This window comes from Shewanella sp. AC91-MNA-CIBAN-0169, from assembly GCF_040310165.1.
Taxonomy (GTDB): domain Bacteria; phylum Pseudomonadota; class Gammaproteobacteria; order Enterobacterales; family Shewanellaceae; genus Shewanella.
Map to the genome: position 1 here is coordinate 1 of NZ_JBEOPM010000010.1, position 57,671 is coordinate 57,671.

Consider the following 57,671-nt stretch of genomic DNA (forward strand, 5'->3'; position numbering starts at 1 on the left):
TTCTAATCATGATAAATACCTTTAAGATTTTGCTTATTTTAAGCTATAAATCTCTACAGTTTCATTAGACCATTACAATTATGCTGCTTTGCAAGACAAGATAACTAACCCAATCCGTTGGGGAATACCTCAGGGAAATGGAATTATATCGTTAAATTGTCAAAAATCAGTTCCCGAAAATTAAAGAATTACAGATTTTATCTCTTATTAAAATCAACTATGACAAGGATAATACGATGTCATCAATAAAAATAACTCAAGCTGTCGGGTTGGGTGGAGCTAACAATGGAAACGATGTAAAAGCTGTACAAACGGCATTAAATAAATTACTTAAATTCATTCCTCCTACAAAATCATTAATTGTTGATGGCCGTTTAGGCTCTAAGCCTGAAAGCGCTAAAACTGTTGCAGCGATAAAGCTATTTCAAAGTAAAGCACTCAACATGGTACGTCCAGATGGCAAAATTGACGTAAATGGTCGAACTCATCGAAAGATAAATGAATTGTTGATAGTAAATAGCGTTCAGGTCACCGGAATGCAAGACCCTAAACTTTTCATTACTAATGTAATAAAGCCAGCTCTTTTGAAAATAGGTTTAGCCTCCAGAAATGCAGAAATGTTACTACTAGGAACAGCATCCAGGAGAGTCGTTTAAAATACCGACAACAATTAGGTGGTGGGCCTGCTTTAAGTTATTTTCAAATGGAACCTGCCACACACGATGATATTTGGGATAATTATCTAGCATACAGACCCGATCTTGCAAAAAAAGTCAGCGAATTGTTGAACAATGATGACAAATTACAAGAGCTAAAAGATAATGATCTATATGCATGTGCTATGGCAAGAGTGCATTATTTAAGGGCACCAGCAGGGTTACCATCAGAGGATGATCTTCATGGTCAGGCAGCGTATTGGAAATCTTATTACAATACGCCGTTAGGTAAGGGAACAATTCAAGAGTATGTTCATAATTGGCAAACCTATGGGGTTAAGTAATGACGTTATATAAATCTATTTTTGCAGTCTTATTATTGACCGCTAGCCATTTTGCTGCAGCGTCAGATTGTATTCAAATAAAAGTGATAAAGCCGATACTAGTGCAATTTAGTAGTGATGATGTTAAGTCAAAAAGATTTGATCAAGTTAAACTTTTACATGAAGATAAATCGGGCATTTGTTTACCGACTCTTGACACCTATGTTTTAGCATATAATGAAGGTGTTCCATTTATTGCTGTTCGTTTGAAGGGACACACGCCAAATATCACACTGATAAAAAAAGATGATATTGAGTATGCCTTGATCAAATATCATACGGGGAACAAGCTTCAGGTATTGAAAGGGTACCAATATGTAGACTCTGATTTAATTGAACTTCCAAACTTTACCTTAAGTAGTAATTTAAGCCAAATCAATATCGTTAATGGAAGTATTGAAGTTAACAATACCGAATTAGTTAAAAATAAGGTAATAAACCAATTGGCATACTATGATTTTGACCTAACGGGTATACATAAAAAGCGTTAAAATAATATCATTGGCATTTATCTCAGTAGCTGTGCTGTCAGCCGATAAGGCTACTGAATTGAATAGTATTTCCAGACCCAAAGGCACCATCGTTAGCGTAGAATATATTCTTTATTATCGCCGTTTTTCGCGAGTGGTGGTTAACGCTTTTCTGTGTGGCATTCAACTCGAAGAATACCGTTGACACATATAGGGTTCTATAAAGAATGGTAAAATTAACAAAGATTATCTTTTTAGCTAAGAATTATTTCATATTCTTGGTGATGAGTAGTCTCATACCCACATAAATAAACTTATCATCATGATATCTAACGCCTAGTTTTCTACAGTAATTAGGCGGAATCAACATCATCAATAAGGTAAAGGAATACTATGCACGATATATTCGGCGAAATTAGACGCGAATTTTACACTCAAACAATCAAGGAGTGGTTAGGGTGGATTGTGGGGACCTTTTTACTGGTCGTGTTGATTAAATGGTTTGCTCAACAATATGACGTCCCAGAATTTGAATTTCATGTCTGGGTTTCAGCGACTCTTTATCTCTGGTATGTATCTACCATTAGCTTATTAATCGGTAGCACTTACTTTATCGCCCGTAATGCTCAAACCATGCTAGAGAGACGAGCGACACATCCTCAAAAGCCTGACAGTATTGATTTGAGCAATGATTTAGTCAGGGTTAAAAAAATCAAGATTAAAGCCGCTATCATTGCCGTTGTTGCGCATCTTATCAATGCTGGTCTTGTTTACTTTGTCACCGGTCACGTTCCTAGCATGACGTCAGAATATCAATTATATGCTGTGATTGGTGTGTTTGCGATAGCCGCCATTAAGCCTGCGATGTTAGGCGTAAACGCTGTTCGGATGGAGATTTTTGGCATGATTGAAGAAGCAGATTACCCACAACAGTCTGTTGCTGATTTATGGCGAGTAGTGAATGACTTTAACGACTATGAAGAGCGATTAGAAAAAGTATTCGAGCGTATCGATGACGCTAAGCAGGAGTTCAGCCGTGAAAAAGAGGTTACTATTGCTGATATTGTTGAAAAATTAACAGTATACAAAGCAGAATTACACTCTGCATTCGATGAAAAAATAACACTTTTCTCATCATCAGATAGCGCAAGAGAAGCGGCTTATCATGCGTTAAAAGAAGCACAGGCACCACTCAGTAAAGAAGTCAGTAAAATATTGGCTGAACTGCAAAACTTACAAAGCTTTGTGATTGATTTACGTGACAAAAATATCAAGGGAGAGCAATTGATGTCAGCATTAAAAGAATTTGGTATTGAGTCATTAGCTGATTTAAATGTGAGCTTTCAAAAATCGATTGTGACGCATAATCCCCCCTTACGAAGTGTCCTATCGCCAATTGATGAAGATAGATGCGAATAAATAAAGCGAAACACAGTATCAGCTCTTTAAAAAATGAATAACCCCAATATAGATGCGTTACTGGTTAACGCATCTGCTTTTGATTGAAGGTCGTGTTAATGGCTCTGCAGGATTAGAGTGTGCAGAACACATTCAACAGCCAGCGTCATCGGCTTTATCATCCGACACAGCAAGGCCCAATAAAAACCTTAATGATGTGGTGGTTAACAACGACCGCTTAATGAGCATGGCAGGCGTTGATTACCGTTACGACGTCAGTGGCAACCAAATCAGCCAAATAGGCAGCGGCGATAAACAACAACGTAGTTTTAATGGTTTGAACCAATTGGTTCAAATCAACGTTAATGGCAAGCTGACGCAATACGAATATGATGCATTAGGCCGCCGCAGTGCAAAAATCACTGAGCTTGGTCGCACCGACTTTATTTGGGATAATCACCAGCTGATTGGCGAATGCACCTTAGGTGAATACACCTGGTATATTTATCAACCTGATACTTTCACACCCGTCGCACTCATTAAGTCCGGGCAGGTTTATTATTATCACCTAGACCAACTCGGCACCCCGATTTGCTTAACGGATGAAAACACCCAAATTGTCTGGCGCAGCCAACAAGATGTGTTCGGTCAGACAATTAAAAGCACATCTATTAAAGATACAGATATTGAAGATGCGGATAATGAGCATGCTGATATTGATTATGCAGCTCTGCAAGACAAGATTCCTAACCCAATCCGTTTTCAAGGCCAATACTTTGATGACGAATCAGGGTTACACTACAACCGCTTTAGGTACTACAGCCCTGGGCAAGCACGATTTATACATCAAGACCCTATCGGATTAGTGGGTGGCATAAACCATTATCAATATGCGCCGAATCCAGTGAATTGGGTAGATCCGTTTGGATTGATGTGTAAAGAGGGAGAAGCCTCACTTAATAAAGCTTTAAACTGCGCAGTAGATACAGGTTCTATAAGTAAACAGCTTCAATTAGATCTTTTAGAAGCTGCTCAAATTGGTTTTTTGACACCTAAAGAAATTAAACAAGGTTTAGCAAGCGGAAATGTTGCATCTTTGTTCGAGTTATCTCCTTCTGTGGTAGCAACTGAACATGCCGCAGCACAAAATGAATCGATTGATGACCAATATGAAGCACCAACTGTAGATGAATTGATTGATACTGAACTGGATAAAATAACCAGTTTGATATTTAAAGAAGGTGAAGAATTCAAAAAACATGTTCTAATGAATTATTATCTTGATCCTGATATGCAGGTTTTAACTAGAGAAGAGTTTTTAGCTATTTCAGTTTACAGTACAGACTTATGTGAGCCCATCAATAAGGGGTTGAGAGGTTTTTCTCCTGAAGACAAAGCAAAGTGGTCTACATTAGTGGCGGAAGCAGATAACGGGTTAGTAAAGTTAGCCGAGAATCCTAAATTGAGATTCGAAGGCCAAGTATTTCGAGGTGATAAGTTTACAGACGAATTGATAGAAGAATTGTTTCCTGTTGGTGGCATACACCATGAAAAAGCCTTTAAAAGTTCTACAAGCGATGTAGCTAAAGTATTTGATGGTAATACGATTATTTATATAAAATCCAAAACAGGTGTAAATATTTCTGATAACGCAGCTGTATAATCTGATGAAAAAGAAATATTTTTCAAAACTTCGACAAAGTTTCGAGTAATATCAAAATCATTCTTTAATGGACAGCATAGAATAAGATTGGAAGAAGTTTAATTATGAATAAAAAAAATATTATGATGAACGTACAGGTAAGCTAATCACAGATGAGCTTATTTTAGAAATGATTAGACTTGAAGAAAAAATTCCAAATGATCTTCGTTTTCCTTTTATGACAAATAAGTTGAGTGGTTCTAGAGAACCGCATAAAACTCAATGGATGTCATCGTACTTTGTTTTCCGGATTGCAAAACCGACTGCTACAGACGAAGAGTGTAAAGGATATTATCAACGTATTAATGTTGATAGTGCGGATGATATAAATCGTTTTAGAGGCGCGTTAATTGGTTGTGCGATTGGTGATGCATTAGGCACCACAGTTGAATTTAAAGAACCTGGCTCTTTTCCGCCCTTAACCGATATTGTTGGTGGTGGTCCATTTAATTTAAAAGCAGGTGAATGGACAGATGACACCAGTATGATGTATTGCTTGGCACATAGTCTTATTAGAACTAAGCAGTGTGATTTAAAAGATCAAATGGACTTATATTATAAATGGTGGCAAGACGGGGTATTTAGTGCCACAGGAAAATGCTTTGATATTGGTAATACAGTTGTATCTGCTTTAAAACGTTACCAGCAAACAGGCGACCCTTTATCTGGTGATACAACTCCAATGTCTGCGGGGAATGGCTCCCTCATGCGAATTGCCCCCATTCCTATTCGTTACTTTAATAGTTTTGAAAATACTATTAAATACGCAGCGTTAAGTTCAATGACAACTCATGGGGCAATTGAAGCTGTTGATGCATGTCGATATTTTAGCGGTCTTATTTGGGGCGCGTTACATGGGATATCAAAAGATGAATTACTTGATGGACTATATACTCCTATTGATGAGTATTGGGAACAAAACCCACTTTGTGATTCCGTACTAAAATTAATAAAAGAAGAACAATACAAGAACAAAAAAGCAAAAGATATTCGAGCAAGTGGATATGTAATGCATACCTTGGAAGCTGTATTATGGGCATTTTTCCATAGTGATTCATTTGAAACAGGTGCACTGTTAGCGGTCAATTTAGGTGAGGATGCAGATACAACTGGAGCAATATATGGTCAACTAGCAGGTGCCTATTATGGTGAAAGAGTTATTGATTTTAGATGGGTTCGTAAAATAAAAGAGAGTCATTGTTTCTATTTAAAAGCTGAAGAGCTGAAAGACATAATAATCTCAGAAAGAGCAATTTAAAAATAGTTATAATTTAAATTAACAATAATATGGCCATTCACTCCAATTGGCCTTGTTTCAGATTTCACCTTTTAATAAAATCAACTATGACAAGGATAATACGATGTCATCAATAAAAATAACTCAAGCTGTCGGGCTGGGTGGTGCTAACAATTTTAACGATGTAAAAGCTGTACAAACGGCATTAAATAAATTACTCAAATCCATTCTTCCTACAAAATCATTAATTGTTGATGGCCGTTTAGGCTCTAAGCCTGAAAGCGCTAAAACTGTTGCAGCGATAAAGCTATTTCAAAGTAAAGCACTCAACATGGTACGTCCAGATGGCAAAATTGACGTAAATGGTCGAACTCATCGAAAGCTAAATGAAAAGATAATAGCGGTCTCAAGCAAAGCTCACTTTAAGTTGCCAGTAGCATCTAGCGAAATTCAAAAAATATCAGATTCTGATTATCTAGATATTGCGAATCAACTTGGTTGTAAAGTCGCTGCTGTTAAAGCTGTTGCGGAAGTAGAGTCTCCTGGTGATGCATTTTTCTCAAACGGAAAGCCGAAAATCTTATTTGAAGCCCATATTTTTGCTCGTTTGACAAATCACAAGTATGATCTGAATAATCCATCTGTATCCAGCAGAACCTGGAATCGAAGTTTATATACCGGTGGCTCTCAGGAGTATGCAAGGCTTAAAATTGCCATGAGTTTAGATACTACAGAGGCTTTGAAGTCGACTTCATGGGGGCGCTTTCAAATTATGGGCTTTAATTATAGTGAGTCAGGTTTTACTAGCGTAGAAGCTTTTGTTAAAGCAATGTTCAGCTCAGAAAGAAAACAGCTTGATGCTTTCGTTAGCTTTGTAAAGAATAAAGGGCTAGAAAAGTACCTAATAACGCTAGACTGGGCTTCATTTGCGAAAGGTTATAACGGTTCACAGTACGAACAGAATAAGTATGATATTAAATTACATAAGGCATTTGAAAAATATGACAAAAAGTAAACTCTCTAACGCTTTGTGGCTTTTACCCTTATTTTTAGTTGCATCGTGTAGTGCCTCTCAGCGTGATGTGGCAGAGATTATATTTAAATGCCACGCTGATCAGCCCAAATCGATTGATGTTGTTATTAGTAAAATAGATAACACGTTTAAATTAGAACAATTTAATATTGAGAGTTCAAAGCTTGCTAATGCAGCGCTAATTAGTGATGTGAGTAAATCGAGCTACCACCGTTCTTTAGTTACAGAGCACAGTATGACTTTCACATACGACGATAATGAAGTCATAGTGAGTGACTACTACAGCGAAGAACTTAATATGATTACTAAAGAAACATCAGTAACAACACAAAAAATTGGTAAAAAAGAATATTGGCTTTGTGATGATTCAGGTTTTAGTAAGTTGGGCTCTATTGAAGATTTCTAGTGAATTAAAAATGTTCATTATCTTGCTAATCAAAGTGATCAAAGTGATCAAAGTGATTAAAGTGGAATAACTGTACCAAGATGATGAATTAGAAAAGCAGGTCTATTTTGCTGAACAGGCTCATTAATACCTTCGCCTATGCTTTCTTTTACAGTTTATATTTCTCAAAAAAGAGTTTCTTCAGAAGGGACTTTGACATGGGGAAAACATTTTTTTTGCTTTTTCTTTGTTATATCTTTCGCCAACGAAGCAGGTCCGAGGTGGAATAATTCAATTTATATAGATGATCACAACTTAACAATTAATGTTGCCGCGGAGCAGTGCCAAAAAAGCTTAATTAATGCTCCTAAAAGCTGGAACTATGGTGTAAAAAAGCCATTAATATGGGTTCTTGGAGAGGTTTAGTACCTCTTAGCTCGTACACCGGTAATGGTGATCCGGATTATAATAGCGTCATCAGCAAAGACTAATTTGAGTTTAACTACCACCAACTCAAAATTGATTTACTGTAATACGACTTTAATCTGTTAAAGTTTTTAATATTAAATGTTCCAAAAAACATAGCTTTTAACCGATTATAAATCATCAAAGATGTTTAGGGTTGGTTTATACACTACGTTTAATAGTCACCGATATCTAAATTTAAATAACAAAAAAGCGCCTTTCGGCGCTTTTTTAGTTTGGTTAATCAAAAGATTAACGCTTATCAACGCTCACAAATTCACGTGCAGACTCACCAGTGTATAACTGACGTGGACGGCTGATTTTGTGGCCTGGTTGATCTAACATTTCTTTCCAATGTGAAATCCAACCAACAGTACGTGACAATGCGAATAGCACTGTGAACATATCGTTAGGGATACCAATGGCTTTCATGATGATACCAGAGTAGAAATCAACGTTCGGGTATAGCTTCTTAGAGATGAAGTATTCATCTTCAAGAGCGATACGCTCAAGTTCCATTGCCACGTCTAATAATGGATCAACCACTTTAAGTTCTTTAAGGACTTCATGACAAGTTTCACGCATCACTTTAGCGCGAGGGTCGAAGTTCTTATAAACGCGATGGCCAAAGCCCATTAGACGGAATGGATCGTTTTTGTCTTTCGCTTTCTCGATAAATTCAGGAATGCGATCAACGCTGCCGATTTCTTCTAACATTTCTAAGCAAGCTTCGTTAGCACCACCATGAGCTGGGCCCCACAACGAAGCAATACCCGCTGCAATACATGCAAATGGGTTAGCACCTGAAGAGCCAGCTAAACGAACTGTAGATGTAGATGCATTTTGCTCATGATCAGCATGCAATACAAAAATACGGTCCATTGCTTTTTCTACAACAGGATTAACTTTGTACTCTTCACACGGAGTAGCAAACATCATCGACAAGAAGTTACCTGCATAACTTAAATCGTTACGTGGATAAACAAAAGGTTGCCCCATTGAGTACTTGTAGCACATCGCTGCTATTGTCGGCATTTTCGACACTAAGCGGTAAGCTGCAATTTCACGATGCTTTGGATTGTTAACATCAAGAGAATCTTGATAGAAAGCAGATAATGCACCTGTTACACCACATAGCATTGCCATTGGGTGTGCGTCACGGCGGAAACCTCTGAAAAAGAATGCAATTTGTTCATGAACCATAGTGTGTTCTTTCACTGTGGAAACAAATTGTTCGTAATCAGCTTTAGACGGTAATTCACCATATAATAGCAAGTAGCATAAATCTAAGTAGGTCGATTCAGTTGCAAGTTGTTCAATTGGATACCCACGGTGTAACAAGATACCTTGCTCACCATCAATATAAGTAATTGCTGACTCACAAGATGCAGTAGCTAAAAAGCCTGGATCAAAGGTGAAATACCCTTTTTTTCCAAGTGTACTGATGTCGATAACGTCAAAACCTTCAGTACCTTTCTTGATAGGTAGGTCGATTGATTCGTTTCCTGGTAACTCTAATTTGGCTATATTATCAGCCATACCCCGTTCTCCTTACTTCATTCTTCTATATGAGTGCGGCATGTTAAGCGGTCATTACTTTACAGTGGATCGGGATCACAGATCAATTTAAATAAGCGTTTAAATTTGTTAGACCATGGTATATGTGCCCTGTAAACCGCTCTGCGCTTGGATTAGAATAAAAAAATACTAAAAAAACTTATTTTGCATAATGTGAGGTTTGTATTTGACAATTCCCACGAGTATACTTGCCTGCGCCCCCAAGGGCGACGAACATCACAGTTTAGGAATGATGAATTTACGAACTAAATAGTGGTTTCTCAATTGATTAGATGTTTCAGAGTGGTCCGTTATTTGTTTTAAAACGTATGCCTAGTGTTAGCGTTAATAGTTAAACAAAAAACAGATAGATAACAAAAATAATGCTCGACGGAGCTGAGTGAGCAGAACGTGAAAAAGCAAAGACCTGTCCATCTAGACCTGCAGACGATAAGCTTTCCTGCGACAGCTATCGCGTCAATCCTACACCGTATTTCCGGTGTTATCATGCTATTCGCAATTGGTATTCTTCTATGGCTGTTAAATTCGACTTTAACATCACCAGAGGGGTTTGCTAGCGTACAATCCTTGTTCGATGGTTTCGTGATGAAGTTCATCATTTGGGGTATTTTAACTGCGTTGGGTTATCATTTATTAGGTGGCATTCGTCATTTGATTATGGATGCCGGACACTGGGAAGAATTAACTTCGGGTGTTGCATCAGCTAAGGCTACTTTTGTGTTAGCAGTAGTCTTTTCAATCATAGCGGGGATTTGGGTATGGTAACAAATGCAGCAAGTTTTGGACGCAGTGGTGTTCATGACTATATTCTATTACGCGCAAGTGCAGTGATCCTCGCTTGTTATACTATTTTCTTAGTAGGTTTTATCGCGTGTAGTGCCCCGTTAACTTTCGAAATTTGGAGTGGCTTATTTAGTTCACTTCCAATGAAAGTCTTTACCCTTATAACGTTAGTTGCTTTACTTATTCATGCGTGGATTGGTGTATGGCAAGTGTTGACTGATTATGTCAAACACACAGCGTTACGTGGTGTATTACAGTTTACCTTTGTTATGGTCGCGATCAGTTATTTAGCGTCAGGCATTGTAATAGTGTGGGGTGTTTAAGTGAGTATTCCAGTACGCGAATTTGATGTAATCGTAATCGGCGCCGGTGGCGCGGGTATGCGAGCAGCATTACAGATTTCTAAAGAAGGTAAGAGCTGTGCGCTGTTATCTAAAGTATTCCCAACTCGTTCACATACCGTTTCTGCTCAAGGTGGTATCACCGTAGCATTAGGTAATGCTCACGAGGACCATTGGGAACAACACATGTACGATACGGTTAAAGGTTCTGATTTTATCGGCGACCAAGAAGCTATTGAGTTTATGTGTAAAACGGGTCCGGAAGCGATTATTGAACTTGAGCAAATGGGTTTACCTTTTTCTCGTTTCGAAAATGGCACAATCTACCAGCGTCCTTTTGGTGGCCAGTCTCGTAACTTTGGTGGCGAGCAAGCTGCTCGTACCGCTGCTGCTGCTGACCGTACAGGCCATGCATTGCTTCATTGTTTATACCAACAAAACGTTAAACATAAAACTAACGTTTATTCTGAGTGGTATGCCTTAGATTTGGTTAAAAATGAAGATGACGTTGTAGTGGGTTGTACCGCAATTGAAATTGAAACAGGCGATATTGTTTATTTCAAAGCCAAAGCAACGATATTAGCAACGGGTGGTGCAGGGCGTATTTATGCTTCGACCACTAATGCTCATATTAACACCGGTGACGGTGTAGGTATGGCAGCACGTGCTGGCATTCAATTACAAGACATGGAAATGTGGCAGTTCCACCCAACGGGTATTGCTGGTGCAGGTACCTTGGTAACTGAAGGTTGTCGTGGCGAAGGCGGTTACTTATTAAATAAAGATGGCGAACGCTTCATGGAGCGCTATGCACCGAATGCGAAGGATTTAGCTTCTCGTGACGTGGTAGCACGTTCAATGATGACTGAAATTCGCGAAGGTCGTGGTTTAGACGGTCCTTTAGGTCCGCATTTGTTACTAAAGCTTGATCATTTGGGCAAAGAAACCCTTGAAGCGCGTCTTCCTGGTGTGTGTGAATTATCACGTACTTTCGCTCATATCGATCCAGCAGACGGTCCTATTCCTGTATTGCCAACATGCCACTACATGATGGGCGGTTTACCGACTAAAGTGAGCGGTCAAGTTATTCGTCAGAATAAAGATGGCAGTGAGCAAGATGTATTAGGTTTATTTGCGGTTGGTGAAATCGCTTGTGTATCTGTACACGGTGCAAACCGCTTAGGCGGTAACTCATTACTCGATTTAGTGGTCTTTGGACGTGCTGCGGGTCAACATTTAGGTAAAGCGTTAGACGCGACACCTGATCCAAAAGCGGCATCAGACATAGAAATTAGTGCATCACTTGCTCGTCTTAATCGTTGGGAAAGCAACAAAGACGGCGAAGAACCTGCGGTTATTCGTAAAGCGCTTCAATTGTGTATGCAGTTAAATTTCTCTGTTTTCCGCAGTGGTGAAGCCATGGCTGAAGGTCTAGAGCAGCTACAAGCTATTCAAAAGCGACTTGATAATGCTAAGTTATCTGATAACTCAAATGAATTTAATACTCAGCGTATTGAATGTTTAGAATTAGATAATTTAATGGCAACAGCGCTGGCAACTGCTTATGCAGCTAACTTCCGTACTGAAAGCCGTGGTGCGCATTCTCGTGAAGATTATTTAGATCGTGATGATGACAATTGGTTGTGTCATAGCTTATTTGACCCAGTGACTAAGAATATGAGCAAACGTGATGTCAACATGACACCTAAATTACGTGATGCATTCCCACCAGTAAAACGTACCTATTAGGCAGGAGTTGCAAAAGATGAAATTAACATTTGCATTGTATCGTTATAATCCTGATGTAGATACCAAGCCTTACATGAAGGATTACACCCTAGAAGTGCCTGATGGTTCTGATATGATGGTGTTGGATGCGTTAATTAAGCTGAAAGAACAAGACTCAACGATTGCGTTTCGTCGCTCATGCCGTGAAGGCGTGTGTGGTTCTGACGGTGTTAACATGAATGGTAAAAATGGATTAGCGTGTATTACGCCAATATCTACCTTTAAAGGGAAGAAAATTGAAGTCCGTCCTTTACCAGGCATGCCAGTAGTTCGAGATTTGGTCGTTGACCTAACTCAGTTCTACAAGCAATACGAAAAAATTAAGCCTTATCTGATCAATGATGAAAAGGCGCCAGCTCGTGAACATATACAATCACCTGAAGAGCGTGCTCATTTAGATGGTTTATACGAATGTATTTTGTGTGCATGTTGTTCAACTTCGTGTCCATCTTTCTGGTGGAATCCGGATAAATTTATCGGTCCAGCCGGTTTATTGCATGCTTATCGTTTCTTGATTGACAGCCGCGACACGGCAACTGAGGAGCGTTTATCTGATCTAGATGATGCTTACAGTGTGTTCCGTTGTCATGGCATCATGAACTGTGTTGATGTTTGTCCTAAAGGATTAAACCCAACTAAAGCGATTGGTCATATCAAGTCGATGTTACTGAAGCGAGCTGTTTAATGCACGACGAAGAGCAAAATAGTCTGACTTATTAGCTCTGTTAAGAGTCATCTTCATTATTGGAGATGGCTCTTTTGCGTGTTTATGTAAGACCTCCTGCTACTATCTTGTAAAGATAGTTTCAGTCTACGTGTGATGTAACTTACGTTACTCACTGTTATGTTTATGGCTAGCACGTGTATCAAGTTTGAAAGGAATAACAATGCACCAAGGCATCATGAAAGCCTGGCTCGAGTCGTCACATTTAAGTGGTTCGAACTCGACCTACGTAGAAGAGATGTATGAAGCCTATCAAGAAGATCCGCAATCAGTGACCCCTGATTGGCAGCTTGTTTTTGATAATCTCCCTCCGGTTAACGGTGCCTCAGTAGAAGTACCCGAAACTGCTCACTCTAAAGTTCGTGACTATTTCCGCAGTTTAGCTCTACAAGGTCGTTTAAAAAACGCTACCAGCGTCGGCGATCCAGAGTTAGATGCGAAGCAAGTTAAGGTTCTGCAACTGATCAATGCTCACCGTTTCCGTGGCCATCAAAATGCCAATTTAGATCCATTAGGATTGTGGAAGCGCGAGGAAGTTCAGGAGTTAGATCCTGCTTATCACGGCTTAACCGTAGATGACATGCAGCGTCAGTTTAATACTGGTTCATTCGCCCTAGGTGGTGAGACCATGAAACTGGCTGATATTATTCACGCACTAAAGAGCACTTATTGTGGCTCGATTGGTGCTGAATACATGCATATTACTGATACCGATGAAAAGCGTTGGATCCAACAACGTCTTGAACCCACATTAGGTAAAGCCCAGTACGATAACAGCGTCAAAAAGCGTATTCTTGAAGGGTTGAATGCTGCAGAAGGTATCGAAAAATACCTTGGTGCTAAATTCCCTGGAGCTAAGCGATTCTCTTTAGAAGGTGGTGATTCGCTCGTTCCGATGATGCGTGAAATCATTTACCGTGCAGGCGAAGCGGGTACTAAAGAAATCGTGGTAGGTATGGCTCACCGTGGTCGTTTAAACTTGCTCATTAACGTGCTAGGTAAACGTCCTGCTGAACTTTTTGATGAGTTTGCGGGTAAGCATGCCGACACTCACGGTTCTGGCGATGTAAAATATCACCAAGGTTTCTCATCTGATTTTGAAACGCCAGGTGGAAACGTTCATTTAGCACTTGCCTTTAACCCATCTCACTTAGAGATCGTTAATCCAGTGGTTATTGGTTCTGTTCGTGCTCGTCAAGATCGTCGTGGTTGTAAAGACGGTCTGCAAGTCATGCCAATTACTATTCATGGTGATTCTGCTATAACTGGCCAAGGCATTGTGCAAGAGACGTTTAACATGTCTCAAACACGTGGTTTTACTGTTGGCGGTAGCATTCGAATAGTGGTCAATAACCAAGTTGGTTTTACCACATCTAATCAGGCTGACACACGTTCAACCGAATACTGTACTGACATCGCTAAGATGGTTCAGGCGCCAATTTTTCATGTTAATTCTGACGATCCTGAAGCGGTTGCGTTTATCTCTCAACTTGCAGTGGATTATCGTAATGAATTTAAGCGTGATGTGGTTATTGATTTAGTGTGTTATCGCCGTCATGGCCATAACGAAGCTGACGAGCCTAGTGCTACACAGCCGCTGATGTACGCTAAAATCAAAAAGCACCCTACGCCACGTAAAATCTATGCAGATAAGTTAATCGCTGAAAATAGTATTCCAGCCGATGAAGTGACTGGTTTGATTAACCATTATCGTGATGCATTAGATGCTGGTGATTGTGTGGTTAAAGAATGGCGTCCTATGACGTTACATACTGTTGACTGGACACCGTATCTTAATCGCGAATGGGATGAAGATTACGCGGGTGCTATGTCAATGGAACGTCTACAAAACTTAGCCAATAAGTTAGTTGATATTCCTGAAAACCATACGCTTCAATCTCGTGTTGCCAAAATTTGTGCTGACCGTACTGCGATGGCTAAAGGCGAAAAGTTATTAGACTGGGGCTTCGCTGAAACCTTGGCCTATGCTTCTATCCTTGAAGATAACAAGCGTGTGCGGATCACTGGTCAAGACTCTGGTCGTGGTACGTTCTTCCATCGTCATGCTGTATTGCATAGCCAAAAAGACGGCACTACCTATTTACCTTTGCGTAATGTGGCTGATGAACAAGGGCCAATTGATATTATTGACTCAGTATTATCTGAAGCATCTGTGTTGGCATTTGAATACGGTTACGCTACGGCAGAACCAGGTGGCTTGACCATTTGGGAAGCGCAGTTTGGTGATTTCGTCAACTGTGCCCAAGTGGTGATTGATCAATTCTTATCATCTGGTGAGCAAAAGTGGGGCCGTTTATGTGGTCTAACGATGCTATTACCTCATGGTTATGAAGGCCAAGGTCCTGAGCATTCAAGTGCACGTCTAGAGCGCTTCTTGCAATTATGTGCTAACCACAACATGCAAGTGTGTGTGCCATCAACTCCGGCGCAGGTTTATCACATGTTGCGTCGCCAGGTTGTGCGTCCAATGCGTCGCCCGCTGGTAGTCATGTCACCTAAATCTTTGCTACGTCATCCATTAGCGGTGTCTACCTTAGAAGAGCTTGCTGAAGGGACTTTCCAAAATATTATTGGTGAGATTGATACCTTAGATGCAAGCCAAGTTGACCGCGTTGTATTCTGTAGCGGCAAGGTGTATTTCGAGTTACTTGAAAAACGTCGCAAAGAGAATGTTACCAACGTTGCCATTGTGCGTGTTGAGCAGCTATATCCGTTCCCTGACGTGGAATTGCGTGAGGCATTAGCAACATATCAACATGTTACTGATTTTGTTTGGTGTCAAGAAGAGCCACAAAACCAAGGTGCATGGTACTGTAGTCAGCATCATTTCTGGGCTAATATTCCTGCAGGCGCTCAACTAACTTATGCCGGTCGTGAAGCTTCTGCTGCACCAGCATGTGGTTATCCTGGGTTGCACGTACAGCAGCAAGAATCATTAGTAAATAGCGCATTAAAACTGTCGTAATAGATAATTTATATAAGGGAAGCTTTCCATGAGTATCGAAATTAAGGTACCCGTATTACCAGAATCTGTTGCTGATGCAACTATTGCTACTTGGCATGTTAAACCTGGTGAACAGGTGACACGCGATCAAAACTTAGTTGATATCGAGACTGACAAAGTTGTATTAGAAGTGGTTGCACCAGAAGACGGTTCAATCTCTGAATTGTTATTCCAAGAAGGTGACACCGTTTTAGGTGAGCAAGTGATTGCTAATTTCGTCGCTGGTGCAGTGTCTGGCCAAGAAGTGACTAAAGCTGAAGCATCAGCGCCTTCTACTAATGCAACGACTGAAGTCGCTACTGATGAATCTAACGATGCATTAAGTCCATCTGTTCGTCGTGTTATTGCTGAGCATAATCTTGATGCCAGTAAAATTAAAGGTTCTGGTGTTGGTGGACGTGTGACTAAGGATGATGTTGATGCATTCCTTAAGTCTGCTCCAGCTAAAGCCGCAGCGCCGGTAGCGCCTGTTGCAGTATTAGAAGGCCGTAGTGAGAAGCGTGTACCAATGTCACGTCTTCGTAAGACTATCGCTAAACGTCTTTTAGAAGCGAAAAATTCAACGGCAATGTTAACCACGTTTAACGAAGTGAACATGAAGCCAATCATGGATATTCGTAAACAGTACCAAGACATTTTCGAAAAACGTCATGGTATTCGTTTAGGCTTTATGTCTTTCTATATCAAAGCGGTGACTGAAGCGCTAAAACGTTTCCCTGAAGTTAACGCCTCTATCGATGGTGATGACATTGTGTATCACAACTATTTTGATATCAGCATTGCAGTATCGACTCCACGTGGCCTGGTGACACCAGTATTACGTGACACTGATACCATGAACCTAGCTGAGATTGAGAAAGCGGTACGTGAATTAGCCATTAAAGGCCGTGACGGAAAACTGTCTGTTGCAGACATGACTGGCGGTAACTTCACTGTGACAAACGGTGGTGTTTTCGGCTCGCTAATGTCTACACCCATTTTGAACCTACCACAAAGCGCAATCTTAGGCATGCATGCCATTAAAGATCGCCCAATGGCAGTCAATGGTCAGGTTGAAATCCTGCCTATGATGTACCTAGCACTCTCTTACGATCATCGTATTGTTGATGGTCGTGAGTCAGTTGGCTTCTTAGTCGCGATTAAAGACTTCCTAGAAGATCCAACTCGTCTGCTACTTGATCTATAAGTAGTTAGATAAAACCCTCGTCGCTGGCTCATATTGAGCCAGTTGGATTTGATTAGAAGTATATGGATAGATCATCATGAATTTGCATGAGTATCAGGCAAAATCTTTATTTGCCGAATATGGTTTACCAGTCTCTGAAGGCTTTGCATGTGATACCGCTCAAGAAGCAGTTGAAGCAGCTGGCCACATTGGCGGTAACCTATGGGTTGTTAAGTGTCAAGTACACGCTGGCGGCCGTGGTAAAGCAGGTGGCGTTAAAGTTACCGGAAGTAAAGACGAAATCAGAGCATTCGCTGAAAACTGGTTAGGTAAGAACTTAGTAACGTACCAGACTGACGCTAAAGGTCAGCCAGTTGCTAAAATTCTAGTTGAAAGCTGCACTGACATCGCCAATGAATTGTACTTAGGTGCAGTTGTTGACCGTAGCACACGTCGTGTAGTGTTCATGGCGTCGACTGAAGGTGGTGTTGATATTGAAACTGTGGCTGAACATACGCCAGAGCTTATTCACACAGCTATCATTGATCCGTTAACAGGTCCTCAGGCTTTCCAAGCTCGCGATCTTGGCTTCAAGTTAGGTTTAAACCCAACACAAATGAAGCAGTTTACTAAGATCTTTATGGGTCTAGCGAACATGTTTAACGACCATGATTTTGCGTTATTAGAAATCAATCCACTTGTTATCACCACTGAAGGCAACCTTCATTGTTTAGATGGCAAAATTGGTATTGATGGCAACGCATTATTCCGTCAGCCAAAAATCAAAGCGATGCATGATCCATCACAAGATGATGCACGTGAAGCACATGCTGCAAAATTTGAATTAAACTATGTTGCTTTAGACGGTAACGTAGGTTGTATGGTTAACGGTGCCGGCCTAGCAATGGGTACAATGGACATTGTAAACCTACACGGTGGCAAGCCAGCTAACTTCTTAGACGTTGGCGGTGGAGCAACTAAAGAACGTGTTGCTGAAGCCTTTAAGATCATTCTTTCTGACAGCAATGTTAAAGCAGTATTGGTTAACATCTTCGGTGGTATCGTGCGTTGCGATATGATCGCTGAAGGTATTATCGGTGCGGTTAAAGAAGTTGGCGTTAAAGTGCCAGTTGTTGTTCGTCTTGAAGGTACTAACGCCGAATTAGGTCGTGAAGTATTGGCTAAGTCTGGTCTTGATATCATCGCGGCTACAAGTCTAACTGACGCGGCTGAGCAAGTTGTTAAAGCTGCGGAGGGCAAATAATGTCTGTTTTAATTAACAAAGATACCAAGGTAATCTGTCAAGGTTTCACTGGTGGTCAGGGTACTTTTCACTCTGAACAGGCGATTGCTTATGGCACGCAAATGGTTGGTGGTGTTTCTCCTGGAAAAGGTGGTCAAACTCACCTAGGTCTTCCAGTATTTAACACAGTTAAAGATGCTGTAGCGGCAACAGGTGCAACTGCAACTGTTATCTACGTACCAGCACCTTTTTGTAAAGATGCTATCCTTGAAGCAATCGACGCTGGCCTTGAGCTAATCGTTTGTATCACTGAAGGCATCCCAACACTTGATATGCTGCAAGTGAAAGTGAAGCTTGAAGAAACTGGCACTCGCATGATTGGTCCTAACTGCCCAGGTGTTATCACGCCTGGTGAATGTAAGATTGGTATCATGCCTGGTCACATCCATTTACCTGGTAAAGTTGGTATTGTTTCACGCTCTGGTACATTAACGTACGAAGCAGTTAAGCAAACTACTGATGAAGGTTTCGGCCAATCTACTTGTGTAGGTATCGGTGGTGATCCAATTCCTGGTACTAACTTCATTGACGTATTGGAAATGTTCCAAAACGATCCACAGACTGAAGCGATTGTAATGATCGGTGAAATCGGTGGTAATGCTGAAGAAGAAGCAGCTGAATATATCAAAGCACACGTAACTAAGCCTGTTGTATCTTACATTGCTGGTGTTACTGCACCAGAAGGTAAGCGCATGGGCCATGCTGGCGCAATTATCGCTGGTGGTAAAGGTACTGCTGAAGATAAGTTTGCTGCTCTTGAAGCTGCAGGCGTTACGACTGTTCGCTCTTTAGCTGACATTGGTAAAGCACTACGTATTCGTACTGGCTGGTAATATTTACTCGGCTTGAAAAAGGCGCTTAGGCGCCTTTTTTATTGGTTTTTTTACACTATTTTTCATACTGTTATATTTTTCATATTATTATAATAGACAATCAGTTGGCATTTAGTTCGGTATTTGTAAGGTAAGTATGGCCATCATCAGTATTATATTTTCCGTTAATTTTTATGGTGGTATTAGGTTTTGTATTAACCCGAGTGGGTTTCTTTAATAAAGAACACATTGCCGGGATCAGCAAATTTACTTTTTATGTCAGTATTCCTGCATTTTTATTTATCAATATGCTGGCAGCACCATTAGCGCAAAGCATTGACCCATTTGCATTGCTGGCTTTTTATTTACCAGTGTTGTTAGTGTTTGCTATAGGTTACCGAATTAATCGACACTTTAGTCCAATAGCGCTGCAGGGGCATGATGCCAGTGCGGTATTCGCGTTGGGCGCCAGTTATTCCAATACGGTATTGGTAGGTTTACCCATTATTATCGCGGCATTAGGCCCAGCAATGATAGGGCAGGTATTTATGATCATTACTTTTCATAGCGCCACCTTGTTTGCTCTGACTTTTATCTTAGCGGCACGAGCGCAGCCTCAGGGTTTCTCGTGGCGACGGTTTGCTCGCTCTATGGCACTTAATCCGGTAGTAATGAGTATAGGGCTAGGCATTTTGGCGAATGCATTAAGTATTAACTTGGGACCACAATTAGATGATGGTTTAGCGCTATTAGCTAAGCCAGCTTTGGCGTGTGCATTGTTTGTGCTAGGTGCTAATTTAAGTTTTTATCGCGTAGGTGAACATTGGCGTTTAGCCTTAATGGCAAGTAGCTTAAAAATTATTTTATTGCCAGCGTTAGTGTATGTGATGGCGCATTTTGTGTTTGAGCTAGCAGCTTCAAGCACCGCGATGTTGGTGTTACTCAGTGCCTCTCCTCTTGGCATCAACGCTTATCTTATTGCCACAGAGCTTAAGCAACATGAATCAACTTTAGGTAGCACAGTGGTATTATCGACCTTGTTATCTGTGTTTAGTTTTAGCCTATGGCTGACATTGTTGCTTTAACTAAATTTTTAATCTTATGACAAATATTAACCAATAAAAAACCAGCAAATTTGCTGGTTTGTTTGTTGCTCACATACTGACTATTCGTCAGCGTGATCACAAGTATCATTGGTGCAATGGCCATAAAGGTACAAGCTATGGTGAGTCAGCTTGATGTTATGACGCATGGCGATTTCATCTTGGCGACGTTCAATTACGTCGTCAGTAAACTCAATCACTTTATCACAGGTTAAACACACTAAATGATCATGGTGTTGTTGAGTCGACATTTCAAACACCGCTTTACCACTTTCAAAATGATGACGATTTAGAATGCCCGCATCATCGAACTGGTTTAATACTCTGTATACAGTAGCGAGACCAATTTCCTCGCCTATTTCGAGTAACTTTTTATATAAGTCTTCTGCACTGATATGCTGGTTGTCTGGGGATTGCATCAGTTCTAGAATTTTAACTCGCGGCAGAGTTATTTTTAATCCGGCTTTTTTGAGTGCTTGATTTCCATCTGTCATTGCTAATCTCTTGATTGCAGAACCAATCGGTTCATCGGTGGATATTCTAATCATTATATGTCTTGAGTCTAAAAACATAAACCTCTTAAGCTGCTTTATCAACCTATATAGAGGATATTTAGTAAAACAGTCACTTAAGCTGATATTATTTGTTAAGGATCTCTCAATAAGCTTACTTATACTAAGGGATTATTGTACCTATTCGGATATCCGATATTATTATCAAATCTATAACATGAATTTTATGTGAATTTTTAGACCGTGTAGTGACAACATTTTGTAACCTGAGTACGTATTTTTGATATGGTATTAAAAGTCATTACATTTTATTTTACATCATCACAATAAAGGACAAACAATGTACCGGCAAATTGTAGTGCTGACCGGCGCAGGTATTTCAGCTGAGTCGGGTATGAGCACGTTTAGAGATCAGCATGGTTTATGGGAACAGCATCATATTGAAGATGTTGCCACTCCTGAAGGCTATGCAAGAGATATCGAGTTAGTGGAGCGTTTTTATAATAGCCGCTGGCAACAATTACACAGTGATGATGTCATTCCAAATGCAGCACATTTAGCACTCGCTAAACTTGAAATAGAATTTACGGGTGAATTGCTAGTGATAACCCAAAATGTTGATGATTTACACGAGCGGGCAGGGTCTAAACGATTACTGCATATGCACGGCGAATTAGCAAAAGGTCGATGCCCACAATCATTACAAACCTTTGTATTACGTGAACCTTTTGGTGCTGAAAACTGTTGCACTTGTTGTATCCCGGGAAAACGCTTGCGGCCACATATTGTGTGGTTTGGGGAAATGCCTTTTGGTATGGACAGAATCCACGACGCTTTAGACCACTGTGACTTATTTATTGCGATTGGCACATCTGGTACGGTTTATCCCGCGGCAGGCTTTGTCGATAGTGCGAATCACCACGGTGCTCAAACTGTGGAGGTTAACCTTGATCCTGCAGACCGTCATAGTCAGTTTCAATATCATTTTACCGGAAAAGCGGGTGATATTTTACCTAAGTTAGTTGATGATATTTTAGCGGGTAAGGTGGTTGGAAGTGAGTGAAACGTTAGTTGATAGAGCGGTAAATGACGTGATGCCGCCAAAGCTGGCGATTATAATGCGTGGCTTACCTGGCAGTGGTAAGTCTTATTGGGTTGAACAATTTATTATTTCTCAAGGCATTGAGCAGGCGATTCATATCCGACAGCATGGTCTATTCTCTACAGACCGCTATTTTTATCAACAGGGACAATATCGCTTTAATCCGCAAAAAATTGGCCAATATCATCAGGCTAATTTAACGGCTTTTATTCAGGCGTTGGCGCGAAATGAACCAATAGTTATTTGTGATAATACTAATATCGCGAAATGGGAATTTATGGCTTATGACGCAGCAGCAAAAGCGTTAGGCTATCAAGTTAAAGTGGTATTAGTAGGGAATCCAGATGATGACCAACATCAACAGCTTTGTGCACAACGAAATCAACATCACGTTTCATTAGTGCATATTCAAAAAATGGCGCAGTTGTTTGAAGAGTAATAGTTTGCAAACTCATTGTTTAAATAATGGTGACTGTATTTAAGTTGTGTGGCCATATTTTAGGCCAGAACTATAAAAATAAAGAAGGCGCATAAAGCGCCTTCTTTGTATTGAGTCCGCGAATAATTATTTAGCAGCAACAGGTGTCGTTAGGTCGATGCTATAAATCGCAAAGCCTGCGACAACATCAGCTGTTGTAGGTAACTTCACCATTTTACGTTGTTGATTATCAGCAACAAACTTGTCAGCAACATCGCTATCTTGAGTTTCAAAACGAATGTCTAATGCAACAGTCGCATTATCAATAGTTTTAAAATCCCAGTTGTAATCAGCTGATGGATCGACCATAGCATCATATCCGCCAGTTGCATTTGGTTGTGATTGCTCAGTAATATAAGCTGATAATGCATCACGGTTGGTATCTGGCAGTTCTAGCACTACGTGGTCAGAACCGGTACCCGCAAATGAACCACCAAATGCACGGTAGTTATTTGATGCCACTACAAATGACATAGCGGCTAAATCATCACCCGTAATAACCGTACCATCGGCAGCAGTGTAAGCTAAGTCAACAATACGGTTAGCACCGGCGTTAACAACTTCACAGCTACGGTCAAACTTAGTTGGTTGAGTTACATCTATTTTGTAAGTTAGGCCATCAATAACGTCGAAGTTATAGGTTGGGTGGCCTGCGCGATTAATTAAATTTTGTGGGGCACTGATGGTTGGATCAATTTGATTAAACTGGTTGGCAGAACATTCTAACCAATCTTTTAATTCCGCACCGGTGGCTTTAACTGCAACCATAGTATTTGGATAAAGGTATAAGTCAGCTGCGTTTTTATACGAAAGGTCGCCAGCATCAACTTGTACATATTGGCTTGCATCTCCTTCAGCATAACGTCCACCGGCTTTAAATGGTGCCGATGCTGACAAGATTGGCAAATCTTTTAAATCATCAGTAATTAATGTTTTAACACGCGCTATTTGAGCATTAGATACAATCTGAACCGTTGGATCATCTTGAACTAACGTTAAGAAGCTGTACATGTTAGCGGCAGCAACCCCAATAGGTTGGCTAACATATTCGATAGTACCATTGTGTTCAATTTCAATTGCATCACGTAAGCTCGCTTCACCTTCAACCAATGCTACTTTATTAGCATTGTCGTAAATTGGGCGTGCTTTAGCCGTTGATTCTTCATGAATTACGGTCCATTTTCCTTCTACTTGGCGTACAACTAAGTCAACCACACCTAAGTTATCACCCCAACGACCAGGCATTACAGCTGGAATGCCGTTTAATAGCCCTTTTTCTACGTCGGTGTTCGGTAAATCGCTATAGCTTGCTGCTGGGAAAACTGAGTGGCTGTGGCCAAAGAATATTGCATCAATACCATCAACATTGGTGAGTGCATAAGTGGCGTTTTCTGCCCATGGATCGCCAGGGTTTTCACTTGAACCAATACCAGAATGCGGAATGGCTAAAATAATATCAGCACCTTCAGCTTTCATTTGCGGAATAAACTTATTAGCCGCTTGAACAATGCCTAAGACTTCAACTTTACCGTCTAAGTTAGCTTTATCCCATTGTAAAACCTGTGGTGGTACAAAACCGATATAACCGATTTTGATTGTGTGTTCATTACCGTCAACATCGATAACAACTTTGTCTTTAATGATATACGGTGTGAACATGTTTTCATTAAATAGCACATCACCCCAGCAACCATCTTTATCAGCACAAATTACGTTCGAGTTAATGTAAGGGAAATTTGCACCCGATATTGATTGCTCAAGAAATGTTAAGCCATAATTAAATTCATGGTTACCAATATTACCTACTTCATAATCTAGTGTATTCATTGCTTTGTACACTGGGTGTGTGTCGGTTAACATGTTGCTGTCAGTTTTGAATTTATTGGCAATGTAATCCCCCATAGGGCTACCTTGCAATAAATCACCGTTATCTAATAAAACTGAGTTAGTGACTTCGGCGCGTGCTGCATTGATTAAACTTGCTGTACGTACCAGACCAATGGTCTTATCATCTTTCCCTGAGTAATAGTTGTAATCCATCATATTAGTATGAAGATCAGTCGTTTCCATTACACGTAACTTGATATCTGCAGTAACAGTACTTGTTTGATCGTCATTATCAGAGCCGCAACCGCCGAGTCCCAGTGCGCCAGCGATAACAACGGCAAGAAGTGTTTTATTTAACATATTTTACTCTCTATATTTATTTGACCCCGAGGCGTATTTTTTGTTTTTGCCTCTTACGTAGTGTTAACGTTCCTTAACTATTTTGATAATAAAATGAAAACACCGCGGTGATTATAAGCATAAGATATGAATAAATTGTGATGGAACGCTGAATTAATATGATTAACGAGTGCGTTCGCGCAATTAATAGCCATAAAAAGTGATAAAAAGCTGACTGGCTATCATTGTATTTTATATTAATTTGTCGGTTTACTTAATAAAGACTGAGACTGAGACTGAGACTGAGACTGGTACTATTAACTTATTTCATGGTTTACTATGAATAACACTTATGTCACTAAATATATAAATTCTGCTTATTTAGACTAAATAGTCATTATAAATGTAATAATATTCACTGTGCTGGTTAAAATTAACACGATCAAAACCATAACGGGTATGGTTAATAATAGAATTAAAATCTTAATATATTAAGGTTTATCCTTTAATTAACCTTTGCTAGGTAACAGCGTTTTAATACTTGCATCTTTACCTTTTAGTTATCTGTACCATTTCATCGGTACATGATCTGTTAAATTAAAAAATATGTATTTGACGCGAGTGAAATTCATATGATTATTCTATTGCTTCAATCATATGGCAAGGCAGATATTTAACGATTATCAATGCGAGTACTAACTCTCTGGTATAACTCATCAATCGTAGTCTCAATGGCCTGAATATCATATTGCTGGCAATATTTATTAGTTTATGGATATCAGCAAAGTACCATAAACATTAATAAACGGATTGTTGATATGTTTTGGTGCTATTTTGTTGCTATTAACTTAGTCGGCTCAATGTTTTATTGATGAGTTAGCAACAAAAAACCGAGCAATCGTGGTAATTGCTCGGTTTGTTTTTTGGTTACTGTCAAAACCATCGCTGGTTATGTTTCTACTCTATTTGGTGGGTATTAATCACAGTTTCATTATTATTTATGGCTTAATAATGATTTTTACTGTGGCATCAACGTCTGCTTCATCAATGTAGCCAATGGCATTTGGATTGCTTGCAATTGCTGATTTCATCGCACTTGCACCAGAAACCGCAGGAGGTGGAGTACCTTTACCTGTGAAGACTTGCTTAGACCAAAATGCTTTCAGTTGAGCATCTGACTTACCGGTAACAGCTTGATGAAACTCACTGCGAATAGGATTACCTTCTTCTAATTCGTAAACGACGACTGAAGAATCACCTTTTCCTAAAAAAGCTTTTTTTACATCATTAATTGAAATATCTGCAGCAGCAGGATTGCCAATAATCACTACAGCAGCATTAGCTGAGGTAACGGCAGTTAAACTTAGTGCTAAAATTGTTAATAATTTTTTCATTATCATACCCCTTAAAATACTGCGTCGAATTTAACGGTGTAAATCAAGGTGTCATCGTAAGTGAATTTACCTGTTGACGTGTCCAAGTTGTTGCCTAAGAATCCACCTGAAGTGTCACCAAAATCATCGGCGTAGGTGACATCAAATTTAATCGCAACGTTATCAATTGCATCCCATCGCAAACCAATACTGTAAGCCATACGTTCAGCATTAAAGGCGACCATCTGAATTGCAGCCGCTGTAGATAAAGGTAGACGTTCATCATTATCTTGAGTTTTCGTATAAGCAACAGTAGCGTAAGGCGTAAATTCCTTAATACGATAGCCTAATGTTAAGTAACCAGAATCAATATCAGGGTAAGCGTTATCAATTTCTGAACGAGTCCATTCTGTTATCGCAATGACTTCACCATTGTCGTAACTTGCACCCACTCCGACGAAAGAACCTTTATCATCATCAAGTTCTAATACCGTATAGTTCGCTTGGGTGTTCACTCCAGGCGCTAATGTTACGTCAACTTCATTAACAATAGGTCCGTCTAGTTGTGCTTGAGCGTATACGGCACGTAAAGTCCATATTTCGTCAGTCCAGCTCAGGTTAGCACCCATAAGGTTACTGAGTTCAACCGCTGAATTTTTAACATCTGACTCACCACCAAAGGCTTGCATTGTTAAGGTTGAGTCATCATATTCAACATCGTATGACACGCCAGCGCCTGTGTAAGACGAAAACGGAATAGCGCCGTATACTTCTTGTGGTGGACGAGCAAATGGCTGTGCGTAGCCAACATCTAAGTAATCAGAGTACATGAATAAAGGGACTCGCAGTTTACCACCACGAATCTTGACGCCGTTTTCAAAGCGATGAGATAAATAGGCCCATTCTGCTTCAACTTCCCAGTCGTATTTACCGCGCATCATTAACTGTAATACTGCTTGAGTATTATCAGAAATGTTAAAGGTACCTTGTAGCCCTAATTTACTGTCTTCGTTAAAATCAGCACTTGAATCTGCATTATTATAACCAGCATCATTGTCAGAGCTGATATAGGCTCCACTAATAAAGCCGTTAAATTTTACTTTGTCAGTTAGGCTAGCATTTTGTTGTTTTTGCAGCGTTTGAACTTGCTGCTCTAACTTAGCTATTTTTGCATCAGCAGCTTCATCTGCTGTTGCTAGGTTAGGTATCATTGCCATTGATATTGCAACAGATAATACTTTTAAATTAAACTGCATGGTGTTACTCCTTGATCATCACTCAATATGCCTTTAGGGCTTATATTTTTGGTTTTCTGCTACTGCATTTACAATCAATCTCACACCTTAAATTGGTTAGTAATTGATTGTAGTCTTTCACTTATATTTTGAATATCAACACTGATCCCTCCCATATCAGCCGTCGTTACCCTGACTTTCTGTGAACCGGCTTCCATTTCAGCTACATATTGCTGAATCAACACCGAAGTTGTATGTTGTTCTTCGGTGGCAGCCGCAATTTGGTCATTAACCTCTGATATTGCACTCACTTTACCTGTGATACGTTGTAAGGCTTCACCGGCTAAAGAGGTTGATTTAACCCCTATTGCTGCAGTGTTGATACCACGAGCCATCGCGTCAACGGCTTGTTTAGACGTGGAGCGTAATTCTTGTAGCACTTGTTGGATTTCTTGGGTCGAGGTTTGTGTTCTAGAGGCCAATGTTCTGACTTCATCTGCAACTACCGCAAACCCGCGCCCATGTTCACCAGCACGCGCGGCTTCAATCGCAGCGTTAAGTGCTAGTAAATTAGTCTGATCTGCAATACTTCTTATCGTGTCTAATATGTCATTAACATTATGGGTATATGCGTCCAATTGATTAACGACAACCGCAGTTTGCTGTACTTCTTCAGCCAAGGTATTAATGGTAATAACAGCATCGTTAACAATAACAACGCCTTGTTTTGCCTCAGTGTTGGCATTCTCAGCATCAAGCGCTGCGCTTGATGCGTATTCAGCAATATGAGTGACACTGACAAACATTTCTTTCATGGCTTGTGATATCTGCTCAATGGACTCATTTTGTTGCTGTACATTGAGTTCACTGTATTGACTACCACTGAGTAACGTTGCTGCAACTTCAGTTAAATTTTCAGTGGTATTCTTTGTATCGGCAATAGACGATTGAAGTTTAGACACAAATTGATTAAACCAATAAACAAGCTGTGCTATTTCATCTTTGCCTGCATACTGAATCCGTGATCGTAGATCGCCTTCACCTTGGGATATGTTACGAAGTGACTGGGTTACATTGTCGATAGTACTAATAATTGATTTATTAACTAAGACTCCTACTACAATCATGACGACTGTAGCCGCAATACCAATGAGCATTAGACTATTTTCTGCACGTTCAGTACTGGCTATGGTTAATTGGATCCGTTGCTCAAACTCTGTTGAATAATCTTTCTTCTTGGCCGCAAATTGTTTAACTAAAGTTTGATATCGCTTGGCATTATCTGTCGCTTGAGTTTGAATTTTACTAAAGTCAACATCATCCTTTATAAACTCGGCAGCAAGGCTTCTAGCATTTTCATGATAAAGGGTAATGTCACGAATCAATTGTTGTGTATTTATTTCTTCAGCTGGAAGTAAAATGGCTAACTCATTTAAATTATCCGTAATTTGCTTCACCATCGTTTTAGCTATGTCTAAGCTGTCTTCTTCGCCTGTGGTTATTGCTGACTGAATAGTTTGATCTAATTGCAGTAACAACCCTTGATTTATGGTTGCTAGATTAAGTGCGGGATAAAGTTGGTTTTGAAGTCCGTTTAACCGTTGTGCATTGTTTTCACCAGTTTGATTGTTAATAATTAAAGAAATCACAAACGACAAAATGGCGACAACAGTAAGTAGGGTAATTCTGTGCTTAATTTTTAAATTTGTCAGCAGCATATAACCTTATGTAATCAATTTATTTAACATGGTTACAATAATATCACTTTAAATAATGGGATAAAATCACTAACAAAAGCTAAAGCTTAATAAACAATCACATTGCGATGTTAGTATTGTTCAACTCGTTGGAAATACAATATTGATTTTGTTTTAATATAATAAAAATATTATTTACCCCGAATAGGGTGTTAATTTAACATTATGATTATAAACAAGTTTTATTGGCGATGAATATGTTATTTTTTGTGAGTTAATATAGTTTATGTTTGATTTAACATATTTTAATTGTGAACCATCAAGATGAACTTTTTATGTATTCGAAATGATTTCGAATTAGGTAAGTACCGCTAGCGTGAGAACGATATCGTTAATGATTTTTGTTACTTTATTATCAATGATAGCGGCTTTAGATTATGTAAAGCCGCTATTGCTTTAAGGATAATGGTTAATGGTATTAATAGCCGATGGCGGCAGAACCCGCGCGTCTTGGATCTGAAGCGCCAAAAAGACCTTGCTCTGTCATCATTATCGATTGAGTACTGCCAATCGACTCTTGCACTTTCACTTTGTGACCTTTGGCTTCAAGTAATGAAATAGTATCGCGATTCAATGTATGTTCCACCCAAATAAAATCAGGTAACCATTGGTGATGCATACGTGCAGCAGCAGTTGCTTCGGCAATGTTTAAGTTATGATCTATTACATTCATGATCATTTGCAGCGTAATATTAATAATCCGCGAGCCACCAGGGCTGCCGGTAACAATGAAAGGTTTGCCATCTTTCATTACCATGGTTGGACTCATGGAGCTAAGAGGGCGCTTATTTCCTTGCACTGCATTTGCTTCCCCACCAATTAAGCCGTAACCATTAGGGGTACCTGGTTTAACCGAAAAGTCATCCATTTCATTGTTTAATAAAATCCCAGTGCCTTTAGCGACTAAGCCTGAACCATAACTGAAGTTAAGGGTATAGGTGTTAGCAACAGCATTGCCCCATTTATCGATAACCGAGAAGTGGGTAGTTTGATCGCTCTCATATGGTGCTAGTTTCCCCGGCTTAATTTCGCTGCTAGGGGTGGTTTTATTGATGGCGATTTTACTGGCAATCTCTTTTGCGTATCCTTTGCTAGTCAATTGTTTTACAGGAACAGTAACAAAATCTGGGTCGCCTAAATACTCACTACGATCAGCATAGGCATATTTCATGGTTTCGGCCATAAGATGCAAAGTGTTTGCGCTATTGTGGCCTAATTTATCAATGGGGAATTGCTCGAGTACATTGAGCATTTCGATAATATGAATACCCCCTGAAGATGGCGGCGGCATAGATACCACTTCGTAGCCTCGATAATTACCTCGAACCGGTTCGCGCTCAACAACTTTGTAGTTAGCTAAATCAGTTAAACTCATTACCCCGCCAGCATTTTGGACCGCAGAGACAATTTTTTCAGCCGTTTCACCTTGATAAAACCCTTTACTACCTTTCTGGGCAATCAACGATAAAGACTGTGCTAACTCAGGTTGTTTGAGCAATTCATTGACTTGATAATTACTGCCGTCGGCATGGTAGAAAATTGCTGCTGAACTTGGCCATTGGGTAATACGAGATTTAAGGCCCGCTAATGAGTTTGATAGATCTGAAGTAACAACTATACCGTCTTTGGCGAGCTTAATCGCAGGCTTGATCACTTGCGCCATTTTCATGGTGCCATATTGTTTTAAGGCCAGTTCCATCCCCATAACGGTTCCAGGTACGCCCACAGCTAGTCCATGCTCACGACTGAGTTTGTCAACTGCATTGCCTTGTTCATCAAGGAAGATATCTTTGTGCGCTTTAGCAGGGGCTGTTTCACGGTAATCGATAGCAATGGTTTTATTTTGCTCGGCTAAATGCACTAGCATAAAACCACCACCACCAATATTACCCGCGCGAGGTAAGGTTACTGCAAGTGCATATGCCACTGCTACGGCCGCATCGACCGCGTTGCCACCTTGTTTTAAAATATCAACACCAATTTGGCTAGCTATGGCTTCTTGGCTTGAAACCATGCCATGCTTAGCATAGATTGGCTGAGCCGTTGCCATTTCACTGAAGATTGAAGCTTCATTTGCTTGGCTGTCAGCAATATGAAGCGCAGGATAACAAAGTGTGAGTGTTAATGCGGTGCTCAAAAAAAGCGGTGTTAATTTAGGGAATCGTGTCACGATCAATCCTTGGTGTGTATTGAGAAGATACTGTGATAGAACATGCCACATGATAGCAATAATTGGTATGAGTTTTAGCGGTTGAGTGTTATTTATTATAGGGTAGGTGTGGGTGGAACAAACACAAACGCGAGTTTATCAATATAAATTTGTTAATAGTATTAGCAATATAGATTCTTCAGTATGGAATATCTTTTTTGGATCATCTCATCCTTTTACCCGGCATGAATATTTATCCGCTCTGGAAATGAGTCGCTGTGTTAGTGCTGAAACGGGTTGGACGCCGATGCACCTTATGGTGATGGATGGCGATAATATTATTGCATTGATGCCCTTGTACCTTAAAAGTCATTCTTGGGGGGAATATGTGTTTGATTGGGCATGGGCAGAAGCTTATGAGCGTCACAATATAGGCTATTACCCTAAGCTTGTGGGCAGTATACCTTTTACTCCTACAACTGGGCGACGTATTGGTATTGACCCAAGGTTACCAAAACACGATCAACAGCCCTTGATTGACGGTATTCAAACCTATCTGTCACAAACTGTCATTAAAAAGGGTTGGTCATCTTGGCATTGTTTATTTACCAATACCGAGCAACATCTACAGTTTGCACAAGCAGGGGTAATGGAGCGTGTTGGTTGTCAGTTTCATTGGCACAACCAAAATTATGCTGATTTTAATGACTTTCTGAGTACATTAACGTCACGTAAACGCAAAAACATCACTAAAGAACGAATTTCTGCAAGGCAACAGCTACAATTCCGATTTATCGATGGCGATAAGGCGAGTGCAGAGCAATGGCAGGATTTTGTGCGTTGTTATCAAAATACTTATTTAAAGCGTTCGGGTCATAAAGGGTACTTGTCGGCAGCATTCTTTGAGCAGATAGCAGCAACAATGGGCTCAATGATCCGATTATTATTGATTGAAAATAGTGACGCACAATTAGTGGCATCAGCATTATATTTTGTGTCAGACACGCATTTATATGGTCGTTATTGGGGGGCGTTAACAGAATGCGACTATGTCCATTTTGAAGCATGTTATTACCAAGGTATTGAGTACGCTATCGCTAATCAATTATTAGTTTTTGATGCAGGAGCACAAGGCGAACATAAAGTGGCTCGAGGTTTTCGTCCTGTGAAAACCACCTCAAGCCATTTTGTTGCTCATGAAGGTTTTAATGATGCCATCGGTGCTTTTTGTCAACAAGAGCAAGCTCATATCGACATTTATATACAGCAAATGTGCGAACAACTGCCGTATAAATCGATTGAAAATACATAAAATAATATGAGGTTAATTACTCATCAAATGTGCTTTCTGGGTTAGCCTAGCGCTAGCCAAATACCAACCAGTATCATTAAACTTCCGGCGATACGATTCATCCAGCGGATATTATCGCCTCGACTTAAAAATAATCGTAAACTCTTACCGCCGCTGGCATAAGCCAGCATCGACACACTTTCGGTGACCATTATAATACTAAGCAAAACGGCGAGTTGTGGCCCAACGGCATTATCAACATTAATAAACGGCGGTAATAGCGAAATCATAAAAGCCCAACCTTTAGGGTTGGCAATCGCGGTAATAAATCCTTGGCTGATTAAGCTCATGCGACTGGCTTTAACTTCAATACCAGTGATGATGGCCATTTTGCCTTTAGCACGCCACATATTAATGCCAATGTAGCCAAGGTAAGCGCCACCCACCCACTTAAGAATATCGAACACCTGTGGGTAATTTAGCATGATGCTAGCAACCCCAAGTACTGCTGCAATGGCGACCAACGCCACGCCCACTAATTCACCTAACATCATCCATAAGGTTCTGCGTACACCAATACTCATGCCGAGTGTCATGGCTAAAGTCATGCACATACCGGGGGTGATAGACACAAAAAAGAACGTTGGAATAAACACAGCGAGTACGGCGTAATCTGGCATTAGAAAGGTCTTTGATTAGAATGTAGATGGCAGAGTGTAAAGGCCTAAAATGATAAAAACCAGCAATTTGCTGGTTTTTATGTATCACTTCGTGTCTATAAAATTACAGCACGCCGCGTTTCATTTGATCGCGTTCAATCGATTCAAACAACGCGGTAAAGTTACCTTCGCCAAAGCCAAGGTTATTTTTACGTTGAATGATTTCAATGAAGATAGGCCCAAATAGATTTTTGGTGAAAATTTGCAATAAATAACCGTCATCATCGCCATCAACCAAAATCTGGTGATGCTTGATACGGTCGTGATCTTCGGTCACTTGTGGCAACTTCTCGAAAATGGTGTCGTAATATTCAGGAATAATATCCAGTGTTTTGATTGAGGTGCCTTCCATAGCATCGAGTGAGGCCACAATGTCACGACTTCTGAATGCCAGATGTTGAACACCTGGGCCATTGTATTCACCTAAGTATTCATCAATCTGATTTTTGTTATTACCTTTACCTTCGTTAATCGGGATGCAGAAACTGCCGTCTGGAGAGCGTAGCGCATAAGATACCAAAGCAGTTTGAGCGCCGCTGATATCGAAATAACGCACTTCGGTAAAACCAAAAATGTCTTTATAAAAGTTAGCCCATTTTTCCATGGTGCCTTTGTAGACATTATTGGTTAAATGGTCGACTTCCATAAAGCCTTTCTCAGGCGTTACGATAGGCTGTTCTAAATCGACAAAGTCAGTTTGATAAATATTGTTTTGTTCACCAAAAGTGTCAATAAAATAAATCAGACTGTCGCCGATACCGTAAATAGCTGGGTAGGGCATGTCTTTATTGGCATCATCGGCTGGTTTTGCACCACGGGCAACGGCTTCTGTAAATGCAAACTGTGCATCTTCTACACGCCAACCCATTGAACAAATAGCCGGACCATGAGATTTGGCGAATTCTGCAGAAAAGCCTGCACGGCCTTTATTCAATAGAAAGTTAATGTCATTTTGTTTGTAGTAAACAATGTCATTATTTTTGGTTTTTTTTAACATCGAAAAACCAAAATCAATGAATACTTGGTGCATGTATTCTGTATCTGGGCTAGCAAATTCGGTGAATTCAATGCCTAAAAGGCCCAGTGGATTTAGTTCGCTTGCCATTTTGTTTTCCTTTATTTTATGTCAACACGCAATCACTCTTTGGTGACTTGGGTTAGCTATAAATGTGGTCTTAGTTTTCTAACCAAGAGCGGTTGTAATCATCACTCATGCAATTTTTGACATGAGCGGTTAAATTCAGTGGGGCGAAGGTATCAACCATCACCGCATATTCGTATGTTTCGGTTTTGCCGATAGAGGCTTCTGTGCGACCAGGTTGAGGCCCATGCGGCACACCTTTTTGGTGTAACGTCATATAGCCCGCTTCAATGCCTGTACGGCTCATAAAGTCACCATCGACGTAATACAAGACTTCATCGCTGTCGATGTTGTTGTGGTAATAAGGTGCTGGTATCGATTTCGGATGAAAATCGTATGGGCGTGGCACAAAGTTACAAATGACAAAATTGTGTGCAGTAAACACTAAATGCTCAGACGGTGGTAAATGAATCTTGCCAACTTTGGGTGCATATTCACTGATGTTAAATGCCCAAGGATAAACGCAACCATCCCAGCCTACTAAGTCAAATGGATGCCATTGCAGTGTCATTTTTTGATAGCGATCACCAAATTTACACATTAACGGAAACGCACCTTTTTCAACCACGGCATCAGCCAAGGTTGGCGTACGAATGTCTCGTTCACAGTAAGGTGCAGATTCAAGCATTTGGCCGTATTCGTTTCTGAAATGCTTTGGCACTTCGACCATTGAGGATGATTCAATAACAAACAAGCGTACATTTTGATAATCGTTAAATTTAAGTTGGTACGTGGTCCCGCGTGGAATAATTAAGTAATCCCATTTATTGGTTTCAATGACACCGTATTCACTCAATAATTGGCCTTCACCCTCGTGAATAAACACCACTTCGTCAGCATAGGCATTTCGATAAAATTCATTGGTGTCTTCAGTCACTTTCGCGGTGTACATGGCGACATCATTATTGAAAAATATTTTATTTCGGGCGCTAAAAAAGTTGCCTTGGCAGTCGGCTTGGCGCGAGTCTAATTTGTAATTTTGAATTAATGAGTCTTGCCATTGTTCACCATGAGATAACGAGTAAGGTTGAACGTCTATCGCTTTGGTTGGCATATTGTGATGATATTTATTGGAGTAGATATTCGAAAAGCCATGGGTTGAAAATAATTCTTCACGGTACAACTCGCCATTGTCTTTTTCGAAGGCAATGTGACGTTTGGTCGGGATCTGACCTTGTTTAACATAGAATGGCATCTGATTGTCCTATGGTGAATCGACTGCGAGTGTCGTGGCGTTTATGTTATTTGTTGTTATGGCCTAATCGCATTGGGCAAACCAATATGTGATCTAACTTACAATTTAGTGGTAAAGATCAACAAAAAAAAGAATAATAAATAACTCAACACAATCTATTTTTTAGATTGTTATGTTAACTTTACATTTGTGTATGGATAACGGGACAGTGGGAATCTTATGCGAATAGATATCGATGCCTTTAATGTACTGCAAGTACTTGTTGAAGAAGGAAGTTTTGCAAAAGCTTCAGAGCGATTACACAAGGCACAATCGGCAGTAAGCTATCAGATTAAAAAACTAGAGCAACATCTCGGCGTGACATTATTTAATCGAGATCATTATCGAGCGGAATTAACACCCGAAGGGAAGGTTATTTTGGCCGAAGGGCAACGGCTGTTACAGCATTTAGCCAATATTGAACATCTTGCCAGTCGCTTTAGTCAGGGTTGGGAGCCCAAACTTGAGTTAGTCATAGACGGTGCTTTACCGATGGAACCGATCATGACCGCGCTTAAGCGCATGTCAGAACACAACATACCGACTAAAGTGCAGCTTAATATGGAGTTTTTAGGCGGGGTACAGCATCGCTTTGAGCGCAACCAGGCCGACTTAATGCTGGTTAAGGATTATCGTACTGGCCCCTCTTATCATCCTAAACCGCTACCTGCTATTACCAGCGTGCTTGTCGCGTCATCACAACATCCATTAAGTCAGCTTAAAGACATTAGTTTGCCTGAATTGCAACAACATGTTGAGTTAACCATCGAAGATTCATCTCCTGGTAAACGTGACCGCGATGAAATGCAATTTGGCGGCGATAAAGTCTTTTATTTGTCAGGCTTTATCATGAAAAAAAATGCTTTACTAAAAGGCCTGGGTTTTGGTTGGATGCCGGATTTTTTAATTGCTGAAGAATTACATCAAGGGCAACTGATCGAGATTGATTTTATTGGTGGTAATCGGTTTAGTTTTACACCGCAATTAGTCTCTACACTTGAACGTCCGCTTGGGCGAGCTGGGCAGTTATTTACCGAGCTTATTTTGCAAGAGTTTGCTCAATATCAATTACAACAACAATCAGGATTGAGCGGTGCGGGTTTAGGTTAACGATGGACACAATTGGCAAACAAATGCAGTGGCAACAGAACGCGGATATTTTATTGAAATGTTGTCATGTTAAATGGATGATCATTTTGTTACCTTAAATCATCCATAAGGAATAATGCCTTAATACTGAATTGGGCAACTGCAAACATTAAATAAATTTTTAAGGAATGAAAATGAGCATGAAAAGTCATGAAGTAGATTATGAAATTATAGGTTCTAGCATGCAGCTGGTTGAAGTTGAATTAGACCCAAATGAGTCTGTTATTGCTGAAGCGGGTGCGATGACTTACCTCGAAGAAGACATTATGTTTGAGGCCAGAATGGGTGATGGCTCTGAACCAGAATCCGGTTTTTTTGGCAAGCTACTTGGTGCAGGTAAACGCGCCATTTCGGGTGAGGGTATTTTTATGACCCACTTTACTAATCAAGGTCAACAAAAACGAAAAGTGGCATTTGCTGCGCCATTTCCTGGCACTATTTTGGCTATAGACTTAGCTCAACATCAAGGCGAACTTATCTGCCAAAAAGACAGCTTTTTAGCGGCAGCCTTAGGCACGCAAGTAAGCATGAAGTTTAATAAGCGATTAGGCACCGGTTTCTTTGGTGGTGAAGGATTTATTCTACAAAGCCTTAAAGGTGATGGCATGGCGTTTGTGCATGCTGGTGGGACACTGATTAAAAAAGAATTACACGGTGAGACATTGCGGGTCGATACCGGTTGTTTAGTTGGATTCACTCCCGGGATTGATTATGACATACAACGTGCAGGCTCATTAAAGTCGATGGTATTTGGTGGTGAAGGTTTGTTCCTTGCAACCTTAAAAGGCCATGGGACTGTGTGGTTACAAAGCTTACCGTTTTCTCGTATGGCTGACAGAATTATTGCTCATGCACCATCAAGTGGTGGCAAAGACCAAGGTGAAGGTTCTGTACTTGGCGGAATAGGGCGAATGATTAACTAATATGGGCATTGCGTGATCTTATCACTGTGCCGTTAGTATTTGAGCTCAGACTATTTATAGCTAATAGTGTTTACGTAGTCTGAGCTGTCTTTAGGAGGCTGATTTAAAGAAGATGTTTACTGGCCTGCTGACAAGCTGGTCTGTTTTAATTCAAGGTTACCGATGCAAGGTCATCAATCTAACGTTATTATTCTAAGGTTGTTAGTTGCATAATGTGTTGGTATTGCAACTGTGTGACGGGCTGAATACTCAGGCGGGCACCTTTAGCCACTAATACCATATCTTGCAGCGCGGGATCGGCTTTCAATTGCTTCAAGCTCACAGGCTTAGAAAATTTGGCCATAAATTGAATATCGACTTGCCACCATCGAGGCGCATTAGCGTTAGATTTTGCATCAAAATACGGTGAACGGTTATCAAAAGCACTGCTATCAATTTGAGCTTCACTGCTAATTTTTGCTAAACCCACAATGGCAGGAACTTTACAGCTAGAGTGGTAAAACAACACTACATCGCCCAATGTAATTTGATCGCGAATATAATTACGTGCTTGATAGTTACGAATACCTTGCCAAGCAACAGTTTGCTGCTTACTCATCTGTAGATTATCAATACTAAAGTCGTCTGGTTCAGACTTCATTAACCAATAGTTCATGTGATCCCATTATCGTCTTTAAAGTGACTGAATAACCTTTCAGTGCTTAAGAATGGCAATGTACACGGTGCAGATACGATTAGGCAAATAAAAAGCCGACAGCATTATGCTATCGGCTTTTTACAACAGTGGTCATTCAGCGGTTATTAACGAATGTTAATAAGTCGGTTTGGCAATAACGGTTTGACCAATAGGGGTTAAACTTAATAAGGCTAACTTATGATGTTGTAACGCGAACGGAATACCTATAATCGTTACAAAACAAGCCAGAGCATGGACTAGATGACCAATCGCGAGCCAAATACCAAAGCATAAAAACCATATTACATTACCCACCAAACCTAACGTGCCAGTGCCAATATCTTCTTGGCCTGAAATGTGTTTTCGGTTAACGGTCTCTTGTCCAAATGGCCAGAAAGCCAGTTCGCCAATAACAAAACAAGCACGACCAAATGGGATGCCAATGATACTGATAAAGCACAGTACTCCAACAAACCACCAAGCTAGGCCCATAACAAAACCACCCATTAAAAACCAAGCAATATTAAAGATTAAGCGTAAAAGAGACATTTTCATTCCTATCAATAGTCAATATTCTCAATATAAGCCATTTTCATGCCATGTTTTCAATTTGTTGATTATTAAGGGTTAAGTGTTGCTGTGGTATTGTATAAATAGAACAGTGCGAGGATTCACGCAAATGAATCGATGAGATTTATCATTTTTTAGTTAAAATGCTCATATTACAGTTGATTGAGACAATTCATGTTTTCGATAAGCCCAGTGCAAACGATGAACTTTGGTGGACGCAGCATCTACATTAAACGAGATGATTTATTACATGCTGATTTTAGTGGTAATAAAGCACGTAAATTTTATCATTTTTTGCATCATGATTATTCACATATTACCCAACTAGTGGCATCGGGTTCGGCCCAAGCCAACTCATTATATTCCATGTCAGTATTGGCTAAGCGGCAAGGGTGGAAATTTGATTACTATGTAAGCCATATCAGCGAGTTTTTATTACAACATCCTCAAGGCAATTATGCCGCTGCGATACAAAATGGCGCCAATATTATTGATGTTAGTCATTTGACCGATGTTGAAAATCTTCAAAGTATGCATTTAGACGATGCTATGCAATATATTGTTTCATCGAATCCAAGCTACGCAGATAAAAAACAATTACTTTTTATTCCTGAAGGTGGGCGTTGTGAGTATGCCGAAACCGGGATAACACAACTTGCCTGTGAAATTATTCAATGGGCGCAAGATCAACAAAAAAATAAGCTAAAGGTATTTTTACCCTCAGGTACGGGGACCACTGCGGCTTATTTAAATAAACAACTTACTCAACAATTGGCTCATTTATCATTAACGAAAGTTTTTACCGTTGAGGTGTTAACTTGCAGTACTGTGGGAGGGGATGAATATTTACGTCAACAATTCTCACAATTAGTCGATGAGGTTTATTTTCCTACAATTATTAATGATGGTCATAAATATCATTTTGGAAAATTATCACGACGTTGTTTTGATATGTGGAATACGGTATGCCAGTCGGGAATTGAATTTGAATTATTGTACGACCCGGTTGGATTTCTAGTGTTACAACATTATTTGAATAGTAATACTGCCAATGTAACCGATATTCTTTATATACATCAGGGGGGAGTTTTGGGAAATAAAACAATGTTGCCAAGATACCAACGAAAATTTTCGCACACTGTTTAATTATAGGGTGAATGCAAGATGATTTTTCTATAAGTTGTTGATATAAAATTAGATATTTTAGAGGGGTTAACTGGGGTTTAACACTGAAGAATAACTTAAAATGATGCGAGTGAGTTATTCATTTTGCTCTGTTTTAATAAACATCGGTAAGTGAGAGGAGAATACCGAGAAATGAGTTTATTAAATAACAGAGCAAATGATTAACGCAAAGCGTTAGGGGGTATTACTTATTGGCAGAGATTAACCATTTCATGAAGTTTAATGCTTCAATACGTTTTGAAAAGGTTTTTTTGTTTTTACCTAGGCTGTCGGTAAAAGCAATTGAATTCTTGTTTGACGAGATAGAGTTAACCGGAAAGCTAACTGAAATTTCGTGTCCATTCATGTTGTATGACATAGGTCACACTCCTTCTTATATATTCACCATTAGGTGAGAAAATTGTTCAATAAAATATCCTTGGCATTTTTTAGTGTTGCAAAAGATTAATGTTTCGAGATTTAACTTAACCTATCCTTTACTCACTAATCAAGTGTTGATATGTAAATAGTTGATTAAGGTCTATTTTATGCTTGCAACATTGATGTTGTCACATGACATATAGCCATAAAAAAATGAATACATATTTAGTACTTAACTTTGTAAGTTAAACATAGTTTTATGACAACAAGATGACGTGAATATAATTTAAATTATCATATCAACAGAAATCAATTGAAATCAAAAACGATGTACAGAAGCTTGTCTTGGGTTTATTTACGAAGTGAAGTTGAGCAGACTTACAGGTAGGTAACCAAAATTAACAAGAAAACTAAATCTGTGTGGATAATATACTGAGTGTTTGCATATGGCAATAGTCTTTTTCAATTTTTAATCAAATTAATGCAGTTTTCGATTGAAAAATAGCAATTAGCGACTAATTATCGACAATTCTCACCTTGCTCGGATGTCGATAGTGTTAAAAGGGATGACGAAAATTCACTCATCATCCCTTATTGCTGGTACAACTTAATGATAAATAGCGTCCAAGTTATCGATACACAAACGTTAGTAGTTAACATTTTAAGAAACTAACGTAATGGTTAGTAAAGTAAATCGCCAATTGGATTTAATAGTTTGCTGAACCCTTTAGTGAAGTATAACGGGGCATCGACAATGGTATAGCACAAACAACCTTCAAGTGTTTTTGGTGAATGTTGGTGCTCTTTATCAAGCAGCATAAAATCACCAGGCTTGTAGGTGTTGTAACAGTCGCTGAACTCACCTGCGAGCAGTAATGTTAGCTCTGCACCTTTGTGTGTATGTTCAGGAATTTCACCATTGGCTGCGATATGCAACAAGCTTGCTCTTGCTTGTGGCTCTCCGGTATCGAGTCTCAAACGGCTGACTTTACCAATACCCTGCCAAGAAGCATTAATTTGCTTACGAAATACCTTAGGCAGCGGATAATGCTGACCTTTAATACTAACGCTATTGTCTTCAATCTGATCAACTGTACTAGCTTGTTCAACCTCTAAAGTATCTAAGGTTGAATTTAATAGCTTCTCGAGTAGTGCGTCTAATTGATTATTATTAGTGTCTACCGACTGAGTTTTTACGGCCGACTCAAACTGTTGCTCAGACAACGCAATTGTCACCTGGTCAAGTTGTTGCTGGCAATGAGGACACAATTCAGCATGAGCGGAGATAGCAATCGACATCGATAGCGGCAACTCGCCTTTAGCATGGAGAGACAGCAAATGCTGGTCTGGGTGGTAATTAATCATAGTGTTTCTCCATAAAGCTTTTTAATTTTTCCAAGCCAAGTCTAAGTCGAGATTTAACCGTTCCAATTGGAATGTTAAGTTTGTCTGCTAACTCTTGTTGAGTAAGCTCTTGCATATAAATACCTTGTACTACTTGGCGTTGTAGAGGAGGTAATTCTTCTACATGCAGCAATAAAGTTGCCGATAATAAAAAATCATCGTCGTTGTTTTCAGCTTCATCAGACTCAAATAAAGGCCAAATATCATCACCGAAAGAATCTTCACGGTTATGTTGTACTTTACGGAGCATGTCAAAACATTGATTACGCATGATGGTAAATACCCAAGTACTTACCGCTGCTTTGTCTGCATTGTAAAGATGGGCTTTTGTCCATACTCGAGTCATTGTCTCTTGAACTAAATCCATGGCTAAGCCCTGTTGGCTTAAGCGCTGAACACCAAAAGAGTTAATTTTTGGGCCAAAATGCGAAAAAAGTTTTGCAAAAGATGCTTTGCATCGATCATTAGCCACCTGCATCATTAATGACGCAAGCTCATCAGCCATTGGATTGGGTTCGTTTGATTTCATAGCACCGCTTAGTTTAATTAGGGATCTTTGTGCAAGATGCCCCTTATCATAACGACTTTGTGTGCTTTGTGATTGAACATTTTCCATTATTTCACCCGCATCCAATAAATAACTCATTGAGCATAAGAGATTACGTCATTATGCTGTGGCTATCCTGAGCTCAAACAAGCTGCAGCATCATTATCTTATACGTGGCATTATTGGGTTCGGATCACAGTTCTGTATTATTTTATTATGTCGGCTAAGAATGATTTAGCTAATTGATGATCATGGCTATTGATACACTGATATTTTTCTTTGGAACTCAATGGGATAATTTCAAGCCATCGCTGACAAACCCACGCAATATCATTAAAGTTTTCTTCAGAATAGTGGGCAAGATGCTGTGGGTATTGCTGTAAAATTTGCTTTAACGTATTGCTAAGTGCTTTATCTTTTTTACGCTCATCAGTGTGATCGTGGCTCTGTTCAGTTTGTCGTTCAATGATATCGCACGGCCAAGAATCAATTAAGCTGACATCGGCGCGCTTTAAACCGTCACTATCAACACTTATTTTGTTAATAATGAACGTTTTTTGCCCTTGCACACTAATACCTAATAAGCCATCTTCAAGCGTTTCAAAGTCGATAATCTGGGTTAATGTGCCCATGGGTAATATGGTTTTTTTATCATCAGCCAACATACATAAGCCAAAACCAACACCACTTTTTAGCGATTCTGATACTAAGCGTTTATATCTAGGTTCAAAAATACGTAACTGGGTATATCCTTGAGGTAACAAGCAAATCGGTAATGGGAATAATGGGATGATCATAACGGCCCCTGAATGACTTTTAACGAATAATCTACACTGTTGTACGTACACAAACAGGTTAATGATCACCTTGATCTGTGGTTTAAACATGCCAAATTATATTGTGTTATGTGTGAAAAGTTATGCTCAAATGCATTATCAAGACGGGCTATTCATATGAACGTCTTAAGTATTAATTGAGTTAAATGGTTTTACAACAGTAACAGGCTTATCTATTAGGATAACAGCCGACAGATTTAACAAAGCAAAACCGAGGGTGAATTGATGCCGCGGTTTCAGGAGTCTTTTTATTGGTGTTAACTTTAGTAGAACGTTTGTGAGATGAAATAACTCGAGTTTCGAATTAAACATTTTACGTATTAGGGGTGTTTTTTGATCTTGTTTATATATATTTTTTATTTTTGCGGCATAAATCCTGATTCAACACTGTTTAATGATATTTTTTAAGTATAATTACCCTTGTTAATGATGACGCATCTTTGATGTTGCTTGTATGTTTTTAGGTGGAACCTGTTCATGAGAAAAGTGCTCGATACGGTAGATCAAAGAACTAAGTTAGTTGGCGAAAACCGTTTAGAATTGTTGTTGTTTCGCATTAACTCAACTCAGTTGTTTGCCATTAATGTATTTAAAATCAAAGAAGTGGTTAAGTTGCCACCCTTAAATAAGTTACCCGGCAGTAATCATAATGTTTATGGAGTAGCCAACATTAGAGGGATGTCGATCCCAGTGATTAATTTACGACAAGCGATTGGTTTCTCGCCGATGCCAGTGAATGACGATTGTAACTTGATTATTACCGAGTATAACCGCAGTGTGCAGGCTTTTTTAGTCGGTAAAGTCGAGAATATCGTTAACATGACCTGGAGTGATATTATGCCGCCGCCCAAAACCACTGGCGGACATAATTACTTAACCGCAATAACGAAAATTGAAGACCAAGGACACTTACGATTAGTGTCTATTATTGATGTTGAGAAGGTATTAGCTGAGATTATTGATTACGATGTGAAGTTATCTGACGGTGTGTTAGATGAAGCGCTCGTTTCTTACATGCCTGGTCGTAAGATATTAATTGTGGATGATTCGTCAACGGCGCGTAAACAAGTAAGGGACACTCTCAATCAACTTGGTATAGAGATTATTGAGGCGTCAGATGGATTACAAGCTTTGCGATTATTACAATCGTGGGCAGATGAAGGCAGACAGGTTGCCGATGAATTGCTAATGATGATTACCGATGCCGAAATGCCTGAAATGGATGGTTATAAGTTGACCTTTGAGGTGCGTAACGATCCTCGAATGGCGGCACTCTTTATTACTCTCAATACTTCTTTAAGCGGTAGCTTTAACCAAGCGATGGTGAAAAAAGTCGGCTGTAATGAGTTTATCTCTAAATTCCAGCCCGACTTATTAGTCAGCGTTGTTCAAGATCGTTTACGGAGTATTCTTAGTTAGGCCACAATTGAATGATTAAGTGGTTTTATTGATCCATATCTTCGATTAACTCGTCAAGAATACGCCGTTGATGCCCTGGGGTGATACCAATATTGAGTCTCGCTATTTTGACAGCATGGCCAAATTGAGCTTTACCAAGTAAGGTAACCAGTTGCTGTAAAAAACCACTGTCTAAAGATAAGGTCTTGCTATAGTGGCCAATGGCTTTTGTTAGAGAGGTAAACATTATATCGTCAAACTCGAAACCGGTATGATATTGACTACTGTCACCCGCTATTTCGCCTTCAAGTAAAACCCCGTCCAGACTTAATGGCCAGCCCCGTGCATTCATGCGACTTTGGGCTATTTGATACATCATCCAGGCACTTTTTTTAAATCCACCAAAAATCATACAATCAAAATCTGATTCTTCGAGTTCTTGCTTAGTCCAATTAATGCCAATCGCCAAGTCTTTGCTATATATATGCATTAAATTATCTTTAACCGCATCTCGACAATCCCAAATAGAGGTCAGCAGATTTTTCTTGGCTAACATATGGCATTCTTTACAAGCAGGAATGGCTAGAGAGGGGTGGGGAGTGTGAGTCATTCTATAGTAATCAAAAATATGATTACTGGGTTCGTTGCAAAACCAACAGGTGTGGCGTTTGTCAAAAGGAATATCAATCAGTGTAGGCATGGGCATAATAATATCAAAAAGCTGTTCAATGGCTGAACAGCTTGGGTAGTAAGATCAAATCAATTAATGATTATTCTTTTTCAAAATCAACTAATTCTTTAGCCAATACGATTGGGTCAATTTCTAGGCATTCTTGTTCAGCTTCCCAATCAACACCTATTAATACACCGTCATCATTTAAATCACTTACCCAGTATTCTAAAAACTCAGTCAGTGTAATAGTCACTGGGTTGTAGTCTGCCCACTCATCAGTGCAATGGCTTTTTGCAGCAGCTTCACTTGACCAAAGTGGCATAACATCAGTTTCTTCAAATTCTGATGAGTCACATACAACCCAACCTTCACCTGTTTCATCTTGTAAGCCCCATAAGACTTGATGTTGTTTTACGCTTTCGATAAAGCCTGTTAGTGCTGCTGTTTGTTCTGTCATGATAAATCGCTTAAATGAGTGAGAATTAACATCATTATACGGACTCAATGAATAAGGAAAAGGCTTAATTAATGACAATTTTGTTTATGAGGATCCTTGGTGGTCATTTAGAAACTAAATTGCCCCAGAATCTAGACGCAAATCGGGCATTTAGTCTCTTATTAGAAACTAACACGATTAAATGCGTCAATGTTGTAACTGTATTCGCTGTCGTTCGTTGGGTCATTTAAATCAATCGATAGTCTTGGCGTTATTGACCCGCTTATTTATCAAGCTGTTTGTATGACTCAAATCAAGTGCAGCGATTAAGACGAGTGTCTGTGGTTTTGAGTGACGGCTTCATTATTAATCACTTGTCATCGGTGTTGTTATTTTTCACTTGAATTTGGCATAAATAAACAGGGTTTAATGTTAACAGGTCTTGTTTACTGAAAGCCGATGCGTCACGATATTCAATATTCATTTTTGTAAAATAAGTGTTGTTCATGGCTCATAAAAGACGTTTTTCTGTGTTTATTGCTTCAATGTTTGTATCTAGCACCTTATTGAGTGCCTGTGCTGTGTCGGCATCACCCGATCCTGTTGTTGATGTTACTCCAGTTCAAGAGCATCCCGATTTTGCTACCTGTGTGATTAATTTACAGCAAAAAGCAAAAACGGCAGGGATTTCACAGCAGATTATCGATACAACGGTGGCAAATTTAAAGTTTGTCCCTAGGGTGATTGAATTAGATAATCAGCAGCCAGAATTTACCACAAGCTTTGGTGATTACTTCGACAAACGCGTCACACCATGGCGGGTTGAACAAGGCAGAAAAATGATGGCCAAACATGGGGCATTATTAACTAAGCTAACAAAAGAGTATGGTGTGCCTGGGCAATATATTGTTGCTTTTTGGGGCCTAGAAACCAACTTTGGTAGTTACAAAGGTAGCATGCCAGTGCTCGATTCATTGGCAACGCTAGCATGCGATCCAAGGCGTAGCGATTATTTCACTGGCGAGTTATTACAAGCGTTGAAGTTAAAGCAGCAATATAATTTCGCAGATAACAAAATGGTTGGATCGTGGGCTGGGGCGATGGGGCACACCCAATTTATGCCAACTAACTATCGTAAGTATGCAGTAGATGGTGATGGTGATGGTATTGCCGATTTATGGAATAGTGAAGTGGATGCATTAACTTCTGCAGCTAACTTTCTACAACACCTAGGTTGGAAAGCAGATGAGCGATGGGGACGAGAAGTATTATTACCTGTTGATTACCCGTTTGCTTACTTGGGCGGTAAACACCCGTTACCATTAGTAAAATGGCAAGCGCTTGATATTAAACAATCTAATGGTCAGCCGTTATCGACACCAGATATGCAAGCCGCTTTATATTTACCAGCAGGGCATACGGGTCCAGCTTTCTTAGGGTATGACAACTTTAATGTGATTATGCGTTGGAACCGCTCTGAATTTTATGCCATAGCAGTCGGTCATTTAGCCGACAGAATTAATGGCGGTGCGGAATTAACACGTGCGGTACCTAAGCAGCCAAGGTTAAGCCGAGAAACGGTAAAGCAATTACAACAAAAACTGAATGATGCTGGGTTTGATGTCGGTAAGCCAGATGGCATTTTAGGTCGTAATTCAGTGCTAGGGTTGCAAGCTTTTCAGCAGCAAAAAGGGCTAATTGCGGATGGATTTCCTGACGAACAAACATTTAATGCATTAGGCATCAAATTATAATGGCCACCTAAAAGGCTACTTTTTTGTGGATGCATTAGCACGCTTTTGCTAAGCTTCGGCAAATTTTAGAGTTAAGGAACGATAATGATCATTAAAGACGATATGGTAGTGCAGTTTAATTACACGCTACGTGATGAAAAAGGCGATGTGCTTGAATCAAATGAAGGTCGTGAGCCGATTGCATATCTGCATGGGCATGACAACATGATGCCTGGTATCGAAGCTGCTATTAATGGTAAAGAAATTGGCGAAAAGTTTACTATTACTCCGCCAGCCGCTGACACTTATGGTGAACGCCAAGAAGATTCAGAGCAGCGTGTATCAGTTAAACATCTTGTCGGTGCAAAAGTATGGAAACCTGGCATGGCTGCAGTGGTGAACACTGAACAAGGTCAACGTCAAGTTACCATCATTAAAGTGGGTAAATTCATGGCAACGGTTGATGTTAATCATCCACTTTCTGGCCGTGAATTAACATTCGACATCGAAATTGTCGGTGCTCGTGATGCATCAGATGAAGAAATTGCTCATGGCCACGCCCATGGTGCCGGTGGTCATCACCACTAATGAGATTGATTTGCTGTTAATTCTAAATTTAACAGCAACTTAATTCTTGTATAAATCCCAAGTGAATACTTGGGATTTTTGTTTTTACAGTGAGTTATTATGGTTATTGATTTTTCTTTGGGTAAAATTATTGTCACTGTGCATGAGATTCAATGCCGGTTTCATGATAGTCAACTGGTGCTTGCTGCGTCAGTAGATGATATTAGCTGTTTTCATCAAGGTTTAGTGATTGTTGCCGATGCGGGGACGGTGCGGTGGAGTCTCAAACTTGATAATCCAGCGCAATTAGAGGCGTTACTTGATCACACCGGGATCCACGCACAATAGCCATTAGTCATAAATCTATCTGAATACACTAGATTATTTATGATGTTTAAACGTGAATCGTTCGATGTTAAAAATCAATTAACGTAAGATAGCCACTAATATTGTGACTGTATTGATAGGATTAATAAATATGACTGCTCAGTTAGATAAAATCGTGATTGAACCGCAATCACCTGCAACATCTTGTGTCATTTGGTTACATGGTTTAGGCGATTCTGGTGCTGGTTTTGCACCAGTAGTACCAGTATTAGGCTTAAATAGTCAGCATAGTATTCGTTTTATTTTCCCTCATGCACCAGAGCAAGCTGTGACGATTAATGGCGGGTTTGTGATGCGTTCATGGTACGACATCAAAAGCATGGATTTGCATGACCGTGCAGATATCCAAGGTGTTATGGCGTCTGAGCAAGCAATACGTCAGCTAATCGTCGATCAAATCAGCAGCGGTATACCAGCAGATAAAATAGTCTTAGCGGGTTTTAGTCAAGGCGGAGTCATGAGTTTGTTTACCGGTCTGCGTTTTGAACAAAAACTGGCAGGTATTATGGCATTATCTTGTTATTTACCTGGTGGAGAAGCATTGCCAGAGCAACTTGCTGACGCCAATATTCATACTCCCATCTTCCAAAATCATGGTGAGCAAGATGATGTAGTCCCTATGTTTGCGGGGAAAATGGCTCATGATGCTCTGATAACAGCAGGTTATCAGAGTGTTTGGAAAACCTATCCTATGGCTCACAGCGTATTACCTAATCAACTTGTTGATATTGGTCAATGGTTACAACAAGTTTTGAAATAATGCAAAATAAGTATTGTTCTTGTTTTGGGATAATCAATGGTGTTACGTAGTATTTAAAAAACCAATCTATTTAAATGGCTTAGCAGTAAAAATGCTTAAGTCATTTTTTTACTTTGCATTAACAAGCCCGTTAACATGGTTATTGTTTTTCTCAGGGAATTATTAAAGGGTAAGCTGCTGTTAAATAGTGTATTTAAAATCACATTCTGTCATAAAAGTGACATCAAAATCCGTCAATCTTTGTTATCATTCTGGCCGTGAATAGGATAATTCACGGATTTAAAAATATAAATTATAACATCGGGGTAAATCATGACAAATATGTTAATTAAAGGATTAGTCGCAACGGCTGTACTAGCAGCGTTAACCGGTTGTGGCAGTGACGACGACAATACAGCAGTCGTAGCACCAACAACATGTGCCGAAGCAGGTGCAGATTGTAAAATATTCACAGTATTACACACCAATGATAACCATGGCCGTTTTTGGTCTAACAGTGATGGCGAATATGGTATGGCAGCGCGTAAGACGTTGATCGACCAAATTCGTGCTGAAGTCAGTTCAAACGGTGGCGAAACGTTATTGCTATCTGGCGGTGACATCAACACAGGTGTTCCAGAATCAGATTTACAAGATGCATTACCAGATTTTATCGGTATGAACGAAATTGCCTATGATGCAATGGCTGTCGGTAATCATGAATTTGATAACCCATTAGCAGTATTAGATTCTCAACGTTCAGTAGCAAACTTCCCAATGCTTGCGGCAAACATTTATAAAGCAGACGGTACTCGTTATTTTGATGCTTATAAAGTGTTTGACGTTAACGGTGTTCGTGTTGCTGTTATCGGTTTAACCACCGAAGACACGGCTAAAATCGGTAACCCAGAATTTATTAAAGATTTAACCTTTACTGACCCAACAACTGAAGCAGCTAAAGTGATTGCAGAAATTAAAGCTGCAGATACCGCTGATTTAATTTTCGCAACGACTCATATGGGTCACTATGCTGATGCGCAAAATGGTAGTAATGCTCCTGGCGATGTAACATTAGCTCGCGCACTAGCTGCAGGTGATTTAAGTGCCATTATTGGTGGTCACTCACAAAACCCTGTATGTATGGAACCAGATACTAACGACTATGCAGAGTTTGCTCCTGGTGACGCTTGTACTCCTGACATGCAAAATGGCACTTACATTATGCAAGCTCATGAATGGGGTAAGTATGTTGGCCGTGCTGATTTTGAATATTTCAACGGTGAGCTTCATCTTGCAAGCTACAAGTTAATTCCGGTTAATTTGAAGAAAACGGTTGAAGATGCTGAAGGTAACAAAACTAAAGTTTTAGTTGCTGATGAAATTACAGCCGATGCAGATTTAAAAGCACTACTTTCTTATTACCAAGAACGTGGTCAAGGCCAACTTGATGAGATTATTGCTACTACAGATGCATTATTAGACGGTGAGCGTGCAAATGTACGTAATATGCAAACTAACTTAGGTCGTTTAGTTGCTGAAGCACAGCGTACTAAAGTGGGTGCAGATATCGGCGTGATGAACTCTGGTGGCGTACGAGCCTCTATTCAAGCGGGTGATATTTCTTACCGTGACGTGTTAACTGTGCAGCCTTTTGGCAACATGGTAACGTTGAGCACTATGACAGGTGCAGAAGTCACTGAGTATCTTAATACTGTAGCATCTTTCCAACGTGGTTCTGGTGCTTATGCCCAAATCACTGGTGTGAAAATGACGGTTGATTGTACTGCGCAAACAGTCGCTATCAGTGAAATTAATGGTAAAGATTACAGTGCCACTGATTCATATAGCTTCACTGTACCAAGCTTTAATGCTGCTGGCGGTGACGGTTATCCAACATTAGACCCAATCCAAACAGGTTATGTTGATGCTGAAGTGTTATACACTTTCTTCAAAGACAAAGGCACTATTGCTGCCGCTGACTATGCGCCAATAGGTGACATTGTTTATGAAAACTCAAACAGCCCACTAGGTTGTGAAGTTACTGCAAACTAATTAAACTCAATTTAGGTTAATAGATGGGGTACCCATTTATTATTCCGAGCTAAGGTTAGATTGCAACAAAGGCAGCTTCGGCTGCCTTTTTTATTGGCGAGAGTTTAGTTGACTCGTGGTTTAATAAAGCGGTAATGTAATCAATAGGTTTTGTTACTATTGTTGAACAGTGCATGTATAGGATTGAGAGAAATTAATATGACAGGTACCTACAGATTATTGTTGTTAGCCACTTTAATTGTGCTTGCACTAACGTGTTATCTAGCCGGTAGCCAAACGGGAGCGGTGACTTTTTTTGTGGCAGGTGGATTGCTTGAAACAGCCTTTTGGTTTGGCTTGTTTAAAAAATCTAAAAATAGAAGCATTAGTTAATATTAACTTAAACAGTTATCGGTTATCAGAGGTTGCTTGTTGAATTGCTTATGATGGTATTGGGCAGAGTATTGAAATCGTAAATGGATATTTGAAAGTAACAAAGGCAACCTAGGTTGCCTTTTCTATTATAAAGCTATGACGTTCTCTGAATGGCTGTTTATCTCACTCAATTAGGTGTGTTATTTCCAGCCAATATGAGTGGTTAATGTATGACTTTGTCCAGGTGCTAACACCACGCAGTCTTCCAACACGTTAGCGGCTTCTAAGCACACCATGGTTAAGTAATCGTCTGCATTAAAGCGTGAAAGGCGCATCGACTTGTCTATCCAAGGGTTCCAAAGTACCGCTGATTGACTGTTTTCGCGACTGACTACAATGGTGCCATTTTGTGTATGTAACTCCTGAGTATCACCTAATAGGGTATAAACCCTGTCGGTTTCTCGTTCAAATTTAACGACATCATCGACTTGTTTAAACGGCCCTTCACTAAATTCAATGTATTGTGACCCGCTAAAGCCACTCGCTTGCAATTGATGAATATCTTCAATAGGAAAGTAGCTATGCAATGCTTGGGTAAGCTTCACGTTATCATTTCCATTATTAGTATTCACCAAGCTGACTGATAAGGTTTCGCCTAAGGTGAATAGCACCTTTACTTGGGTATTATGGGGCCAATATTGTTTATCCATTTCACTGGCGGGCAGGGTGAAAACTAAATCTACTAATTGGTTACGCATTTTGACTGATTCAAGCGACCAGGTTTTGTTTCGTGCAAAACCATGCTGCGGAAACCCAGGAGTGTCGCTCATACCAAACCAAGGCCAACAAATGGGGATTCCTCCTCTGATACCATTACCAGGTTGGTAATCATCTGCACTTGAAACCCATAATAGTGGTGCTTTACCTACAGGTATAAATTGATCTATTTGTGCACCTCGCATAAAAATACGTGCTTGGCAAAGTGCTGTGTCAACAGCAACATAATCAAGACCATTGGGATGTCTTTTAGTGGTAACCGAACCCATAGTGTGTGTCCTTGTGTATTTTGACTCTAGTCGATAGCTTACAAGGTTTTTGGCAAGTAAGTCACTAATCGTTTGGATGATTTAGAGGTGTTAACGGTCAACTTTAGTCAATAAGTAAACATCAAACCGCTATTGATTCAGTACCAAGCATTGCATCACTTGCCATAGATAAGCGATTACGAGTTCAATTCGCCTTGTGAGCAAAATAACGCGTTTTGATATTACAGATTTGAAATCATCACACTGTATCGATTTAACCCATCTCTAATGTAGAGTTGAGGTTATTTACTAAAATGTAGCAGACGGTTATTGGCTGGCATGGCGATGTCTTCTTGAAGTATTAGCCCTTGTTGTTGTGCTAACTGGCAGATCCATTCAATATCACGGATACCACTATCAGGGTTGTTGTGTTGCAGCCATAAATTGAATTGTTGATTACTGTCACTGGTAAATTGGCCTTGATAATTAAAGGGACCATAAACTGCTAATGAGCCTGAATTAAGCAATACACTACCAACGCCAGCAAAGAACGCTTCAACCATTGGCTTACTCATAATGTGCAAGGTGTTAGCACTGAATATGGCATCTATATCAGATACAAGCAGGGGCCATGGTTGAGTGACATCAAGCCCGATTGCCTGTTGTAAGTTGGGTTGTGTTTGCAAATTGAGCCGAGCTTGTAGGGTAGGTAAATAATGTTGTTGGTCACTTGGTTGCCAGCGGACATGAGGAAGGTGTTCAGCGAAATAGACGCTGTGTTGGCCTGTACCACTGCCTATTTCGAGTATATGTTGCCTATTGGCAAACCACTCTGCCAATAGGGTTAAGATAGGCTGTTTATTATTTTCACACGCTTGTGAAAAAGGCAGCTGTTGTAGCGATAATGATTGAGGCATTACGAGATATCAATTCTGTCCATTTCTAAGTGCTGCAATGCTATCACCGCTTGAGTGCGATTGCGAACACCCAGTTTACGGAATATCGCCGTGGCATGCGCTTTGATGGTTGCTTCTGATACCCCAAAATCATAAGCAATTTGTTTGTTGAGTAACCCTTCTGCAAACATCTGTAACACGCGATATTGTTGCGGGGTTAAGTCTGATAATCGGCTGGCCATTTTATCGGTTGGGTCATCAGAAACTGGCACGATTTGAGTACCTTTTGGCAACCAAATATCACCGTATAACACCGCATTTAATGCTTCTGCCAACGCTTCCATTGACGCAGATTTAGGAATGAATCCGCTACTGCCATAATGTATCGCTCGGCTGATGGTATTGATGTCTTCATGGGCAGATATCACCACTACGGGGATATCTGGATAATGAGTTCTAAGGTGGATCAGGGTTGAGTAACCGTGCGATCCAGGCATTTGTAGGTCCAGCAGGATTAAGTCAAATGGGGTCTCTTTTTGATCAAGAACCCTTTGTAACGCTTCGGCACTATCGGCCTCAAACCATTGAGTTTGTTCAAACGCATTACTCAGCGCTAGCCTTAAGGCATTACGGAATAATGGATGATCATCTGCAATGATGATGTTTAAATTTTCGAGCTTCATGGCGTTTTTTATTCTATGTTGCACGTGAAGATAAACTCAATGTAACAGAAAAGTAATCGAGTATTCTATTGCTTTATGTCACATTGTGATTGATTTGAATAAAAACCGTAAAATTATAGACTTTAGTCGAGTAAATAAAGTGCTAATGCAGCCATCTATCTGACTACATTAGCAAGGATGTATTAATTGTGTGGCCACACTTGGGTTGGGTTTCTGTTTTCATCTACCGCAACAAAAGTAAATACTCCGCGTATTGCATGTTCTCGATGATCGTTGTACATATCTTCGACATAAATGTTCACTTCAACTTTGAGTGATGTATTACCAACATGAATCACATTAGCAATCAGCTCTGCTAAGCTGCCTGCGGGTATCGCTTTTTTAAAATCGATACGGTCAGAACTGACGGTCACTAATGATTTACGACAAAAACGGGTGGCGGCGATAAAGGCTGTTTCATCCATCCATGCTAAAGCATCACCACCAAATAAGGTGTTATGGTGATTGGTATTAGACGGGAAAATAGCCTTTATAACGCGCGCTTCTGATTGAGCAATACGTGCAGCAATGTCATCAGGGAAATGGTTTTGAGTTTGAGCAGGGTTTTGAGCAAGGGACATACAACTACCTAATGTTATGCAGATCAACAAAGAATTCAGCGAAAAAAGCCGCGTATTATACTGTATTGCGTGGATCTCTGTCGATGTCGTAGCGCCTGTTTAGTCACCCAAGGGCCAAATTTCGCGGGCCTTTAAGGTAAATGTTCCGATGAGTTGGGTAGAGTAAACTATTCGATTAACGAGATATGGCTAAATGAGGCATTTGGGCTGAGAACATCAATTGAAGTGATATCGGTTAATATCACTTCAATCGCTTGCTGTTGTTGATTAATGCCCGCAATGGCTTCATGTTTTTGTTGATTGCGACTGACATACAATGTTCGATCAAATTGACCTTGAAGATGGGTTCCATCTGTTAATGTTAGTTTGACCCTATAGCGATACAAACAGATGATCTCAATATAATCGTAAATCTCACATTTAATTGGGTTCATGTCCGTCTCCTATTTTGTCTGCTCTATATTTTGCTAAAAACCATTACTCACTAACAATCATTTACCAGCTATCAATTACTCACTTTCAATGACCCGTTAATAGCGTAACAACACAGTAGAAACCATTTGCTTGTTCGCATTGAGGGTCACTATGTATAAGCGATCAAACTCACTTGCATCTGCAATGGGTATTTGTTTTTCTGCCCCGAGACCTTCAACTAAATCTGTTGAAGTATTACTGTGTCCGACCACTAAAATATTACCCTGTTGAGTTAATAGATGTTGGGTAAATGCCGCCATATCACGTGGGTCATAAACACTTAAATCCACTTGCTGATCTTGCGTTACGGCGGTGGCCGTTTCACGGGTGCGATTATAATCCGTTGTGTACACTTTATCTAAATGCGTACTGGACAGTACTTTAGCTAAACGCAGGGCTCGTAATTGTCCTTGTGCAGATAAACTAGGGTCTTTTCCAGCAAATTTTTCTGCATGTCTGACAATAAAAATAACTTGATTGCTCTTAGTATTGTTATCGCTATTTACGGCGGTATTGTTAAGCGCAATCGGAGCAACGATTGGTGTTTGTGCCATTAGTGATGCGCTGATTAAACTGATACAGCCGAAAACGGCTCTAATGATTGATTGTTTCATGGTGTTAATCCGCTAAATAATATTCGATGGTAGATACGACCCGTACCTGTTTAATATATGGCGTGTTTTTATCTCTATTGTTAATGCTGAATTGTCCTTGAGTCGCTTTTTTTATCTTACCTAATCGGCTTTGTGAATCGGTAGCAAATTTTTCAGCAACTGAACGTGCATTAGTGGTCGACTCTTCGATCATTTTCGGTTTAACGTCATTTAAGCGGCTGAAAATATATTCGACTTGGGCATCATAGTTATTTTGTGAGAAAACAATTCCCATTTTACCTAGCTCAGTTAATTGAGGCATAGCCCCGCGAACTTTATCTATGTCATTAGAATATACCGTAATGGTTTGCGACGCCGTATAGCGCAATTCTACTGGTTGATTTCCACCATACTGTTGCGCCAATTTATCGGTAATAGTGGGCGCGGCGAGAGTGATCTTTTTGGGATCGATATTTTGTTCGGCTAAAAAGTTAACCACTTGGTTGTTTTGTGTTTCAAGCTGTTTGTAGAGTTCATCGAGATTATTATTGGCTGCGGTGAATTGTATCGGCCAAATGACGATGTCGGCAGGATATTCATTTTCTGCCAGGCCTTTTACCGTGACGCTGCGGTCGAGTAACTTGTACTCAACAATGGCTTGTTTGAGTAATACGCCTAATGTGCCTAAGCCCAGTGCAATTAATATTCCGAAAATAGCAGCACTACGAGACGAACTTTGCATAACAACATCCTTATTATAGGTGGGGAGTGATGGAGTAGCGTTGGCTTTGTGGCTAACGTTACTTTTTGTTATAGCGTGTTAATTGTCGCATCACACCGTCATGAAACGTCAATATTTTCGCTAATATTATGGATTATTGGCAATGGTAAGCACCCAAATTAATGACAATCATAATCGAATATGAGTTGAATATTGGTTTTATGGATTAATTTTAATCCTAGTTTTGCTTAATGCTTGTCTAGCAACAATACTTAGGTTGGCGTATTACTGACTCATGTTGTTATTTAAATCGATCTGACATTTATACGACTCGGTCATCTAAATAAGTCTGTTTACGCGATTAATGGAATGTAATGGTGTTAGATTTACATCGTTTTAAAAGGAATTAATATGTCATCTCGGTTAACAGCACCGCTTATTCAATATGGTTTTGATGATGGCTTACCAATATGGCGTCGGATCATTTTCACGCGACTGTTTAGTGTGTTGGCTTTGTTATGTATCCCGATTTACATCACCAGCGTATATCTGTGTATTGTTCAAAACCTTTGGGGCATGGCACTATTTGATACCGTGGCTTACGGGGTATTATTATTCATTTTGTTTTATCCACGAATTAGCGATACACAAAAATTTACCATAGGGTGTTATCTTGCATTTGGTATCGGCATCGGTTTTTTACTCGCTATTGGCCCTTCTGGGGCAGGTTTTTTCTGGTTATTCGTTTTCCCTCCTTTGAGCAGTATTCTTCTTGGCGAAAAAATGGCGGTATGGGCCCAGGTGGCTAATGGTATATCGTTATTATTAATCGGTATCGCTTATCATTATGAGCTTGTTGTATGGCCTGATATAAACGGATTTTCAACCTTAATTTGGTACGTAGTGGTGATTAACTTTCTCGTCACTAATGCAATAGTGACTCAGTCGACCTCTTATTTATTGGGTAAGTTAACTCACTCATTAGAGTCTATTTTAGCCTCTCGTACGGCAACGGTTATGGGCTTAGCTAAATTGGCAGAGTATCGTGATAATGAAACCGGTGCGCATCTGATTAGAATGCAGCAGTATGCCAATATGCTGGCAAAACAAAGATTAACCGATGAACATGTTCCAGAAGAGTTAACTGACGCTTTTATTCAAG

General features: G+C 39.9%; 57 protein-coding genes (1 of these 57 running past the window's edge). 32 read left to right on the forward strand and 25 right to left on the reverse strand.

Annotated features, from left to right (window positions below; translation table 11 throughout):
• Positions 1-236 precede the first annotated feature (236 nt).
• The 9 genes from AAEY98_RS10210 to AAEY98_RS10250 all read left to right on the forward strand — a co-directional run bounded on the left by AAEY98_RS10210 (position 237) and on the right by AAEY98_RS10250 (position 7,285).
• Entirely contained in the window at positions 237-656 is a 420-nt protein-coding gene (locus AAEY98_RS10210; RefSeq protein WP_351016759.1) for a peptidoglycan-binding domain-containing protein, read from the forward strand.
• Positions 657-703: 47 nt separating this feature from the next.
• The gene (locus AAEY98_RS10215; protein WP_351016762.1) at positions 704-1,000 is read left to right on the forward strand and encodes a hypothetical protein; all 297 of its coding nucleotides are present in this window, start codon (positions 704-706) and stop codon (positions 998-1,000) included.
• A complete protein-coding gene (locus tag AAEY98_RS10220) occupies positions 1,000-1,530 on the forward strand; it encodes a hypothetical protein (protein ID WP_182697105.1) in 531 nt (176 codons plus the stop codon). The genes AAEY98_RS10215 and AAEY98_RS10220 overlap by 1 nt, the downstream gene beginning before the upstream one ends.
• A gap of 58 nt (positions 1,531-1,588) precedes the next feature.
• Positions 1,589-1,714, forward strand: a complete 126-nt coding sequence (locus AAEY98_RS10225) for a hypothetical protein (RefSeq protein ID WP_259395515.1) — start codon at positions 1,589-1,591, stop codon at positions 1,712-1,714.
• A 188-nt stretch (positions 1,715-1,902) separates the two neighbouring features.
• Positions 1,903-2,928: a hypothetical protein gene (locus tag AAEY98_RS10230; RefSeq protein ID WP_351016765.1), complete on the forward strand. Its 1,026-nt coding sequence runs from the start codon at positions 1,903-1,905 to the stop codon at positions 2,926-2,928.
• 52 nt (positions 2,929-2,980) lie between these two features.
• The gene (locus tag AAEY98_RS10235; RefSeq protein ID WP_351016768.1) at positions 2,981-4,570 is read left to right on the forward strand and encodes an RHS repeat domain-containing protein; all 1,590 of its coding nucleotides are present in this window, start codon (positions 2,981-2,983) and stop codon (positions 4,568-4,570) included.
• A 169-nt stretch (positions 4,571-4,739) separates the two neighbouring features.
• Positions 4,740-5,867 (forward strand): ADP-ribosylglycohydrolase family protein, encoded by a 1,128-nt coding sequence (locus AAEY98_RS10240; RefSeq protein WP_351016771.1) that lies wholly within the window; start codon positions 4,740-4,742, stop codon positions 5,865-5,867.
• A 103-nt stretch (positions 5,868-5,970) separates the two neighbouring features.
• Positions 5,971-6,861, forward strand: coding sequence for an N-acetylmuramidase domain-containing protein (locus tag AAEY98_RS10245; protein WP_351016773.1), 891 nt, complete (start codon positions 5,971-5,973; stop codon positions 6,859-6,861).
• The gene (locus tag AAEY98_RS10250) at positions 6,848-7,285 is read left to right on the forward strand and encodes a hypothetical protein (protein WP_351016776.1); all 438 of its coding nucleotides are present in this window, start codon (positions 6,848-6,850) and stop codon (positions 7,283-7,285) included. Before AAEY98_RS10245 ends, AAEY98_RS10250 begins: the two co-directional genes overlap by 14 nt.
• A gap of 696 nt (positions 7,286-7,981) precedes the next feature.
• Here AAEY98_RS10250 and AAEY98_RS10255 read toward each other — a convergent pair.
• Positions 7,982-9,268: a citrate synthase gene (locus tag AAEY98_RS10255; protein ID WP_101086890.1), complete on the reverse strand. Its 1,287-nt coding sequence runs from the start codon at positions 9,266-9,268 to the stop codon at positions 7,982-7,984.
• 429 nt (positions 9,269-9,697) lie between these two features.
• Here AAEY98_RS10255 and sdhC point away from each other — a divergent pair, with 429 nt between their 5' ends.
• The 9 genes from sdhC to AAEY98_RS10300 all read left to right on the forward strand — a co-directional run bounded on the left by sdhC (position 9,698) and on the right by AAEY98_RS10300 (position 20,333).
• Complete coding sequence (gene sdhC / locus AAEY98_RS10260) at positions 9,698-10,072, forward strand: succinate dehydrogenase cytochrome b556 subunit (RefSeq protein ID WP_101086891.1); 375 nt, start codon at positions 9,698-9,700, stop codon at positions 10,070-10,072.
• Positions 10,066-10,413: a succinate dehydrogenase, hydrophobic membrane anchor protein gene (gene sdhD / locus AAEY98_RS10265; RefSeq protein WP_101086892.1), complete on the forward strand. Its 348-nt coding sequence runs from the start codon at positions 10,066-10,068 to the stop codon at positions 10,411-10,413. Before sdhC ends, sdhD begins: the two co-directional genes overlap by 7 nt.
• On the forward strand, positions 10,414-12,180 hold the full coding sequence (sdhA, locus tag AAEY98_RS10270; RefSeq protein WP_101086893.1) for a succinate dehydrogenase flavoprotein subunit: 1,767 nt from the start codon (positions 10,414-10,416) through the stop codon (positions 12,178-12,180). It begins immediately after the preceding gene.
• 16 nt (positions 12,181-12,196) lie between these two features.
• Positions 12,197-12,904, forward strand: coding sequence for a succinate dehydrogenase iron-sulfur subunit (locus AAEY98_RS10275; RefSeq protein WP_101086894.1), 708 nt, complete (start codon positions 12,197-12,199; stop codon positions 12,902-12,904).
• A gap of 202 nt (positions 12,905-13,106) precedes the next feature.
• Complete coding sequence (gene sucA, locus AAEY98_RS10280) at positions 13,107-15,929, forward strand: 2-oxoglutarate dehydrogenase E1 component (protein ID WP_101086895.1); 2,823 nt, start codon at positions 13,107-13,109, stop codon at positions 15,927-15,929.
• A 28-nt stretch (positions 15,930-15,957) separates the two neighbouring features.
• On the forward strand, positions 15,958-17,154 hold the full coding sequence (odhB, locus tag AAEY98_RS10285; RefSeq protein WP_182743925.1) for a 2-oxoglutarate dehydrogenase complex dihydrolipoyllysine-residue succinyltransferase: 1,197 nt from the start codon (positions 15,958-15,960) through the stop codon (positions 17,152-17,154).
• Positions 17,155-17,230: 76 nt separating this feature from the next.
• Positions 17,231-18,397 carry an ADP-forming succinate--CoA ligase subunit beta gene (gene sucC, locus AAEY98_RS10290; RefSeq protein ID WP_101086897.1) on the forward strand — a complete coding sequence of 389 codons (1,167 nt, stop codon included), beginning with the start codon at positions 17,231-17,233 and terminating at the stop codon, positions 18,395-18,397.
• Positions 18,397-19,269 (forward strand): succinate--CoA ligase subunit alpha, encoded by an 873-nt coding sequence (gene sucD / locus AAEY98_RS10295; protein WP_101086898.1) that lies wholly within the window; start codon positions 18,397-18,399, stop codon positions 19,267-19,269. The genes sucC and sucD overlap by 1 nt, the downstream gene beginning before the upstream one ends.
• A 173-nt stretch (positions 19,270-19,442) precedes the next feature.
• Positions 19,443-20,333 carry an AEC family transporter gene (locus AAEY98_RS10300; protein ID WP_351016779.1) on the forward strand — a complete coding sequence of 297 codons (891 nt, stop codon included), beginning with the start codon at positions 19,443-19,445 and terminating at the stop codon, positions 20,331-20,333.
• Positions 20,334-20,413: 80 nt separating this feature from the next.
• Here AAEY98_RS10300 and fur read toward each other — a convergent pair whose 3' ends face one another.
• Entirely contained in the window at positions 20,414-20,845 is a 432-nt protein-coding gene (fur, locus tag AAEY98_RS10305; protein ID WP_101086900.1) for a ferric iron uptake transcriptional regulator, read from the reverse strand.
• A gap of 358 nt (positions 20,846-21,203) precedes the next feature.
• Between fur and cobB the strand changes: the two genes are divergently transcribed.
• Together cobB and AAEY98_RS10315 are read left to right on the forward strand one after the other, a co-directional pair.
• Complete coding sequence (gene cobB / locus AAEY98_RS10310; protein WP_351016782.1) at positions 21,204-21,926, forward strand: Sir2 family NAD+-dependent deacetylase; 723 nt, start codon at positions 21,204-21,206, stop codon at positions 21,924-21,926.
• Positions 21,927-21,957: 31 nt separating this feature from the next.
• Positions 21,958-22,404 (forward strand): ATP-binding protein, encoded by a 447-nt coding sequence (locus AAEY98_RS10315; protein WP_351016887.1) that lies wholly within the window; start codon positions 21,958-21,960, stop codon positions 22,402-22,404.
• A 126-nt stretch (positions 22,405-22,530) separates the two neighbouring features.
• Here AAEY98_RS10315 and AAEY98_RS10320 read toward each other — a convergent pair whose 3' ends face one another.
• The 5 genes from AAEY98_RS10320 to ggt form a co-directional block, all read right to left on the reverse strand.
• A complete protein-coding gene (locus tag AAEY98_RS10320) occupies positions 22,531-24,630 on the reverse strand; it encodes a bifunctional 2',3'-cyclic-nucleotide 2'-phosphodiesterase/3'-nucleotidase (protein WP_182743923.1) in 2,100 nt (699 codons plus the stop codon).
• A 977-nt stretch (positions 24,631-25,607) separates the two neighbouring features.
• Positions 25,608-26,003: a type 2 periplasmic-binding domain-containing protein gene (locus AAEY98_RS10325; RefSeq protein WP_182743922.1), complete on the reverse strand. Its 396-nt coding sequence runs from the start codon at positions 26,001-26,003 to the stop codon at positions 25,608-25,610.
• A gap of 11 nt (positions 26,004-26,014) precedes the next feature.
• Positions 26,015-27,238: a porin family protein gene (locus AAEY98_RS10330; protein ID WP_162023324.1), complete on the reverse strand. Its 1,224-nt coding sequence runs from the start codon at positions 27,236-27,238 to the stop codon at positions 26,015-26,017.
• A gap of 80 nt (positions 27,239-27,318) precedes the next feature.
• Entirely contained in the window at positions 27,319-28,935 is a 1,617-nt protein-coding gene (locus AAEY98_RS10335; protein WP_101086905.1) for a methyl-accepting chemotaxis protein, read from the reverse strand.
• A gap of 457 nt (positions 28,936-29,392) precedes the next feature.
• Positions 29,393-31,144 (reverse strand): gamma-glutamyltransferase, encoded by a 1,752-nt coding sequence (gene ggt / locus AAEY98_RS10340; protein WP_502959641.1) that lies wholly within the window; start codon positions 31,142-31,144, stop codon positions 29,393-29,395.
• A 112-nt stretch (positions 31,145-31,256) separates the two neighbouring features.
• Between ggt and AAEY98_RS10345 the strand changes: the two genes are divergently transcribed.
• The gene (locus tag AAEY98_RS10345; RefSeq protein WP_351016785.1) at positions 31,257-32,435 is read left to right on the forward strand and encodes a GNAT family N-acetyltransferase; all 1,179 of its coding nucleotides are present in this window, start codon (positions 31,257-31,259) and stop codon (positions 32,433-32,435) included.
• Between the two features lie 41 nt (positions 32,436-32,476).
• Here AAEY98_RS10345 and AAEY98_RS10350 read toward each other — a convergent pair whose 3' ends face one another.
• The 3 genes from AAEY98_RS10350 to AAEY98_RS10360 all read right to left on the reverse strand — a co-directional run bounded on the left by AAEY98_RS10350 (position 32,477) and on the right by AAEY98_RS10360 (position 35,469).
• On the reverse strand, positions 32,477-33,094 hold the full coding sequence (locus tag AAEY98_RS10350) for a LysE family translocator (RefSeq protein WP_101086908.1): 618 nt from the start codon (positions 33,092-33,094) through the stop codon (positions 32,477-32,479).
• Between the two features lie 103 nt (positions 33,095-33,197).
• Positions 33,198-34,238: a 4-hydroxyphenylpyruvate dioxygenase gene (gene hppD, locus AAEY98_RS10355; protein ID WP_162023320.1), complete on the reverse strand. Its 1,041-nt coding sequence runs from the start codon at positions 34,236-34,238 to the stop codon at positions 33,198-33,200.
• A 70-nt stretch (positions 34,239-34,308) separates the two neighbouring features.
• Positions 34,309-35,469 (reverse strand): homogentisate 1,2-dioxygenase, encoded by a 1,161-nt coding sequence (locus tag AAEY98_RS10360; protein ID WP_101086910.1) that lies wholly within the window; start codon positions 35,467-35,469, stop codon positions 34,309-34,311.
• Positions 35,470-35,688: 219 nt separating this feature from the next.
• Between AAEY98_RS10360 and AAEY98_RS10365 the strand changes: the two genes are divergently transcribed.
• Positions 35,689-36,618 carry a LysR family transcriptional regulator gene (locus AAEY98_RS10365; protein WP_351016788.1) on the forward strand — a complete coding sequence of 310 codons (930 nt, stop codon included), beginning with the start codon at positions 35,689-35,691 and terminating at the stop codon, positions 36,616-36,618.
• Positions 36,619-36,791: 173 nt separating this feature from the next.
• Positions 36,792-37,580 carry a TIGR00266 family protein gene (locus AAEY98_RS10370; RefSeq protein WP_059743964.1) on the forward strand — a complete coding sequence of 263 codons (789 nt, stop codon included), beginning with the start codon at positions 36,792-36,794 and terminating at the stop codon, positions 37,578-37,580.
• A gap of 187 nt (positions 37,581-37,767) precedes the next feature.
• On the opposite strand, the gene AAEY98_RS10375 is transcribed toward AAEY98_RS10370, so the two are convergent.
• Positions 37,768-38,235 (reverse strand): EVE domain-containing protein, encoded by a 468-nt coding sequence (locus AAEY98_RS10375; protein WP_350996934.1) that lies wholly within the window; start codon positions 38,233-38,235, stop codon positions 37,768-37,770.
• Between the two features lie 156 nt (positions 38,236-38,391).
• Complete coding sequence (locus tag AAEY98_RS10380) at positions 38,392-38,805, reverse strand: YccF domain-containing protein (RefSeq protein ID WP_351016791.1); 414 nt, start codon at positions 38,803-38,805, stop codon at positions 38,392-38,394.
• A 195-nt stretch (positions 38,806-39,000) separates the two neighbouring features.
• On the opposite strand from AAEY98_RS10380, the gene AAEY98_RS10385 reads away from it, so the two are divergent.
• Positions 39,001-39,972, forward strand: coding sequence for a 1-aminocyclopropane-1-carboxylate deaminase/D-cysteine desulfhydrase (locus tag AAEY98_RS10385; protein ID WP_351016794.1), 972 nt, complete (start codon positions 39,001-39,003; stop codon positions 39,970-39,972).
• A 223-nt stretch (positions 39,973-40,195) separates the two neighbouring features.
• Here AAEY98_RS10385 and AAEY98_RS10390 read toward each other — a convergent pair whose 3' ends face one another.
• The 4 genes from AAEY98_RS10390 to AAEY98_RS10405 all read right to left on the reverse strand — a co-directional run bounded on the left by AAEY98_RS10390 (position 40,196) and on the right by AAEY98_RS10405 (position 43,119).
• Positions 40,196-40,369 (reverse strand): hypothetical protein, encoded by a 174-nt coding sequence (locus AAEY98_RS10390; RefSeq protein WP_011637775.1) that lies wholly within the window; start codon positions 40,367-40,369, stop codon positions 40,196-40,198.
• Between the two features lie 683 nt (positions 40,370-41,052).
• On the reverse strand, positions 41,053-41,736 hold the full coding sequence (locus tag AAEY98_RS10395; protein ID WP_351016797.1) for a ChrR family anti-sigma-E factor: 684 nt from the start codon (positions 41,734-41,736) through the stop codon (positions 41,053-41,055).
• Complete coding sequence (locus tag AAEY98_RS10400; protein ID WP_101087219.1) at positions 41,729-42,391, reverse strand: sigma-70 family RNA polymerase sigma factor; 663 nt, start codon at positions 42,389-42,391, stop codon at positions 41,729-41,731. The genes AAEY98_RS10395 and AAEY98_RS10400 overlap by 8 nt, the downstream gene beginning before the upstream one ends.
• 137 nt (positions 42,392-42,528) lie before the next feature.
• Positions 42,529-43,119 (reverse strand): LON peptidase substrate-binding domain-containing protein, encoded by a 591-nt coding sequence (locus AAEY98_RS10405; protein WP_101086917.1) that lies wholly within the window; start codon positions 43,117-43,119, stop codon positions 42,529-42,531.
• A 516-nt stretch (positions 43,120-43,635) separates the two neighbouring features.
• On the opposite strand from AAEY98_RS10405, the gene AAEY98_RS10410 reads away from it, so the two are divergent.
• Complete coding sequence (locus AAEY98_RS10410; RefSeq protein WP_101086918.1) at positions 43,636-44,577, forward strand: chemotaxis protein CheV; 942 nt, start codon at positions 43,636-43,638, stop codon at positions 44,575-44,577.
• A 25-nt stretch (positions 44,578-44,602) separates the two neighbouring features.
• Here AAEY98_RS10410 and AAEY98_RS10415 read toward each other — a convergent pair whose 3' ends face one another.
• Positions 44,603-45,262: a hypothetical protein gene (locus AAEY98_RS10415; protein ID WP_351016800.1), complete on the reverse strand. Its 660-nt coding sequence runs from the start codon at positions 45,260-45,262 to the stop codon at positions 44,603-44,605.
• A 64-nt stretch (positions 45,263-45,326) separates the two neighbouring features.
• Entirely contained in the window at positions 45,327-45,686 is a 360-nt protein-coding gene (locus AAEY98_RS10420) for a DUF2750 domain-containing protein (RefSeq protein WP_041413601.1), read from the reverse strand.
• A 485-nt stretch (positions 45,687-46,171) separates the two neighbouring features.
• On the opposite strand from AAEY98_RS10420, the gene AAEY98_RS10425 reads away from it, so the two are divergent.
• From AAEY98_RS10425 to AAEY98_RS10450, 6 genes are all read left to right on the forward strand, one after another.
• Entirely contained in the window at positions 46,172-47,419 is a 1,248-nt protein-coding gene (locus AAEY98_RS10425; RefSeq protein ID WP_351016803.1) for a lytic murein transglycosylase, read from the forward strand.
• Between the two features lie 84 nt (positions 47,420-47,503).
• On the forward strand, positions 47,504-47,986 hold the full coding sequence (locus AAEY98_RS10430; protein ID WP_101086921.1) for an FKBP-type peptidyl-prolyl cis-trans isomerase: 483 nt from the start codon (positions 47,504-47,506) through the stop codon (positions 47,984-47,986).
• A 99-nt stretch (positions 47,987-48,085) separates the two neighbouring features.
• The gene (locus tag AAEY98_RS10435; RefSeq protein WP_101086922.1) at positions 48,086-48,313 is read left to right on the forward strand and encodes a DUF3389 domain-containing protein; all 228 of its coding nucleotides are present in this window, start codon (positions 48,086-48,088) and stop codon (positions 48,311-48,313) included.
• 130 nt (positions 48,314-48,443) lie between these two features.
• Positions 48,444-49,112, forward strand: a complete 669-nt coding sequence (locus AAEY98_RS10440; protein WP_101086923.1) for an alpha/beta hydrolase — start codon at positions 48,444-48,446, stop codon at positions 49,110-49,112.
• Positions 49,113-49,424: 312 nt separating this feature from the next.
• Positions 49,425-51,143 (forward strand): bifunctional UDP-sugar hydrolase/5'-nucleotidase UshA, encoded by a 1,719-nt coding sequence (gene ushA, locus AAEY98_RS10445; protein WP_101086924.1) that lies wholly within the window; start codon positions 49,425-49,427, stop codon positions 51,141-51,143.
• 198 nt (positions 51,144-51,341) lie between these two features.
• Positions 51,342-51,515, forward strand: a complete 174-nt coding sequence (locus AAEY98_RS10450) for a hypothetical protein (RefSeq protein ID WP_351016806.1) — start codon at positions 51,342-51,344, stop codon at positions 51,513-51,515.
• 182 nt (positions 51,516-51,697) lie between these two features.
• On the opposite strand, the gene AAEY98_RS10455 is transcribed toward AAEY98_RS10450, so the two are convergent.
• The 7 genes from AAEY98_RS10455 to AAEY98_RS10485 all read right to left on the reverse strand — a co-directional run bounded on the left by AAEY98_RS10455 (position 51,698) and on the right by AAEY98_RS10485 (position 56,530).
• The gene (locus tag AAEY98_RS10455; RefSeq protein WP_351016809.1) at positions 51,698-52,543 is read right to left on the reverse strand and encodes a D-hexose-6-phosphate mutarotase; all 846 of its coding nucleotides are present in this window, start codon (positions 52,541-52,543) and stop codon (positions 51,698-51,700) included.
• Positions 52,544-52,824: 281 nt separating this feature from the next.
• A complete protein-coding gene (locus tag AAEY98_RS10460) occupies positions 52,825-53,439 on the reverse strand; it encodes a DUF938 domain-containing protein (RefSeq protein ID WP_101086926.1) in 615 nt (204 codons plus the stop codon).
• Complete coding sequence (locus AAEY98_RS10465) at positions 53,439-54,101, reverse strand: response regulator transcription factor (RefSeq protein ID WP_101086927.1); 663 nt, start codon at positions 54,099-54,101, stop codon at positions 53,439-53,441. Before AAEY98_RS10465 ends, AAEY98_RS10460 begins: the two co-directional genes overlap by 1 nt.
• A gap of 182 nt (positions 54,102-54,283) precedes the next feature.
• On the reverse strand, positions 54,284-54,721 hold the full coding sequence (locus AAEY98_RS10470) for an acyl-CoA thioesterase (protein WP_101086928.1): 438 nt from the start codon (positions 54,719-54,721) through the stop codon (positions 54,284-54,286).
• Positions 54,722-54,888: 167 nt separating this feature from the next.
• Positions 54,889-55,155 (reverse strand): Rho-binding antiterminator, encoded by a 267-nt coding sequence (locus AAEY98_RS10475; RefSeq protein ID WP_351016812.1) that lies wholly within the window; start codon positions 55,153-55,155, stop codon positions 54,889-54,891.
• Between the two features lie 96 nt (positions 55,156-55,251).
• Positions 55,252-55,809 carry a SixA phosphatase family protein gene (locus tag AAEY98_RS10480; protein ID WP_351016815.1) on the reverse strand — a complete coding sequence of 186 codons (558 nt, stop codon included), beginning with the start codon at positions 55,807-55,809 and terminating at the stop codon, positions 55,252-55,254.
• A 4-nt stretch (positions 55,810-55,813) separates the two neighbouring features.
• The gene (locus tag AAEY98_RS10485) at positions 55,814-56,530 is read right to left on the reverse strand and encodes an SIMPL domain-containing protein (protein ID WP_351016818.1); all 717 of its coding nucleotides are present in this window, start codon (positions 56,528-56,530) and stop codon (positions 55,814-55,816) included.
• Positions 56,531-56,920: 390 nt separating this feature from the next.
• Here AAEY98_RS10485 and AAEY98_RS10490 point away from each other — a divergent pair, with 390 nt between their 5' ends.
• Positions 56,921-57,671 carry the 5' portion of an HD-GYP domain-containing protein gene (locus AAEY98_RS10490; RefSeq protein WP_351016822.1) on the forward strand. The gene runs 473 nt beyond the window's last position, so only the first 751 of its 1,224 coding nucleotides appear in the window; its start codon is at positions 56,921-56,923; the stop codon falls past the right edge of the window.

Bases quoted from the DNA above. Each gene is read 5' to 3' on its own strand.
- AAEY98_RS10210 (WP_351016759.1), top strand. From the start codon at position 237: ATGTCATCAATAAAAATAACTCAAGCTGTCGGGTTGGGTGGAGCTAAC.
- AAEY98_RS10215 (WP_351016762.1), top strand. From the start codon at position 704: ATGGAACCTGCCACACACGATGATATTTGGGATAATTATCTAGCATAC.
- AAEY98_RS10220 (WP_182697105.1), top strand. From the start codon at position 1,000: ATGACGTTATATAAATCTATTTTTGCAGTCTTATTATTGACCGCTAGC.
- AAEY98_RS10230 (WP_351016765.1), top strand. From the start codon at position 1,903: ATGCACGATATATTCGGCGAAATTAGACGCGAATTTTACACTCAAACA.
- AAEY98_RS10235 (WP_351016768.1), top strand. From the start codon at position 2,981: ATGCGTTACTGGTTAACGCATCTGCTTTTGATTGAAGGTCGTGTTAAT.
- AAEY98_RS10240 (WP_351016771.1), top strand. From the start codon at position 4,740: ATGATTAGACTTGAAGAAAAAATTCCAAATGATCTTCGTTTTCCTTTT.
- AAEY98_RS10245 (WP_351016773.1), top strand. From the start codon at position 5,971: ATGTCATCAATAAAAATAACTCAAGCTGTCGGGCTGGGTGGTGCTAAC.
- AAEY98_RS10250 (WP_351016776.1), top strand. From the start codon at position 6,848: ATGACAAAAAGTAAACTCTCTAACGCTTTGTGGCTTTTACCCTTATTT.
- AAEY98_RS10255 (WP_101086890.1), bottom strand. From the start codon at position 9,268: ATGGCTGATAATATAGCCAAATTAGAGTTACCAGGAAACGAATCAATC.
- sdhD (WP_101086892.1), top strand. From the start codon at position 10,066: ATGGTAACAAATGCAGCAAGTTTTGGACGCAGTGGTGTTCATGACTAT.
- AAEY98_RS10275 (WP_101086894.1), top strand. From the start codon at position 12,197: ATGAAATTAACATTTGCATTGTATCGTTATAATCCTGATGTAGATACC.
- sucA (WP_101086895.1), top strand. From the start codon at position 13,107: ATGCACCAAGGCATCATGAAAGCCTGGCTCGAGTCGTCACATTTAAGT.
- odhB (WP_182743925.1), top strand. From the start codon at position 15,958: ATGAGTATCGAAATTAAGGTACCCGTATTACCAGAATCTGTTGCTGAT.
- sucC (WP_101086897.1), top strand. From the start codon at position 17,231: ATGAATTTGCATGAGTATCAGGCAAAATCTTTATTTGCCGAATATGGT.
- sucD (WP_101086898.1), top strand. From the start codon at position 18,397: ATGTCTGTTTTAATTAACAAAGATACCAAGGTAATCTGTCAAGGTTTC.
- AAEY98_RS10300 (WP_351016779.1), top strand. From the start codon at position 19,443: ATGGTGGTATTAGGTTTTGTATTAACCCGAGTGGGTTTCTTTAATAAA.
- fur (WP_101086900.1), bottom strand. From the start codon at position 20,845: ATGACAGATGGAAATCAAGCACTCAAAAAAGCCGGATTAAAAATAACT.
- cobB (WP_351016782.1), top strand. From the start codon at position 21,204: ATGTACCGGCAAATTGTAGTGCTGACCGGCGCAGGTATTTCAGCTGAG.
- AAEY98_RS10315 (WP_351016887.1), top strand. From the start codon at position 21,958: ATGCCGCCAAAGCTGGCGATTATAATGCGTGGCTTACCTGGCAGTGGT.
- AAEY98_RS10320 (WP_182743923.1), bottom strand. From the start codon at position 24,630: ATGTTAAATAAAACACTTCTTGCCGTTGTTATCGCTGGCGCACTGGGA.
- AAEY98_RS10325 (WP_182743922.1), bottom strand. From the start codon at position 26,003: ATGAAAAAATTATTAACAATTTTAGCACTAAGTTTAACTGCCGTTACC.
- AAEY98_RS10330 (WP_162023324.1), bottom strand. From the start codon at position 27,238: ATGCAGTTTAATTTAAAAGTATTATCTGTTGCAATATCAATGGCAATG.
- AAEY98_RS10335 (WP_101086905.1), bottom strand. From the start codon at position 28,935: ATGCTGCTGACAAATTTAAAAATTAAGCACAGAATTACCCTACTTACT.
- AAEY98_RS10350 (WP_101086908.1), bottom strand. From the start codon at position 33,094: ATGCCAGATTACGCCGTACTCGCTGTGTTTATTCCAACGTTCTTTTTT.
- hppD (WP_162023320.1), bottom strand. From the start codon at position 34,238: ATGGCAAGCGAACTAAATCCACTGGGCCTTTTAGGCATTGAATTCACC.
- AAEY98_RS10360 (WP_101086910.1), bottom strand. From the start codon at position 35,469: ATGCCATTCTATGTTAAACAAGGTCAGATCCCGACCAAACGTCACATT.
- AAEY98_RS10365 (WP_351016788.1), top strand. From the start codon at position 35,689: ATGCGAATAGATATCGATGCCTTTAATGTACTGCAAGTACTTGTTGAA.
- AAEY98_RS10370 (WP_059743964.1), top strand. From the start codon at position 36,792: ATGAGCATGAAAAGTCATGAAGTAGATTATGAAATTATAGGTTCTAGC.
- AAEY98_RS10375 (WP_350996934.1), bottom strand. From the start codon at position 38,235: ATGAACTATTGGTTAATGAAGTCTGAACCAGACGACTTTAGTATTGAT.
- AAEY98_RS10380 (WP_351016791.1), bottom strand. From the start codon at position 38,805: ATGTCTCTTTTACGCTTAATCTTTAATATTGCTTGGTTTTTAATGGGT.
- AAEY98_RS10385 (WP_351016794.1), top strand. From the start codon at position 39,001: ATGTTTTCGATAAGCCCAGTGCAAACGATGAACTTTGGTGGACGCAGC.
- AAEY98_RS10390 (WP_011637775.1), bottom strand. From the start codon at position 40,369: ATGTCATACAACATGAATGGACACGAAATTTCAGTTAGCTTTCCGGTT.
- AAEY98_RS10395 (WP_351016797.1), bottom strand. From the start codon at position 41,736: ATGATTAATTACCACCCAGACCAGCATTTGCTGTCTCTCCATGCTAAA.
- AAEY98_RS10400 (WP_101087219.1), bottom strand. From the start codon at position 42,391: ATGGAAAATGTTCAATCACAAAGCACACAAAGTCGTTATGATAAGGGG.
- AAEY98_RS10405 (WP_101086917.1), bottom strand. From the start codon at position 43,119: ATGATCATCCCATTATTCCCATTACCGATTTGCTTGTTACCTCAAGGA.
- AAEY98_RS10410 (WP_101086918.1), top strand. From the start codon at position 43,636: ATGAGAAAAGTGCTCGATACGGTAGATCAAAGAACTAAGTTAGTTGGC.
- AAEY98_RS10415 (WP_351016800.1), bottom strand. From the start codon at position 45,262: ATGCCCATGCCTACACTGATTGATATTCCTTTTGACAAACGCCACACC.
- AAEY98_RS10420 (WP_041413601.1), bottom strand. From the start codon at position 45,686: ATGACAGAACAAACAGCAGCACTAACAGGCTTTATCGAAAGCGTAAAA.
- AAEY98_RS10425 (WP_351016803.1), top strand. From the start codon at position 46,172: ATGGCTCATAAAAGACGTTTTTCTGTGTTTATTGCTTCAATGTTTGTA.
- AAEY98_RS10430 (WP_101086921.1), top strand. From the start codon at position 47,504: ATGATCATTAAAGACGATATGGTAGTGCAGTTTAATTACACGCTACGT.
- AAEY98_RS10435 (WP_101086922.1), top strand. From the start codon at position 48,086: ATGGTTATTGATTTTTCTTTGGGTAAAATTATTGTCACTGTGCATGAG.
- AAEY98_RS10440 (WP_101086923.1), top strand. From the start codon at position 48,444: ATGACTGCTCAGTTAGATAAAATCGTGATTGAACCGCAATCACCTGCA.
- ushA (WP_101086924.1), top strand. From the start codon at position 49,425: ATGACAAATATGTTAATTAAAGGATTAGTCGCAACGGCTGTACTAGCA.
- AAEY98_RS10450 (WP_351016806.1), top strand. From the start codon at position 51,342: ATGACAGGTACCTACAGATTATTGTTGTTAGCCACTTTAATTGTGCTT.
- AAEY98_RS10455 (WP_351016809.1), bottom strand. From the start codon at position 52,543: ATGGGTTCGGTTACCACTAAAAGACATCCCAATGGTCTTGATTATGTT.
- AAEY98_RS10460 (WP_101086926.1), bottom strand. From the start codon at position 53,439: ATGCCTCAATCATTATCGCTACAACAGCTGCCTTTTTCACAAGCGTGT.
- AAEY98_RS10465 (WP_101086927.1), bottom strand. From the start codon at position 54,101: ATGAAGCTCGAAAATTTAAACATCATCATTGCAGATGATCATCCATTA.
- AAEY98_RS10470 (WP_101086928.1), bottom strand. From the start codon at position 54,721: ATGTCCCTTGCTCAAAACCCTGCTCAAACTCAAAACCATTTCCCTGAT.
- AAEY98_RS10475 (WP_351016812.1), bottom strand. From the start codon at position 55,155: ATGAACCCAATTAAATGTGAGATTTACGATTATATTGAGATCATCTGT.
- AAEY98_RS10480 (WP_351016815.1), bottom strand. From the start codon at position 55,809: ATGAAACAATCAATCATTAGAGCCGTTTTCGGCTGTATCAGTTTAATC.
- AAEY98_RS10485 (WP_351016818.1), bottom strand. From the start codon at position 56,530: ATGCAAAGTTCGTCTCGTAGTGCTGCTATTTTCGGAATATTAATTGCA.